The organism is Limosilactobacillus sp. WILCCON 0051 (assembly GCF_039955095.1).
GTDB lineage: Bacteria > Bacillota > Bacilli > Lactobacillales > Lactobacillaceae > Limosilactobacillus > Limosilactobacillus allomucosae.
This window is the reverse complement of record NZ_CP154878.1, coordinates 230,687-288,357: the sequence shown is the minus strand read 5'-3', so window position 1 is coordinate 288,357 and position 57,671 is coordinate 230,687. Positions and strand designations below refer to the sequence as shown.

Below are 57,671 nucleotides of genomic sequence, written 5' to 3'. Positions count from 1 at the left end.
TTTCTATTCTAGTGTACCGTGCAATGCTTAAATTGCAAATACTAGTTTTTGCGATTATTGCGATCGTTATTCTTATGATCGGTCTTTTTGGTTGATTCTGCCAATCGTTTCTGCTCTTGACGCTCGCTGCCGTCAATGCCGTGCGATGACGCTGAATGCACTGGACGCGCGAAGATCATCCGGCCGGCATCAGTCTGCAGCGCACTGGTTACCTCAACGTCCAGCTGCTCGTTCATGTAGTAGCGGCCATCTTCAACCACGACCATCGTACCATCATCTAGATAGGCAACCCCTTGTTGACGCTCGGTCCCTTTCTTAACGACTACGACCGTCAGCTGTTCACCTGGAATCACGCGCGGTCGCAATGATTTGGCCAGGTTATTGATGTTAAGCACCTGTACGTTTTGGAATTGAATGACCTTGTTTAGATTGTAGTCGTTGGTAACGATCACGCCATCAACCTTCTTGGCTAGCGCAATCAGCTTTTCATCGACTTCTTTGATATCTTCAAAGTCGCCTTTATACATTTCAACTGGAACGATCTTTTCGCTGCGCAGCTTGTTTAAGATATCCAAGCCGCGTCGTCCCCGTACGCGCTTGATGCTTTCGCCGGCATCCGCGATATACTGCAGCTCATAAAGCACAAAATTCGGTACCAAAAGCGTCCCTTCCAAAAAGCCGGTCTTGACCAAATCATAAATGCGACCGTCAATCAGGATGTTGGTATCCAAAATCTTATAGTGATGATAGTTTTCATCCTGACGCTTGATTACCTGGGCTTCTTGATCATCTCGTCCACGTCGCGTTAAAAGTCTGCGCCATTCATCCTGACGCGTGGTTCCCAGATGAAAGCCCAGATAGCTGAACAGGATCATCAAAAGTACTGGCAAGACATTATTGACAACGGGAATACTCAATCGCCACAGTGGAATTGAGATCAAAATCGCCAATATCAAGCCAAAGATTGTTGAAATCGCCCCAAAGAGCAGATAGGTCAGACTCTTTTTAGTCAGTGCGTTTTCTGCCCTTTTCAGCATCTTGATCGTCCAGTCAGTCAGCAGCAGAGAAATCAGCCAAAAAACAAGTGCTCCAATCAAAAAATCAATTGCTGACTCAATTGGCCGTGCCAGCTGAACGCCAAGCTGATTACGCATGGCAATCCAAATCGGTGGTAGATAGTAAAAACCAATTGCCGCCCCCACGATTACGAACAGCAGTCTAATAATTCTCTTTCTCACCTGCAGCCCTCCTTTGATAAATCGTTATGGTGTCGTAATTTCTATTTTACGCTAATGCGAGTCGTAATGCCTCATTTATAGTCGTAACGCCGACCACTTCAATATCAGCTGGCGGATTCCAACCCTGCAGATTGTTTTTAGGAACCAAAATTCGTTTAAAGCCCAGCTTAGCCGCTTCAGCAACCCGCTGCTCAATGCGGCTGACACGACGAATCTCACCGGTCAGCCCAACTTCGCCGACAAAGGCATCATCAGGACGCGTCCCCTTGTCACGGTAGCTGGAGGCAATCGCGATGGCAATCGCCAGATCAATCGCTGGCTCATCCAATTTCACGCCCCCGGCTGCCTTAAGATAGGCATCTTGATTCTGCAGCATAAGGTTGGCACGCTTTTCTAAAACCGCCATGATCAAAGAGACCCGATTCCGATTCAAGCCCGTCGCCGTGCGTTGAGCATTGCCAAAGACAGTCGGCGTAACCAGAGCCTGAATCTCAACCAGGATTGGCCGCGTTCCTTCCAAAGAAACCACGACGGCTGAGCCAGTGGCATCCTGGAGCCGCTCTTCCAAAAAGATCTCAGATGGGTTTTTGACCTCTGCCAGCCCTGCCGTGCGCATTTCAAAGATTCCCAGTTCATTGGTCGAGCCAAAACGATTCTTAACCGCCCGCAAGATTCGATAGGTATGATGCAGATCGCCTTCAAAGTACAAAACGGTATCAACCATGTGTTCCAAGATTTTAGGCCCTGCCAGCGCGCCGCCTTTAGTAACGTGGCCAACGACAAAAATCGTAATGTTCTTGCTTTTGGCAATCTGCATCAGCTGCGCGGTAACCTCTCTGATCTGCGACACGCTCCCGATCGCACTGTTGACATCGGTTGCCTGCATGGTCTGGACCGAATCGATCACCACGTATTCAGGATTCAGATCGTCAATCGTTGCCCGAATGCTGTCCATACTGGTCTCAGGGTAGATGTAGAAATCATCGCCGGCTACTGCCAGCCGTTCGGCACGCATTTTGATCTGCGCACCGCTTTCCTCACCCGAAACATACAGAACGGAATGCCCCTCATCGCTGAGCTGGCCTGAAACCTGCAGCAAAAGCGTTGACTTGCCGATTCCCGGATCCCCGCCAATCAAAATCAGTGATCCTGGTACGATGCCGCCGCCTAAAACACGATTAAGCTCATTTAGCTTAGTCTTGACGCGCGGCAGCTTTTGCGCATCGATATCCTTAACGCGCTGCGGTTTGGCAACGATTCCCGTCAAAGTCGACGAGTGCCGCGTTGTACTTTGCGCATTTGCCGTCTCAACGCGTTCTTCAACCAGAGTATTCCACTGACCGCAGTTGGGGCAGCGGCCAAGGTAACGCGGCGAATTATAGCCGCAGTTTTGACAGATATACTGGGTTTTGACTTTCGCCATATGCATTTCCTTTCTTGATAAAAACTGGTTATCTGGAATTATTTTTTAGTTGAGCCAAAGCCGCCCGCCCGATCGTTTTTAGGCATTGACTCATCGTCAGCCGTTAAGTATGGCATAAAGATGCCCTGTGCGATTCGCTCGCCTTTTTTTACATGGTAGTCGAAGAGACCATAGTTCAGTAGCTGTACGAAAATCTCGCCTTCATTGGCTGGATTGTTGTAGTAGTCAGCATCAATGATTCCAACGCCATTGGGCAGAATCAGCCGCCGCTTTAAAGGACCGCTGGAACGATTAAAGAGCATCAGCACCTCATCAGGCTGCATATAAGCCTTGATCCCAGTAGGCACCAGCACTGGCTTGAGCGCCTGATCGCCAGCCGTCAGCTCTTCTTCTCCCGGCTTGGCAGCATGTTTAATGGCATGCAGCGCTTTAAAAAGGCCCTGTTTCCAGATCGAAGGCACCACAAAATCAGCTGCTGCCTCAAAATCATAGCCGGCTGCCTGTTTGGTTTGCCGCTGCGGCAGGCTTAGGCCGGCATCAGCATACTTGGCAACAATCTCAAATCCTCTTTTTTTCATTTCTTCACCTCTAGAATTTTTCCGTTCAGTTTTTATATTTTAATCGTAATTTATCTTTAAACTAGTCCAGCATTTAATTGTAGCATGTTAATCCTTGACAATCATTTCAGAACCATGGAAAATCAAGTTGGATTGAATTTATTAATGATGGAGGGGACAAAAATGCAATTTGTAACGGAACCGCATCGCATCAGTGCTATCGATGATAATGGCAAATGGGTCGGCGACATCAGCTTTCCGCCTGTTGCCGGCTACCCTGACCGCGTCGTAGCAGAGCGTGTTTTTGTCGCTCCTGAAGGTCGTGGCCATGGACTGGCGGCCGAGCTTACCAAGCGCTTCGTCGATTATGCCCATGAACGCCATCTGACAGTTAAACTGATGTGTCCATATGTTAAAGCGGCATTCCGTGATCATCCGGAATACCAGGATCTGCTATTGCCGGAGGATCGCTTTAATCAATAAAGGAGCGTTCTATATGGACCAAAATGAATTAAAATCGCTTGTTGGCCGAGCTGCCGTTGAATACATCAAAGACGGCATGATCGTTGGTTTGGGTACTGGCTCGACTGTTCGCTACATGGTTGACGCGTTGGGCGAACGCGTTAAAAATGAAGGCTTGAGCATCGTCGGCGTCACGACCTCCAATCGCACGACCAAGCAGGCACAAAGTCTTGGCATCACCATCAAAGACATTGATGAAGTCGACCACATCGACCTCACGATTGATGGCGCAGATGAAATCAGCGACGACTTCCAAGGCATCAAAGGTGGCGGTGGCGCCCTGCTTTGGGAAAAAATCGTTGCCGACATCTCAAAGCATTACATGTGGATCGTTGATGAAAGCAAGATGGTTCACCAGCTGGGAGCTTTCCCGCTGCCAGTTGAGGTGATCCCGTTCGGTGCTCAGCATGTCTTTAACAAGCTGGCTGCTAAGGGCTACCAGCCAACTTGGCGGATGGATGGCGATCAGCGCTACCGTACCGATGAAAATGACTACATCATCGATCTGCACCTGGGCAAAATCGATGATCCGCAAGCCATGGCCGAAGAACTGATTCACATGGTTGGCGTTGTTGAGCACGGCTTGTTCTTAAACCGAGTCAATGACGTTATCGTTGGTCGGCAAAATGGGCCAGAAATCCTGCATGCCCGCTAAGTCAACCACCATCGGCTAAAGTCGATGGCTTGTGGGCAAACACCCCTGTATTGAGTGTCTGAACCACAATTTGCATAGATACGGACGATTTACTCAAACAGCCGCAGTTGCTTGAGCAGTGATCATCTAATTACCAATGCCTTTTACATTCCCAGGTTGCCATAGGAATGAGCCTAGTTTTTTGACTAGGCTTTTTGTTGTTTCTGGAGTCCTTTTTCTAAAATATTCAGTGCTGCATTGTAATCACGGATATGATGAACATGGCACTTTGGACATATCCATTCACGATCTGCCAGTGTCAGCTTTTCGGTCCCGTCACTTCCCATTACAAAGCCACAGTCATGACAGGCTTGGGTCGTGTTTTTAGGGCTGACCGTGATAAATTGACGGTCATAAAGGTCGGCTTTGTATGATAACATACCCAAGAAAGACCGCCAGCCAACATCACTGATGCTCATTGCCAAGGCATGATTTTTTAACAGATTCTTACTCCTCAATTCTTCAGCTACAACGAGATCTTGGTTCTTGATCAATGCTGTAGACGTGCGTTGGAGAAAATCATGGCGGCGGTCAAATACCCGTGCATGGATCTTAGCGACTAACAAACGCTGCTTCTGGTAGTTTTTGCTTTCTCGCAAGGAACGCTGCTCTTTTTTAGCCCGGCGCTGGCGGCGTGAAAGAGTGCGCTGTGCTTTAGCTAATTTTCCCTTGATTGTTCGATAGTAGCGTGGGTTAGCAATGGTTCGACCATCACTGGCAGTCAGAAAGTTTTCTGTATTTAGATCAATGCCAATTTGCCGATTAGTGCGGCTAAGCTTAGGAACAAACGGTGTATCGGAACCTAATTGCAGCGACAAAAAGAACCGATCGGCTGCATCTTTGGAAATGGTCACCGTACCGATGCGTGTTTCGCCTTGACGATCCAATAGTCGCTGCTGAGCGCCTTTGATCCGCAAACGTCCTAGTTTAGGCACCACAATATGTTTGCGATCTTCAAAGCAGACGGTACCGTTGTCTAGCCGGGCCGTCTTTTGTTTTGGATATTGACAGTTGGTCTGGTATCGCCAGGCATAGCTTTTACGATGAAATTTTGGCACACCAGCTTCATGAAACTTGCGAAAAGCGTTCCAAGCCTTGTGATAGTTTTGAATGGCATTAGCCTTAGCAAGACTGTCAATACGCTTATCTTCTAAAAACTGGAAATGATTTGACATCTGCTTAGCATTTTGACGAAGCTTTAGCTGTTGGATCCGATCCTGAACCGTGTCAATCGACAGTTTGATTCGGTTTAATTGCCAGAGTTCTTTACCGATCGCAACCATCTCATTATAGATGAAACGACTGGCATCGCTGTTAACCTTGATTATTTGTTTCTGATAATCACTCGGATAGATGCGAATCTTCAATCCATAATGATATTCTAACTGTGCCATTGACTTCATTTTTTCACCTCCTTTAATTGGATTATATCATCAGCTAATGACTATAACGATTGAGGCGTTCTTAATGACTAAAGAAAAGATTCAAGACGCAGTTTATACTCGTCGCTTTGTCTATAATTTTCATTATCACTTAATCTGGGTAACTAAGTATCGTCACCAGACTTTTTCAACTAAGGAACTGATAGACGAAATGAAAGACATATTGCGAATGGTTGAAAAGATAACGATATTGTGATGGAAAAGCTGGAAGTCATCCTGGATCATGTTCATGTACTGATCAGTTTTCCACCTAGCAAGGTGCTAACCAACGCTATCAAAGCACTAAAGGGGCGTAGTGCATTCATCTTTCTCAAACGACATCCAGAAATTCGACAATCACAATATTGGGGTGGTCATTTATGGTCTCACAGCTACTATATGAGTACGCTTGGCAATATGAGTAAAGATGTAGTAGAAAACTATATCAACAATCAAAAATACAATGCACTCCAAAAGAAAAAGTGTCCAAATGGACGTTGAGTGAGCCTATCCATCCCATGACTAAAGTCACGGGATTTTCGGCTAGGCATAATTAAAAAGGCTCAGCCGCGCAGAATGCCCGGTGAGCCTTTTTTGATTACTTTTTTGGCGTGAATCAGACATTCGACTATAATTAAGTCATTATCTTAAAGGAGTGATTTTTTTGAGTTTTGTCATTAATGCCGACCAACTGAAAGATTTCAAGCAAGACTATGCCAACCGTCAAGAGACTCGGATTCTTGAACGGACCGTCGCCAAAAACGGGGTCAAGGCCGCCAGCTTTGACTGGCATGCCATTGCCGACAATGACCAGCACTTTTCAATTGATCTGGCAACCGGTGACGTCGCCGATCAAAAACAGTCGGGACGCTGCTGGCTGTTTGCTGCTTTAAACACGATGCGTCACAACATGCAGAACCGTTTCAATCTGCCGGATGATTTCGAGTTGTCACAATCCTATGCCTTCTTCTGGGACAAGTTTGAAAAGGCCAACTGGTTTTATGAAAACATCATTCAGACTGCCGATCTGGATATTGACGATCGCAAGGTAGCCTGGCTTTTGGATGCACCCCAATCTGATGGTGGTCAATGGGACATGCTGTGTGCATTGATTGAAAAGTACGGGGTCGTACCTAAGTCGGCTCAGCCCGAAACCTACAATTCCAGCCGCTCAAACGAAATCAATGCTGTTTTGAACAATCAATTGCGTCATGATGCCGTAATTCTGCGTCGATTGGTTCATGACCAGGCCAGCGAATCCCAGATCAACGCCACGCGCAAAGAAATGCTCAACACCGTCTACCGCATGCTGGCATATGCTTTTGGCGAACCGGTACAGACCTTTGATTTTGAATATCGGACTAAAAAAGACAAGCAGTTCCATCGCGACAGCAATCTGACACCGGTAGCATTCTTTGATAAGTACGTTGGCTGGGATCTGAGCGAATACGTCTCCATCATTCAGGCACCAACCAAAGACAAGGCCTACCACAAGACCTACACGATCGAGATGCTGGGAAACGTGGTTGGTGGTCGTCAAGTCAAGCACTTAAACCTTTCAATGACGGAATTAAAGGAACTGGCCGTCAAGCAGCTGCAAAATGGCGAGAGCGTCTGGTTCGGCTCTGACGTTGTCAAATATTCCGAAACCAAGCTGGGAATTCTGGCTCTCAACACGTATGGCTATGAAGATCTGTTCGATACAAAACTGACCATGAATAAGGCTGACATGCTGGACTATCATCAGTCAATGATGGATCACGCCATGGTCTTGACCGGGGTTGATCTGGTCGATGGCAAGCCAGCCAAATGGAAGGTTGAGAATTCATGGGGACCAAAAGTCGGTGAAAAAGGCTACTTTGTCATGAGTGATGAGTGGATGGATCAATACGTCTACCAAATCGTCGTCAACAAAAAATATCTCAGTGATGAACTCAAGGCTGACCAGGCTCAAGAACCAATCGTCCTCAAGCCATGGGATCCAATGGGAACTTTAGCCTAACAACGGCTTGACAGCTGCAATCAAAAAACTCATTGTCTAATCAGGCAATGAGTTTTTTAGTCTATTTAACGTTGCGATCCAAGAACTCGCGGGCAATGTCATAAATCTGCTGACTCCAGAAGTCGCGCTCATGAACGGCACCCCGCACTCGGTAGGCCTCAACGGCGACATGATGCTTTTCCAGCTCATGATACATGTCTTCCATTTCATGATATGGCACAGTCTTGTCAGCATCCCCGTGCATCAGCAGAAATGGCGGATATTGCTGATTATCCTTGACTTGATATAATGGGCTCATTTCCCGCTTGATGGCTGACCATTTTGTTGGATCGGTACCAAACAGACAAAACTGCATGGCATCCGAGCCGGGCACGTTTTTGGAAAAATCAAACGTATCAGCAACGTCCGTTGGGGCAAAACAGCTGATTACGGCATCAACGGCATCCGACTGATCAGCATAGTCAGCCGTCTCATAACGCGGATCATTCGGCGTCAGCGCGGTTAAAAGTGCAGCGTTGGCCCCAGACGAGGTTCCCCAGATGCCAACCCGATCAGGATCAATTTGATATTCAGCAGCATGGGCTCGCAGATAGCGAATCGCAGTCTTGACATCCTGTAAAAACGCCGGAAAAGCATGTCCATCCAAGGCGCTGCGATGCTGAACGGTTGCCACGATATAGCCGGCATGGACGAACTGGACTAATTGCGGAATCTTTTCACCTAAAGTCGGGGTCGTCCAAGAGCTGCCTTGAACAAAAACCAGCAGTGGTCGCTTGGCTTGCGGTAAATCCTTGTAGCGCTGCGTCCATGGTGCCAGAATCGACATTTTCTGTGCCTCGCCATCAGCTGCTGAATAGACGATATCTTCAATCAGTCTGACTTGACCGGCCAGTGTAGGATTGTTGGAGATTTCTTTAATTGACATGCTGTTCACCATCCGTAATAAATTTTTTCTCGATAATGTTCAAGTGATCGTCAAACCGGTATAAAATCGGCTCACCATTTGGCACCTCTACTTGATCGATCTGATCGTCGGCAATCGAATCCAGATATTTGATCAAGGCTCGCAGCGAACTGCCATGCGCAACGATCAGCTGATTTCTGCCATCCAGAAGTCGTGGGGCGATCTGATCCTGCCAATATGGCAACAGCCGCTCCTGGGTCATCTTAAGGCTTTCGCTAAGCGGCACCTTTACCCCTAAACGATCATAGCGTCGTTCATGGGTGCGTTTTTTAAGCATTGGCGGTCGTTTTAAAAAGCCGCGCCGCCACTGATGCAAAGTTGCCGCGCCGACCTCTTTTTTAACCGCGTCCTTGTTTAAGCCGCTTAAAGCTCCATAATGACGCTCATTCAGTCGCCAAGTCTTATGAATCGGCAACCAGAGCTGATCGATTTTTTCCAGAATCAAGTTGGCCGTAATAATTGCCCGCTGCATGTAGGAAACATGAACATCATCAAACTGCAGGCCTAATTTTGCCAATTGATCGCCAACCTGTTTGCCCTGCTGAATTCCCAATTTGGTGAGCGGTGCATCGCTCCATCCCGTAAAAACGTTATCCTTATTGGCCTGACTCTGACCATGTCTAACGATTACCAGTGTTGCCGTCATCAATAAACTTCCCCCTTATGCTGCTGCTTTAACTATAACGCAAATCACCGAGCGAAACGACTAATCAGACCAATAAAACTTTTTCTTAAAGATAAATGCCAAACGGCCAGCTCGTCTGGATTCGACAGGCTGACCGCTCATTTCTTATTTATGCTTAATTGAAGATTCAGCAACTTTAGCCATTAACTAATGGACCAAGGTTTTAATTGCCACCATTAAAATTGGAATCACGATGATTGAAAGCGTGGTGGTCTCAGTTACCATAATTGCAGCATAGTTGTAGTCAGCATGATACATTCGCGAAACGACCGGCGCATTAGTCATGACTGGCATTGCCGCCTGCAGAATAAAGACCTGTTTCATCATCAGCGGCATGTTGCTCGGCAGCACCAAAATCGTCATCAGCAGTGGCGCCAACAAGAACCGGCCCAGCAAAATTCCCCAGGCATCGCGTGTAAAACGAATTTTTGACAGCCCGGCATTGGACAGCACGATACCGATAAACAGCATTGACATTGGAATCGTTAAATTACCCAGATAAGCGCAGGTACTGATGATGAACTTAGGCAGCCGAATATGCAAAGCTACCAGAACTACCGCCAGCATAAAGCCAAGCAGCGGTGGCGAGAACAGCTTGCCCAGCGCCTGCTTGAAATCAATCTTGGCTTCTTTCATACCATCATGCTGAATCAGCCAAACACCCAGCGTCCAAAAGAAAGTCGTATTGGCCATGTAATAGACCAGCACGTATGGAACCGAACGCGCGCCAAACAAAGCCAGGTTGATCGGCAGCCCAATAAAAACCGTATTGGAATTAAAAAACATTGAACTGAATAGACCAATGTGGCTCTTTTTGATAGCCAATGCTCTAGCGACGGCAAACGACAATGCAAACAGGATCAGCATCGATAAAACCGGGTAGCGCAGATCCGGCAACAGCGTCTTTAGCTCAGCCGCCGTAAATTTGGTTGTAATCGTACTGATCATGTAAGTCGGCAAGGCAACTTGAGTAACGATCTTTGAAATGGCCTTGGGTGAGTCGGGGGTAAACCAGTGGCGTTCATTCATGACAAATCCAGCTGCAATCATGATTAAGATGATCAATACTCCCGACAGGCTTGACCAGAATATGCTTAACATCTTTTTTCCTCTCTTTATGCAAACTAACATGATCAATTCTACACCCGCCAAATGCTTTCAAAAATAAAAAATGGGAACTTCTTTAATCAAATTCCCATTTTCATCAAATCTATTCAATTATTGCCGGCTCAATTTCAAAACTGAACTGATAGTCGCGATCAGCTGGCAGGTGATACTGTTCCTCAACGTCGGCCCCCCAGCTGTCGATTCCGCCGACGCCACGCACGGCCCCTGCCACTACCAAAACAGTGCGGCGTTTAAGCGGCAGTTCCTCAATATGCGTTGCGTTTTCCAATTCTGATGCGGTATATGGCAGCAGACTGAAATTGAATGGCTGCTCGGTCTGCCTGATCATCAGGGCAAACGGCTGCTGATCATGGTCCGCGTTGTTTTGGGTCTGGTCACGCACGATTTTCAGCCACGCGTTTTGCATGTGCATCCCCATTTCCTGCGGCGTCAGATAAGGCGTCACCGGAACTCCTTTAACGTGCCAGGTTCCCTTGACGCCCCCAGCCATTCGATCAGGATAGGTTTCACCAGACAAGCCATCGTATTCAAACTCGGTGGCCAGCGTTGGCATGATCAGCCGTACACCAAAGACGGGCAGCTCTGGCAGACCGGCCTGGCCAAAATAATGAGCCGTAAGACGACATTTGCCACGGGCATCGATTAGATATGCTAACTTGACGCGAGCGGAAGGATTGGTCGCCGTCTCATACGTAAACTCAATCTTAACCTGTTTTGCAAACTCTTGATTACTGAACTGATTGGTCAACGGAGCAATCGGCAGCTGATCAAAGTGACGGTCATCAACGGTCAGATCAATCTTGATACACTTAGGCGCCAAGTCTGCTCCCAGCCATTGGGCACTCTTAAAGTTGAAGCCATTGCCGCGGTCATTGTCGGTCGTTGCTCGCCAATAGGTTGGATAAAGCGGCCGATACAGCCATTCCTTATCATTAAAACGCATTGACTCCAAACCGCCCTTTTCGTAGCTGAACAGATATTGGTAGTTCTGACCGTTCAGTCCCAACAGGCCATCATCATAAACGACATGAATCTTATTTGTGCAGTCCATAGTAGTATCTTACCTCCTGCATTGCTGGCTTTGGCGTCCGGTCGGCAAACATCAGTCCATCACCGGAAAACTCATTGTCACTGTGGCGGTCATCAAAATCGCCGCCGTAGCGCATTACATCTTGACCGCTGATCTCATCGTGAACCAGCAGTGCCTGATCGATAAAGTCCCAGATAAATCCGCCAACGTATTGCGGATACTTGTCGATCAATTCAATGTATGACCCCATGCCGCCGTCTGAATTTCCCATGTCGTGCATGTACTCGCATTCAATAAACGGCTTGTCGGGATTATTCTGCAGATATTCCTCAACCTTCTTTGGCGGCAGATACATCCAGCTTTCAAAATCAGAAATCCGATCGCGATAGGCTGGCGTGTGCACGACGCCTTCATAGTGAACCAAGCGGCTGTCGTCATGATCTTTATAGAATTTCTGCATTGCTGCCAGATTATCGCCGGCATATGATTCGTTGCCCAGCGACCAGAATAAAATCGCGGTATGGTTCTTAAACGTTTCATAGTTGGTCCGGGCCCGATCAACTACGACTTCTTTCCATTGCGGGATGGAGCCCGGCACGTTAAATGAAGGCTCGTCTTGTCCCATTTTCTGCCAGGTTGCATGAGTTTCCAGATTGTTTTCAGCCATCATGTAGATCCCTTCTTGATCACACATGTAGTACCAAGGAATCTGGTCTGAATAATGGCAGGTTCGCACGGCATTGATGTTGTTTTCTTTAAACGTGGCCATGTCCTGTTCCATGTCGGCCATCGTTACGCAGCGTCCCGTCCGGCAGTTCCATTCATGACGGTTGACGCCGTTGATGATCAAACGCTGACCATTAAGCAGAACCACGTGATCAGCATTGATTTCCACTCGCCGGAAGCCAAATCGATAAGGAACGACCTCTAAAAGCTGACCGGCTTGATCGCGCAGCTCGACAAACAATTGGTAGAGGTATGGGTGATGATTATCCCAGAGATGAGCATCCTTAACTTTAATGTCATGTACGGCAACACGTTCAGCAGCCGATTTTCTTTCATCAACGACCAGATTGCCCTGGGCGTCAAAGACTTTGATCAAAACCTGACCATCTTGTCCCTGCAGCTTTAGATCCACGTTAAAGATGCCGGTTTTGAAGTCATCAGTTACGCGTGGCTTAAGATCCAAGTCTTCCAAATGCAGCTTAGGCTGACCTAACAGCTTGACGCTTCTAAAGATCCCAGAAAAACGGAACATGTCTTGGTCTTCCAGATAAGAAGCCGTGCTGTGCTTATAGACGCGAACTGCCAAAACATTGTCCGTGTCCTTCAAATAAGGCGTCAGGTCAAACTCGCTGGGCGTAAAGCTGTCTTCTGCATAGCCGATGAAATGACCGTTCAGCCAGACATACATCGCGCGCTCAACACCCTCAAACCGAACACGAACTTTTTTTCCGCGCAGTGATTCGTTTAGATCAAAGTGCTTGACGTATGAGCCATTGGTGTTATCAGTTCCCTGACTGAATGAGCCGACCTGCAGATCATCAGGACTCAAGGCATAGGCTGGGCGCCGATAGATCTTGCCGGCCCATGGATACCAGATGTTGGTGTATTGGTTTTGAGCATAGCCGTTTAATTCGATCATGCTGGGAACCTTGATCAGATCCCATTGACTGACATCATAGTCCGGTGCATAAAATTCCTTAATGCGGTTTTGCGGATCCTTGGCAAAGGCAAAACGCCACTGACCATCCAAACTCTGGGTAAAGCTGCTGCTTTGCTGACCAGTTTCGGCATAATCAAGATACCATTGATGATCACTGTGGGCTGGCAGCTGATTGACCCGGAACGTCTGTGGATCATCCAGCCATTTTAAATCTGCTTGCATTAAAAAGCGCCTCCTCAAATCAAATTATTCTCTGTCTATTTAGTATAGCGCTTTCATGAATGATAAAACAGTGTTGTTTCACTAAAAAATTTACTAAATTAATTGAAAAACCGCTCCAGTTCTTAAAAAATCAACTAAAAAAGTCCGCCCCTGCTTTTTCAAGGGCGAACTCAAAAACATAAAAAAAGCACCTGGCTAACGCCAAGTGCAATCGTAGTGCGGCAAAGAGGACTCGAACCTCCACGGTCTAAAACGACCACAAGATCCTTAATCTTGCGCGTCTGCCAATTCCGCCACTGCCGCATCAACAAATAACATTTTAACAGAAATGCTACTTGTTGGCAAACTATTTTTTGTTTAAAAGTTCAAAATGACTGCCGCAGCGCCGACAAACAAAACGCTGCACGTCAAAGCGTCGCATGCGACCAATCCGAATGCCGCAGCCGCTGCATTGATAGAGCCACTTAAATCGTTGCTCAGTTTGTCTAACCGCTGGAGCATAGCGCAGACCACCGACGCGTTTTAAAAGCGCCTTGAATTCAGAAGTATGGTGACAGTCATGACCAGCCAGATGCAGATGATAGTGACAGAGCTCATGCAACACGACGCCGCGCAGATTGGCCAGGTCAAACTCTTCGTACATCAAGGGATTGATATCGATATGATGATCTTTTAAATGATAACGGCCGCCGGTAGTCTTTAAGCGACGGTTAAACCAGATCCGGTGCTTAAATGGTCGCTGAAATGCCTGCAGCGACCAGGTCTGAGTCAATCGCTGCAGCTCTTCGTCAGTCATTTGGTCACTCATTTGGCTGAACCATCGTCAGCTGTACGCGCTGGCGCTTTAAGTCTACGCTCAGCACCCAGACGTCAACGATATCGCCGACTGCTACGACCTGACGCGGGTCCTTAATGAACCTCTTGGTCAGATGCGAGACGTGAACCAGCCCATCATGCTTGATACCGACATCAACAAAGGCACCGAAATCTACGACGTTGCGAACCGTCCCCTGCAGCTGCATCCCTGGCTTTAGATCCTCAATCGTCAAAACGTCTTGACGCAAAAGCGGTGCTGGCAACGAGTCACGCAGATCTCGTCCTGGCTCACAAAGCGAGGCAATGATATCTTTAAGCGTTGCCAGGCCGACTTTTTCACTGACGAACCGTTTGATATCCAACTGCCGCAGCCGCTGAGCAGCAGTCGATGAGCCCAGTTCACTGGTTATGCCGGCTGCCTGCAGCAACTGACGAGCAATTGCATAGCTTTCCGGGTGAATATCAGTGTTATCCAACGGCTCATCGCCATCCACGATTCGCAAAAAGCCCACCGCCTGCTGAAAAGCTTTGGGTCCTAGGCGGGGAACCGATTTTAGCTGCATGCGGCTGGTAAAGCGGCCATTTTCATTGCGATATCGTACGATGTTTTTTGCCAGCGTGGCATTCAGCCCGGCAATGTGTGCCAACAGCTGATAACTGGCCGTATTGAGATTAACGCCGACCCGATTGACGGCCCGTTCAACAACGGCATCCAGTTCAACTTTCAGTGCCGTCTTAGGCAGATCATGCTGATACTGACCAACGCCAATGGCTTCTGGACTGATCTTTACCAGCTCGGCCAATGGATCTTGGAGACGCCGGCCAATACTGATGGCACTGCGTTTTTCCACCGTCAAATCTGGGAATTCGTCACGCGCGTCTTGACTGGCTGAATAGACTGACGCGCCCGATTCATTAACGATTACATAATAAACGGGGCGCTTGATTTTTTTGATTGTTTGCGCCACAAAGCGTTCTGACTCACGACTGGCCGTCCCATTACCGATTGCAATCATCTCAACCTGGTAGTCCTCAATCAGCTGCAGCAGCTGTCCTTCTGCTTGCTGACGCTGATTTTCTGGTGCCGGCTTGTGCGGGTAGATAACGGCCACTTTGAGCAGCTTGCCATTTTGATCCAGAACCGCCAGCTTGCAGCCCGTCCGATATGCCGGATCAAAGCCCAAAACCACCTTGCCTTTGATTGGGGCCTGCATCAGCAAATGATAGAGATTTTCACCAAAAACCTTGATTGCCTGCTCATTAGCCTGGTCAGTCAGTTCGCGCCGCAATTCCCGCTCGATTGCTGGTCCCAAGAAACGCTTGTAGGCTTCGGCAGCCGCGTTTTTGACAAACTCGGCAGCGTTTTGAGCACTGCCTTTTTTGACCAGCCGGAAATTCAGATAATTCTGGACGATCTGCTCATCGGCAAGAATCTTAATGCTTAAGACCTTAGCTTTTTCCCCACGATTAATGGCTAAGACGCGATAGGAATTCATTGCCGATAAAGGCGCGGAAAAGTCATAATATTGCTGATAGACGCCCTCTGAATCAAGTTCCTGACCGTCTTTTTTAACCGTCGCGATCAGTTCGCCATGCTGCTTGGTATAGTTGCGCAGCCAAGCGCGAATCGTACTGCTTTCACTGATCGTTTCGGCCAGAATCTCATTGGCCCCCTCCAAAGCTGCCTGAACATCAGGAACGTCTTGGCTGATAAATTCAGCAGCCTTGCCGTCCAGATCATTTCCTTTAGCCATAAAGATCCAGTTCGCAAGCGGCTGCAGGCCCTGTTCACGAGCAATCTGTGCCTTGGTACGGCGTTTTTTCTTATAAGGCAGGTACAGGTCTTCAACAACATTCAGCTCGGTAGCATTTTCAATCTGCATTCTTAAAGCCGGGGTCAGCTTGCCTTGTTCCTCGATTGCTTTGATCACGGTCTGCTGACGATCACGCAGATTCTTTACCCGATGCCACTGCTCTTGAATTCCCTGCAGCTGAACCTCATCCAGGCTGCCGGTTGCCTCTTTTCGATAACGAGCAATGAATGGAATCGTATTGCCCTCTTCCAAAAGACTCAAAGCGGCTTCAATCTGCCGGTCGCTTAATTCTGGCAGCTGCTGGCTCATTAATTTAAGATCATTTTTTTCCATAGCGATCCATAACTCATTTCTTTTTAATCTTTTTGCTGCATTGGTTGATTAATCATTATAGGGCCCAGCGTTCGGCAATGGCCGAGCCTGGACCCCATAATAAGGCTAATCTTTCCACCAGGTATCCAATGGACTGACTGGCAGGTGACGCTTGTGCTTGGTTTTAAGATACCAGTCCTCAATTTTAGCGGCGGCTTGATCGGAAACCGGCTTGCCTTCCAGATAGTCATCAATTGCTTGATAGGTAACGCCTAATGCTTTTTCATCAGGCAGGGCTGGCCGATCTTCTTCCAGATCAGCAGTCGGTGTTTTTTCATAAAGTACTTTGGGCGCCTTTAGATATTCCAAAAGCTGACGGCCCTGGCGCTTATCCAGCTGTGACAGTGGCGTGATGTCAGCCCCGCCATCGCCAAACTTTGTGTAAAAACCAGTAACTGCTTCAGCGGCATGATCAGTACCAACGACTGCCCCGCGGAACTCACCGGCAATCGCATACTGGGCGATCATTCGCTCCCGAGCCTTGACGTTGCCTTTGTTAAAGTCACTGATCTGCAGCCCGTTTTGTTCAACCGCAGCAACCATGGCATCAACGGCTGGTTTGATGTTAACGCGCATGGTCTGATCAGGCTTGATGAATTCATTGATCGAAAGCATTGCATCAGCTTCATCGGCCTGTTCGCCATAAGGCAGCCGGACGGCAATAAAACGATAGGCATCGTCTGCAGTTTCTGCTCGCAGGCTTTCAACTGCCAACTGTGAAAGCCGTCCCGCCAAGCTCGAATCCTGACCACCGGAGATACCCAGCACCAGTGTTTTTAATCCAGTCTTCTTCAGATAGTCCTTTAAAAATTCAACGCGCCGCTTGACCTCGATTGCCGGATCAATTGATGGCGTTACGGCCAAGGTATTAATGATTTCTTCTTGCAGCTTGCGCATATTCTTTCCCTCTTTAGTCTAGACCTTAGTTCAAATGCTTAATATAGTCCTTAACGTCTTTGATGATTTTCATCTTATTGTCATAGCACTTTTGCGATAAGTCAACCGGATATACTTCTGGATTGAGGTTTCGCTTATATTCTTCCCACAGACGATCCAGATGCCGCTGGCGAGCCTGACGAATCTCGTTCATGCTTGGCTCTTGGTAGACTTGCTGACCAGCGACGAAAATATCCTTTAAAAGCGGTCGAGCAATAAAGTCTTCAACCGTTTTGTTCAAGAACGGGTAGTTGGGGTCGAACATATAAAGCGAGTTCAACTGACGCGGATCCTCGTCAGCCAGCGTTACATAATCACCCTCGCTTTTTTCACTGCCCCGATCGGTGATTCGCCAAACCTGGTGCTTGCCAGGCGTCGACATCTTGGCAGCATTATTGGAAAGCTTGATCGTATCAACCATCTGACCATGCTCATCTTCTAAGGAAACCATCTTATAGACTGCTCCCAGCGTTGGCTGATCATAACTGGTAATCAGCTTGGTGCCGATTCCCCAAACGTCGATCTTGGCCCCCTGCCGCTGCAGATCCATAATCGTTCGCTCATCCAGATTATTGGAAGCAAAGATCTTGGCGTTGGGATAGCCGGCTTCATCCAGCATCTGCCGTACTTTTTTGGAGAGGTAGGCCATATCGCCAGAATCAATCCGGACACCCTGAAAATTGATGGCATCTCCAAACTCATCAGCGACTTTGATTGCATTTGGAACCCCGCTTTTAAGCGTATCAAAGGTATCAACCAAGAAAACACAGTCATGATGGGTCTGCGCGTAGGCCTTAAAAGCATCATAATCATTGCGGTATGCCTGCACGAGCGCGTGAGCATGCGTACCAGATACTGGGATGCCAAACAGTTTGCCGGCCCTTAGATTGCTGGTAGCATCAAATCCGCCAATATAAGCTGCCCGCGTGCCCCAGATTGCCGCGTCAAATTCTTGTGCCCGCCGCGAGCCAAATTCCATCACTGGCTGATCGCCAACGATTGACTTGATTCGAGAAGCCTTGGTAGCAATCATGATTTGATAATTAATAATATTGAGCAGTGCCGTTTCCACCAGCTGGCATTCCAAAAGCGTGCCCTCAACTTGAATGATCGGTTCATGACTGTATACCAGATCACCTTCAACCGCACTGCGCAGCGTTCCCTTAAATCTAAAGCCGCGCAGATATTCAATAAATTCGGGATCAAACTGCTGCGTTGACTTGAGATATTCAATATCAGAATCTGAAAAATGCAAAGCGTTCAGATAGCGAATAATATGGCTTAAACCGGCAAAAACCGCGTAGCCATTTCCAAACGGCATCTTACGGAAAAAGGCCTCAAAAACCACGTGACGATTGGCAATGCCTTTTTGCCAATAAGTCTGCATCATCGTCAGCTGGTAGGCATCGGTATGCAGAGCGATACTGTCATCTGGATAATCAAACTTCATATAAACTCCTCTTATTTTTCTAACACGAATTCAAAGCGACTGCCGACGTATTGAGTATGGACATATTCAAAAGGCCGGCCATCCTGCAGATAGGAAAGCTGAATCAAATGCAGCAGCGCGTCGCCACGCCGAATTCGCAGATACTCAGCAATCTTTTCAGTAGCGCTGATTGCCGAGACCCATTGCACGGCATGACCAGGATAAAGGTTGGCCTTTTTTTCCAAGGTACGGTAAAACGATGAGGTGATCTCGGTCTTACTAAAGTTTTCCACCAGTTTTGCCGGAACGGTCGCAACCTCATAACAGATTGGAATCTCATTGCCATAACGAATGCGCTCCATTCGCAAAACGCGCTCATCTGGTTCTAATTTAAGCCGTTCGATTTCACTTTGCGAAGGTGTCGTTAAATGATAGGAAATCGTCTTACTGGAAGGTTTTTTCCCAGCAGCAATCATCAATTCAGTAAAGCTGGTTACCCCGGCCATCTTATCTTGGACCTTACGGCTGGCGACAAAGGTTCCCGAACCAACCCGCCGTTCCAAGACCCCTTCATCAACCAGCGTTTGAATCGCCTGGCGCAGCGTCATGCGGCTGACGCCAAATTCAGCTGCCAATTCACGTTCAGCCGGGATTTTTTGTCCAACTTTCCAATGCCCATTTTCAATATTTTCACGTAATTGATTATGAATTTGAATATATACCGGTGATCCCATATCTTATTCCCCTCTTCAGACCATTCATTCACGGTTTGTCTTATTTATTTTAACACGAATATAAGTTAGCCTAGACCAATTTAGCATTAAATCTTGGAACGAAAATAAAACGACAGCCACTTTGCATGGACTGTCGTTTTAGCTTATTGATTACCGTTGCGGATTGCCAAAGCTCGCTCCAACGAACGATTGACGATGATCGACTGTGAATCGGCAACGGGAAATTCCGTTTCTGGATTCATTTCGTTGGCATAGGAAAGCTCGGTACATCCTAAGATTACTACATCGCACTTTTGATCCTCAATCATCGTCCGGACCAATTCATGGAACTTCTTGCCATCTGAATGACCGGCTTCTTTAATGTCATGGTAGATCAGATCTTCTGTAGCGTCCAAAATTGCTGGCGTGGGCTTGACCTCTTCATAGCCGGCATTTTGAATGTAGGAATCATACAGACCAGACGCAATCGTGCCTCGCGTGGCCAACACTCCGACTCGCTTGGCATGTGGGGCAATGTTTTTGATCTCATCAACCGTTTCCTGTAGCATGTTTAGAATCGGAATTGAAGTTGCTGCCTGCAAGCGGTCGAAAGCATAGTGAGCCGTATTGCAGATCAAGACAAAAAATTCTGGTTTTAGAGGCGTAATCTGTTGGATATCTTCAATTAAAAACGGATTATAGTCAGGCTTTTGGTGATCCAAAATCCATTCCGTTCGATCGGGAACCGTTGCATGATTCAAAACGATGTAATCAAGATAATCCTGGTCGCGGTGCGTTGGCGTACGCTCATCCAGCAGTCGACAATAGCTTTCGGTTGCCAGCGTACCCATGCCGCCTAAAACGGTAAAGAACTGTTTCATAAAAATCAACCTTTCTGATAATGACCATCATGACAAAATTGCCACAAACAAAGGTCCCAATAACGTAATACCTATATTACCAACAACAAATGCCGGCGTAAATGCCGAAGCAAGATAAGCCCCACCTTCCAGACCTGCTTGCTCGGCCAGATCATTCATTGCGGCTGCTACGGTTCCCGAACCACACAGCGCTCCTAATAAGGCCAGGGGCTCAACGCGCAGTACAAGCCTGCCAAACAGCAAGGTCAACAGATGCGGGGCCACTGAGACCAATGCACCAATCAGCAGAATCCCAAACCCCAGTGACTTAATTGCACCGGTAAAGGCTTGGGCCGACTCCAGACCAACGCTGCCGACAAAAACAGTCAAGCCAAAGCTCTGCCAAAAAGAAGTTACCGTTGCCGGAATCGAGCGATAGTCGTGATGCCGATCAATCCAGCTGCTTAGCAAAAGTCCCATGATCAAGGCTGCCGTACCGTTGCCAAGCTGCAGCGGCATGCCATTGACCTTGATACCGACCAGACCTAAAAGCGAAGCCCCAGCAATTCCCAAAGAGAACACTGTATAGTTGATGGCCTGTTCACTGGTATGCCAACGTCCAATCTGTTTGAGCAATAGTGCTGATTTGCTGGTATTACCAGTCAATGAGATTACATCACCCGGTTTCAGCTGATTGATCAGATGCTCTTGACCGCTTAATGGATCATGAATGTTTACAAAGACTCCATTTTGCCGAATCCTGGCCAGTGTACCAGGATCAAAGTTTTTGCCCAGGACAAATTTTCGTTCACGCGGGGCGTTGGTTGACGTTAAAACCTCTGTCAGTCCCGCAATTCCCGTTAAATCATCAAAATGCAGCGCATAGCCAATCAAAGTCAGGCGATCACCTGCCTGCAGAACGTATTCCAGCTTGTCGGTCATGCGATCCTGATGAAAGGCAGCCAGCGCAATCAAGCGCAAATCAAAGAACTCATTAATCTCACGAATCTTTTTACCAACCAGCGGCGACTCAGCACCCAGACGGTAGGTTCGACGCCAGGTGGGATCAGGAGCGGGCGCATGAAAGTGATATTTTCTGGCCATCCGATCTCCCTGCTTTGGAACATCGATTTTTAACAGGCGCGGCGCAACATCGCGCAGCAAGATAATTACGCCCAGCGTGCCAAAGACATAGGTCAGCGCATAGGCAACCGGCAGCTGAGCTTCATAAGACAGCCGCAGCGTCTTGCTGATTGGCAGATTCTCCAAGGCCTGCAGCGAACTGGCAACCGTAGCCGACTGTGTCAATGAACCGGCAATCGTTCCGGCAGCCACGCCTGGTCCCAGATGAAACAGGACAAAACAGCCCCATGAGGTCAGAAAAGCAGCCAACAGCCAAAAAAGACTCACGGCAATCATCCGTCCACCAAACAGCTTCATACTGACCAAAAACGACGGACCGATCCGATAGCCGATTGAAAACATGAAGGCGCCAAAAAAGATCGTCCCCAGCATCTTATCACGCGGAAAGCTCCCAGCCTGGCCGACCACTAATGCTACCGCCAGCGTGCCGACGGTTGAGCCAAGCGTAAAATTGGTCCCAAACAATTTGATATTTCCCAGGACATAACCGAGCGCCAGACAGATAAACAACGTAAAAATCTGCTGGTCAACCAAAAAATGCTGTATCTGCGCAATCATGGCAATTTTTCTTCTTTCTGGCAAGCTTTTGCCGATTTAAGTATCAAACAAAATTATATCATTTTGATGATCATCAAGCGAACGGCTTGGCTATTTTATTGACGCGTCATTTAGCAGTCGTGTTCTTCAATTGCTGCTGGCGGGAAAAATTAAGCCAGACCGCGGCCAAGACGCTGAGTGCCAAGATCGCCAGCAGCCAAAAATCCAGGCGGCTGCCTTTAAACGTTCTCAGCGCCATTGATCCTTGTCCTTGGTTTTGACTGAGCGCAATCAAGGCAGTCATGATGCCAACGCCTAACGAACCAGCAAACTGCTGCGTCATATTAAAGATTGAATTTACGTCGGTTGATTTTTCTTTTGTCACTAAGGTCGAAGCATTGGCAATCGTATTGGAAAAGGCCGCATTAAAGCCCAGCCGCATTACGATGAAAAGTATCATTACATATAGCGGCGTCAGCTGAGACTGAAAGACCAGCAGTCCCATTGTTCCTAAAACGATCAAAATGCTGCCCAAGCGAGTCGGCAGGCCATAGCCATAACGATCTGCCAAAAAGCCGGACAACGGTGCCATCACCGCCCCTAAAAGCGATCCTGGCAATAGAACCATTCCAGCAGTCAGTGATGAGGCATGCAAAACATACTCACAGTAGATTGGCAGTGCCAATGATGCACCAATGTTGATGAACTGCAGACTAAAATAGGTCCATTCCGAAAGTCGTACAGACGCTTGCGCAAAGACGCCCAGATCAAACAGCCGTGTTTTACCGTGCTGATTTAGCCAGACAAAACCGCCAAATAGAATCAAGCCCAGCAATAAGAGCAGCCAGCATGAACTCGTCCAGCCTGATTTGCCAAACCTAGCAACGCCAGTGACGACGCTGAACAGACTGCCGGCCAGCAAAAGCAGGGCCCAAAAGCTGAACGGCTGTGAATTGCCAAACGGCTGGTTGCGAATCGTCAATTGACCAGCAATCAGACTTAACAGCGCCAGCGGCAGAATCAGCCAAAAAATAACGCGCCAAGATCCAGCTGCCAGCACGGCGCCGCCATATGTCGGACCCAAAGCCGGCGCCAACGAAATCACCATTCCCGCCACGCCATTCATTACGCCTAAGCGCTCACGCGGGATCTGAGCAAAAATCAAAAAGAACATCATGGGTGTTGAAAAGCCCGTCGCAATTGCTTGAATCAGCCGCCCTGCTAAAAGCATCGGAAAATTGACGGCCAACGCGCAGATCAGATCACCAATCACAAATGCCGAAACTGCCGCCAGATGCAGCCAGCGCGCTGCCCACTGCCTTAAGCAATAAGCCGTAGTTCCCATTACGATCGTCACCATCAGCAGATAGCCGCCGGTAATCCACTGAACAACATCAAGCGAGACGCCAAATTCCTTGGCTAAGACCGGATAGGCAACGTTCATCGAGGTCTCGTTCAAAACACCAATAAAAGTCATTAAGGCCACTGAAAAAATGGCCCAGTATGGATGCCTGCCGTGCAAAAAAATCCCTCCTAAAACTTAAAAAGCACGCAAAAAGGGCTATGGCAATCAGCTCCGCCACAGCCCTTTATTAACTTACTTAAAATTAGTATTGTCATTATAAATCAAATTAAGCCAGAATGCACGTTTTAATTTTCATAATGCTGTCAAATCTCGCAGCCACTGTCTGGTTGTTTCATCAAGTTCGTCATCAATCGAAAAAGCAAACGGCGCCAGCAATTGGCGAACCTTTTGCCAGTTCAGATGCGTTCCCTGATACAAATCAGCCATCAGCAGCCCACTCAGCTGGTTAATCTTTGCTGCCTCAGCCTGGCCTTGTCCCAGCAGCATTGCAGCCGCCGTTTTCTGAGTCAATGCCTGTCCTAACATGCGTTCCAACTCAGTCTGACTCAGCACCTGCTTGATCAAGATACGCTGACTAAGTGAAACGGCTGGGACCTCTTTTTGCAGAAATTTTTGCAGCACTGGCCAAAAATCGCTGATCTGCCAGAAAAACTGCCATGGTGTCTTGGCATTAAGCTCAACAATCAATTCAGCCATCAAATCAGCCAACCGACCATCCTGATTCCGCAAACGCGGTGCAATCTCTTGCAGCAGTCGTTGTGCCGACTCGCGCTGAACGCTTGGCAGTTTCTTTTTAATCGTCAAGGCAAAACGGACCGTTAAAAAATCCGTCAGCTGTGTTTCATCAATCACTGCTCCTTGATCATGACGCTTAACCTTAAAATCATTCAGCTTTTTTTGGCGAACTGATTTGGCAAACTGTCCTTGTTTTGGCATCTTAACCCTCTTTTCATAAAAAAATAAAAAAGCGTACAAAAAAAGCACCGCCAGCGCGATGCTTCATCAGTTGGGCTAGCTGGGTTCGAACCAGCGCATGACGGTACCAAAAACCGTTGCCTTACCACTTGGCTATAGCCCAATAATAATGGAGGAGGGTGGATTCGAACCGCCGAACCCGAAGGAACGGTTTTACAGACCGTCGCGTTTAGCCACTTCGCTACTCCTCCATAAGAGCTTAACTGTTATTGAAAACAATCAGTAACAATCAACAATAAATATAATAACTAATTTAGCCAATAAAAGCAAGCCCTTTTTAATTATTTAACTCAATTATCTTTAAACGATGCTCCCATTGCTCCGCAAACTTATCGTACTGCCACTCAGTCCGCTTGGCTTTCTTGACGCCAACCGCCTGATTAAGATAAACCAGATGGGCTGCTTTTAGCGGATCATGAATACCATGCAGATGACCATAAAAGACGTATTTTACGTGCGGAGCCTTTTCCAGCAGTCTGCCTAAACGCTCGCTGCCCATCATTGCATTGATCATCTGGTAGGTTTTCAACTGTTTTTGACTTTGGACAAATGACGGTTTGGGACTCAGCAAAGCCTTTCTTGGTGCGAAATGCGTTAAGAAAATCACTTTTTTGCCAGCCGCCTGAGCCATTGTCAGCTGCTGTTCAACCTGATTCAGCACCAGCCCCATTCTTTGCGGGTCAGACATGGGCTGTTTGATAGCGGCATCAACCCAGTAGACCTTTTTCCATTGGGCTACTCGCTGCGGCTGCTGAGCGTAGTCAGAAAATGAATAGTCATACCAGCCGTTATTACCGATTAAGCGCCAGTCTGTCCCCGGCAGATCAACGTATTGATTGTGCAGATACATTGGATCCGCCAGGTGCTCAACGTCTTGGTATGATGCGTGCGACAGCATATCATGATTTCCCAGGACATAATAGATCTGAACTCGTTCGCCAACCAAACGCTGTAAAGCGGCAAAATAGCGCCGCGTTCGTCCAAAATTATTGTAAAGATCACCGGCATATAGATAGTAGTCGATATCATGCCTTAACAGCCAGCTTGCTTGAATGTGCAAGGCTCGCGTTGACATGATTCGGTTAACATCCAGGTGATTATCACTGCTGACTGCCAGCTTAATCATTCTCAATCCCCCCTTGAAAGTAAGGATAACATAATCCCAGATGAATTAAAAAACGTCCGCGAAATAAATCGCGAACGTTAATTGATTTTATTAGTCAACGCCTTCCATCAAGCCGTGAATTCGCTTAACAAAGAAGCAAAGCACGATCCCGAAGACGATTGCTACACCACCAACGATCAGGAAGTATTGAATTTCCGTACCTGGCGTGTAGAACTTAACGATTTGCGCGTTGACGGCTTGGCCTGCAGAATCGGCCAGGAACCACATACTCATCATTTGTGAGCGGAATGCAACTGGTGCCAGCTTAGTCGTAATTGACAGACCGATTGGCGAGATCAGCATTTCAGCGATTTCACAGATAAACCATGAGCCGACCAGCCAGAAAGGACTGACCCGTCCAGAAGTCGTGCCGTGAATCAAGCCAGGCAGTGCCATCCAGGCAAATGAAAGACCAACGATTACCAGGCCGGCAGCAAACTTGCCAGGAGCACTTGGCTGGTTCTTCCAGTGACTCCACAGGTGAACGAAGAATGGCGTCAGGATCATGATAAACAGTGGGTTCAGCGTCTGGAAGTTGGCAGCAGCAAAGTGCCAGCCCCCAATGTGCAGCACCGTCCGTTGAGCAGCAAACAGTGCCAGCACAACTGAACCAGATTCTTCAATTGCCCAGAAGATTGCCGCGGCGATAAACAGTGGAATGTAGGCGACAACCCGTGATTTTTCGACCTTGGTAACCTTCTTGGAGTTGAGCATCATGATAAAGTAGATGATTGGCAAAGCAATTGCAATAACCGTAATCAAATTGATGATGCTGTTGATGTTTAACTGGCCCATGGCTCCCATCAGACCGAGGATGATTGCCAAGACAACTACGGCAACGATCGTCCAGTTGATGATTGGCTTAAGGTCTTCTTTGTCGATTGGATCGTCTGGGTAGAGACTGTCTTTTGGCAGATACTTCTTACCATCAATGTAGTATTGCAGCAGGCCAAAGAACATCCCAATCGCAGCCAGTGAGAAACCAGCATGGAAGTTCATTTCATTGCCAAACAGATGCAGGCCAAAACCGCCAGCAGCCCAAGGAACTGCGATTGGTGAAATGGCTGCCCCAAAGTTGATCCCGAAGACGAACATTGAGAAACCGGCATCCCGGCGCCGGTCTTCTTCGCTGTACAGGCCGCCGACCATTTCAGAAACGTTTGGCTTCAAAAGCCCCGTCCCGATAACGATCAAAATAATTGAAGCATAAAGTGCCGTCGTCCCCGCAGGCAATGACAGAGCAATATGACCAAACATGATCAAAACCCCACCAATAAAGACGGTCTTTCTTGGCCCCCAAAGCCGGTCAGAAAGCCAGCCGCCGATCACACCGGAAAGATATACCAGCGAACCATAGATTGACATGATCGAAGCAGCCGTTGCCTGGTCCATGCCCAAACCGCCTTTGCTGACGGCGTAGTACATGTAGAACAGCAGGATGGCACGCATCCCGTAGTAACTGAACCGTTCCCACATTTCAGTGAAGAACAGCGTAGCCAGTCCTCTTGGCTGCCCAAAGAAGGACGTGTCTAATTGTTTTTGCTTATCCATTCCATTTCCTCCAAATTTTGATTGAATCTAATAAAAGCTCAGTCAAATTATTGAAAAAGTCAAAAGATTAAAGGAAAGTAATAATTTCCTTAAAATAACGTTTACTATTATATACTGTTTATCTTCATTCCGTCAAACCAAGTGCCGGTATTCCAAGAGGTAAATCGTGATATCAAGGCATTTTGAAATCGTTTGCGCATCGTCTTAAAAAGTAATAAATGTTCACAAAATTTTAAAATTGAATGCTAATCTATATTGTTAGTTAATAAAATTATCATTAAAGACAATTGTAAGCGATAACAATTATCTATTGAGATTTTAACTAAAAAAAGTGCTTAAAATCATGCACATGCACAATTTCAAGCACCTGTTCCGTTTTATTTTTCATTGAAGGGATCCCACTCGTATTTTGCCCGTGGTCCGCCAATATATTTAGGCCGCGTGCGCAGATAAGTCACGTGGGCCTGACCAATCTCCTTAACCGAAGTACGAACTGGCACCTGGACAAACTTAACATGCATGCCGATAAACGTATCGCCGATATCCATACCAGCATTGGCAATAACATGTTCGACTTCAACGGGATCAGTAAAGTTTTCAAAGGCAGCAATCTGACCAGCGCCACCAGCATTGATCTGAGGGAAGACACTGACGATCTCGAGTCCTTTAGCCTTGGCAACAGATTTTTCAACCACCAGCGCTCGGTTTAAATGCTCGCATCCCTGTACGGCCAAATGAACGCCCAGCGGTTTTAAAGTCTCAATAATCGTTTTGACGATCGTCCGGCCAATTTCAATGTTGGAATGCTTGCCGATCATCTTGCCTTGAACCTCACTGGTACTTAGGCCCAAGACAAACAGATCATCAGGTTCCAGATGGGCCTGTTCCAGCAGCTCATTGAGTCCCTTTTTCGTTAGCAAGCGAATCTCTTCAATATCCACGTCGCTCATGTTTTTCGCCTCTCTTATGTCTTTTAAGTGATTATATCATCAAATTTTAATTATGCTTAAGAAAGACCACCAATAATGTTTAATTATGCCTAGCCGAAAATCCCGTGACTTTAGTCATTAAGAACACCTCAATCGTCATAGGCATTAGCTGATGATATAATCCAATTAAAGGAGGTGAAAAAATGAAGTCAATGGCACAGTTAGAATATCATTATGGATTGAAGGTTCGTATCTATCCGAGTGATTACCAGAAACAAATAATCAAGGTTAACAGCGATGCCAGTCGTTTCGTCTATAATGAGATGGTTGCGATCGGTAAAGAACTCTGGCAATTAAACCGAGTAAAACTGTCGATTGATACGGTTCAAGATCGGATCCAACAGCTAAAGCTTCGTCAAAACGCTAAGCAGATGTCAAATCATTTCCAGTTTTTAGAAGATAAGCGCATTGACAGTCTTGCTAAGGCTAATGCCATTCAAAACTATCACAAGGCTTGGAACGCTTTTCGCAAGGTTCATGAAGCCGGTGTGCCAAAATTTCATCGTAAAAGCTATGCCTGGCGATACCAGACCAACTGTCAATATCCAAAACAAAAGACGGCCCGGCTAGACAACGGTACCGTCTGCTTTGAAGACCGCAAACATATTGTGGTGCCTAAACTAGGACGTTTGCGGATCAAAGGTGCTCAGCAGCGACTATTGGATCGTCAAGGCGAAACACGCATTGGTACGGTAACCATTTCCAAAGATGCTGCCGATCGCTTCTTTTTGTCGCTGCAATTAGGTTCCGATACACCGTTTGTTTCTAAGCTTAGCCGCACTAATCGGCAAATTGGCATTGACCTAAACACAGAAAACTTTCTGACTGTCAGTGATGGTCGAACCATCGCTAACCCACGCTACTATCGAACAATCAAGGGAAAATTAGCTAAAGCACAGCGCACTCTTTCACGCCGCCAGCGCCGGGCTAAAAAAGAGCAGCGTTCCTTGCGAGAAAGCAAAAACTACCAGAAGCAGCGTTTGTTAGTCGCTAAGATCCATGCACGGGTATTTGACCGCCGCCATGATTTTCTCCAGCGCACGTCTACAGCACTGATCAAGAACCAAGATCTCGTTGTAGCCGAAGAATTAAGGAGTAAGAATCTGCTAAAAAATCATGCCTTGGCAATGAGCATCAGTGATGTTGGCTGGCGTTCCTTTCTTAGCATGTTGTCATACAAAGCCGACCTCTATGACCGTCAATTTATCACTGTCAGCCCTAAAAACACGACCCAAACCTGTCATGACTGCGGTTTTGTAATGGGGAGTGACGGAACCGAAAAGCTGACACTGGCAGATCGTGAATGGATATGTCCACAGTGCCATGTTCATCATATCCGTGATTACAATGCAGCACTAAATATTCTAGAAAAAGGACTCCAGAAACAACAAAAAGCCTAGTCAAAAAGCTAGGCTCATTCCTATGGCAACCTGGGAATGTAAAAGGCATTGGTAATTAGATGATCACTGCTCAAGCAACTGCGGCTGTTTGAGTAAATCGTCCGTATCTATGCAAATTGTGGTTCGGATACTCAATACAGGGGTGTTTGCCCACAAGCCATCGACTTTAGCCGATGGTGGTTGACAGGTGGGGATCGCGTTATGGTCAAGATTGACGATCCCAATAATCAAATGGAGATTTACGGTACCTATCTAAAAAGCGAGCGTCATACCGTCCAGCCACTGTTAAAAGCGATGAGTCAAGCCTGGCCAAAATAAAAAGCTCCGTATCTCGGGCATCAGCCCAGCACGGAGCTTTTCAGTTATAACTAGTAGATTCGAGTTTTTCTTGCCAAACCGTGTGCAGCACTTTTCGCAATAAAAAACAAAGCTTGATATACCGACGAAAAACGTTGATAAATCAAGCTTTGTAACACTTAACGAATGTTTATTATGCCAACTATAGGAGTCGAACCTACGACCTTCTCTTTACGAGGGAGATGCTCTACCAGCTGAGCTAAGTTGGCAAAAGAAATACCGATTGGTATTTCAATGACTCCGGCAGTCAGACTCGAACTGACGACAACCTGATTAACAGTCAGGTGCTCTACCAACTGAGCTATGCCGGAATAATGCATGGCAATGCCCTATCCTCGCAGGGAGCGATCCCCCAACTACTTTCGGCGCGTTGAAGCTTAACTTCTGTGTTCGGCATGGGAACAGGTGTATCCTTCAAGCCATCATCACCACACTAATCCTTTTCAGGACTGAGAGCTTGCACTCTCAAAACTAAACAATATCTATTCTTCTCACGTTCAATCGAAACACCCTAAACTTGGTTAAGTCCTCGACCGATTAGTAATGGTCCGCTCCATGCCTCGCGGCACTTCCACTTCCATCCTATCTACCTCATCATCTCTGAGGGGTCTTACTTCCATAAGGAATGGGAAATCTCATCTTGAGGCGAGTTTCACGCTTAGATGCTTTCAGCGTTTATCTCATCCATACATAGCTACCCAGCGATGCTCCTGGCGGAACAACTGGTACACCAGCGGTATGTCCATCCCGGTCCTCTCGTACTAAGGACAGGTCCTCTCAAATTTCCTACGCCCGCGACGGATAGGGACCGAACTGTCTCACGACGTTCTGAACCCAGCTCGCGTACCGCTTTAATGGGCGAACAGCCCAACCCTTGGGACCGACTACAGCCCCAGGATGCGATGAGCCGACATCGAGGTGCCAAACCTCCCCGTCGATGTGGACTCTTGGGGGAGATAAGCCTGTTATCCCCAGGGTAGCTTTTATCCGTTGAGCGATGGCCCTTCCATGCGGAACCACCGGATCACTAAGCCCGACTTTCGTCCCTGCTCGACCTGTCTGTCTCGCAGTCAAGCTCGCTTGTGCCTTTACACTCTGCGAATGATTTCCAACCATTCTGAGCGAACCTTTGGGCGCCTCCGTTATCTTTTGGGAGGCGACCGCCCCAGTCAAACTGCCCACCTGACACTGTCTCCCACCACGATCAGTGGTGCGGGTTAGAGTGATCATAATGCAAGGGTAGTATCCCACCAGCGCCTCTGCCAAAACTAGCGTCCTGGCTTCTATGGCTCCTACCTATCCTGTACAAGCAGTACAAGCACTCAATATCAAGCTACAGTAAAGCTCCATGGGGTCTTTCCGTCCTGTCGCGGGTAGCCTGCATCTTCACAGGCAATTCAATTTCACCGAGTCTCTCGTTGAGACAGTGCCCAGATCGTTACGCCTTTCGTGCGGGTCGGAACTTACCCGACAAGGAATTTCGCTACCTTAGGACCGTTATAGTTACGGCCGCCGTTTACTGGGGCTTCAATTCAGGGCTTCGCCGAAGCTAACTCTTCCTTTTAACCTTCCAGCACCGGGCAGGCGTCAGCCCCTATACTTCATCTTACGATTTTGCAGAAACCTGTGTTTTTGATAAACAGTCGCCTGGGCCTTTTCACTGCGGCTGATCTTGCGATCAGCACCCCTTCTCCCGAAGTTACGGGGTCATTTTGCCGAGTTCCTTAACGAGAGTTCGCTCGCTCACCTTAGGATACTCTCCTCGACTACCTGTGTCGGTTTGCGGTACGGGCAGTTGATTATTCGCTAGAAGCTTTTCTCGGCAGCGTGACATCAACGACTTCGCTACTATAATTTCGCTCCCCGTCACAGCTTGTCAACCTGCTGATAAGCATTTGACTCATCAACTGACTTGCTGCTTGGCCGGACACTTCCAATCGTCCGGATCGCTTAGCCTTCTGCGTCACTCCATCACTCAAGCACAATCAACTGGTACAGGAATATCAACCTGTTGTCCATCGTCTACGCCTCTCGGCCTCGACTTAGGTCCCGACTAACCCTGGGAGGACGAGCCTTCCCCAGGAAACCTTAGTCATTCGGTGGACAGGATTCTCACCTGTCTTTCGCTACTCATACCGGCATTCTCACTTCCAAGCGCTCCACCAGTCCTTACGGTCTGACTTCATCGCCCTTGGAACGCTCTCCTACCACGCATCCTGATGGATGCATCCATAGCTTCGGTAATATGCTTAGCCCCGGTACATTTTCGGCGCAGAGTCACTCGACTAGTGAGCTATTACGCACTCTTTAAATGATGGCTGCTTCTGAGCCAACATCCTAGTTGTCTGTGCAATTCCACATCCTTTTCCACTTAGCATATATTTAGGGACCTTAGCTGATGATCTGGGCTGTTCCCCTTTCCACGATGGATCTTATCACTCACCGTGTGACTCCCGAGTAAAAATCAATGGCATTCGGAGTTTATCTGAAGTCAGTAACCCATGACGGGCCCCTAGTCCAAACAGTGCTCTACCTCCATGATTCTAAACCTCGAGGCTCCCCCTAAAGAGATTTCGGAGAGAACCAGCTATCTCCAAGTTCGTTTGGAATTTCACCGCTACCCACACCTCATCCCAACCATTTTCAACTGATACGGGTTCGGTCCTCCAGTGCGTTTTACCGCACCTTCAACCTGGACATGGGTAGGTCACCTGGTTTCGGGTACATAACTGCGTACTTCGTACGCCCATTTCAGACTCGCTTTCGCTGCGGCTCCGGTTTTTCCACCTTAACCTTGCACGCAATCATGACTCGCCGGTTCATTCTGCAAGAGGCACGCCGTCACACGTAAATGTGCTCCGACAGCTTGTAGGCACATGGTTTCAGGAACTGTTTCACTCCCCTCCCGGGGTGCTTTTCACCTTTCCCTCACGGTACTGGTTCACTATCGGTCACTAGGGAGTATTTAGCCTTGCGAGATGGTCCTCGCGGATTCCGACGGGGTTTCACGTGTCCCGCCGTACTCAGGATCCTGAACTGAGAGTGTGACGTTTCGTTTACTGGGCTATCACCATCTTTGGCGTCGCTTCCCAACGACTTCAACTACGTCGCACTTTGGTAACTCAAATGTTCAGTCCTACAACCCCAACAAGCAAGCTCGTTGGTTTGGGCTCTTCCCGTTTCGCTCGCCGCTACTCAGGGAATCGAATTTTCTTTCTCTTCCTGCAGCTACTTAGATGTTTCAGTTCACTGCGTCTACCGCCTGACAGCTATGTATTCACTGCTCAGGCAATCATCGACTAAGATGATTGGGTTTCCCCATTCGGAAATCTCCGGATCAAAGCGTACTTACCGCTCCCCGAAGCATATCGGTGTTAGTCCCGTCCTTCATCGGCTCCTAGTACCAAGGCATTCACCATGCGCCCTTCATAACTTAACCTTGATGATCTTACGATCACCTCAGTTATTGAGTATGCGATTAATTTCGTTAATAAAACTCAAATAACGCGGTGTTCTCGGTTTAATTGTGAATAAAGAAATAAATATTATTTAGTTTTCAAAGTACAAGCTGAGGGTAGACCCCTCAAAACTGAACGCAGTTTCAACGAATGTGCAGGTTTCCGATTAATTCCTTAGAAAGGAGGTGATCCAGCCGCAGGTTCTCCTACGGCTACCTTGTTACGACTTCACCCTAATCATCTGCCCCACCTTAGGCGGCTAGCTCCCCGAAGGGTTACCCCACCGACTTTGGGTGTTGCAAACTCTCATGGTGTGACGGGCGGTGTGTACAAGGCCCGGGAACGTATTCACCGCGGCATGCTGATCCGCGATTACTAGCGATTCCGACTTCGTGCAGGCGAGTTGCAGCCTGCAGTCCGAACTGAGAACGGTTTTAAGAGATTAGCTTGCCCTCGCGAGTTCGCGACTCGTTGTACCGTCCATTGTAGCACGTGTGTAGCCCAGGTCATAAGGGGCATGATGATCTGACGTCGTCCCCACCTTCCTCCGGTTTGTCACCGGCAGTCTCACTAGAGTGCCCAACTGAATGCTGGCAACTAGTAACAAGGGTTGCGCTCGTTGCGGGACTTAACCCAACATCTCACGACACGAGCTGACGACGACCATGCACCACCTGTCATTGCGTTCCCGAAGGAAACGCCCTATCTCTAGGGTTGGCGCAAGATGTCAAGACCTGGTAAGGTTCTTCGCGTAGCTTCGAATTAAACCACATGCTCCACCGCTTGTGCGGGCCCCCGTCAATTCCTTTGAGTTTCAACCTTGCGGTCGTACTCCCCAGGCGGAGTGCTTAATGCGTTAGCTGCGGCACTGAAGGGCGGAAACCCTCCAACACCTAGCACTCATCGTTTACGGCATGGACTACCAGGGTATCTAATCCTGTTCGCTACCCATGCTTTCGAGCCTCAGCGTCAGTTGCAGACCAGACAGCCGCCTTCGCCACTGGTGTTCTTCCATATATCTACGCATTCCACCGCTACACATGGAGTTCCACTGTCCTCTTCTGCACTCAAGTCTGACAGTTTCCGATGCACTTCTTTGGTTAAGCCAAAGGCTTTCACATCAGACTTATCAAACCGCCTGCGCTCGCTTTACGCCCAATAAATCCGGATAACGCTTGCCACCTACGTATTACCGCGGCTGCTGGCACGTAGTTAGCCGTGACTTTCTGGTTAGATACCGTCACTGCGTGAACAGTTGCTCTCACGCACGTTCTTCTCTAACAACAGAGCTTTACGAGCCGAAACCCTTCTTCACTCACGCGGTGTTGCTCCATCAGGCTTGCGCCCATTGTGGAAGATTCCCTACTGCTGCCTCCCGTAGGAGTATGGACCGTGTCTCAGTTCCATTGTGGCCGATCAGTCTCTCAACTCGGCTACGCATCACAGCCTTGGTAGGCCGTTACCCTACCAACAAGCTAATGCGCCGCAGGTCCATCCCAAAGTGATAGCCGAAACCATCTTTTAAGTTTGAATCATGCGATTCAAACTGTTATGCGGTATTAGCATCTGTTTCCAAATGTTATCCCCCGCTTTGGGGCAGGTTACCTACGTGTTACTCACCCGTCCGCCACTCGCTGGTAAACCAACGTCAAGTCCGTGCAAGCACGTTCAATCAGTTGGGCCAACGCGTTCGACTTGCATGTATTAGGCACACCGCCGGCGTTCATCCTGAGCCAGGATCAAACTCTCATATAAAATATAAGAACTTGAAAAGCTCAAATTTAAATTAAGCGAATTGACTTCGCAAATGTTTTGCATCAATCGTAATGATTGATGACCCTACACATTTGTGTTCGTCGAAACTGTATTCAGTTTTCAAAGGTCTACCATGTTGTTGAACAACAACATTTATTATTTTATCAAATCTCTAATTGCTTGTCAAGCATAATTTTATTTAATTCCAAAGCCAAGCAAATCAGCGACTTAATTAATATATCAAATTGTCAAAGTAATGTCAAGAAGTTTTTTCTTGATCATTAACGTCCGAACAGCTAGCCGCTATCCAATCGCTTTGACAACAATAAATACTATACAGGTTTCCTAAGGGTTCGTCAACGTTATTTTCAAACTTTCTAAATCTATTTTAGGTTTACGAACTAACACTCTATAAGACCCAATACAGTTCGTTATTGGCTGAACAAAAAGTGGTTAAAGACACACTGGTATTCAGATTGAAATCTATAACCTATCAACGACTCATCTGCTTATTATTAATTCCAATATCAAAAAAACACGCTGCAAATCTGCAAACGTGTTTTTAGTGTGCTAAATATTATTTTTCTTCTTCATCAGCAGTCTTTTCTGGACGCATCGTTGGGAAGAGAATAACGTCACGAATCGACTTGGCATCCGTCAAAAGCATTACCAAACGATCGATACCGATCCCCAGACCACCAGTTGGCGGCATCCCGTATTCCAACGCCTCAACATAGTCCAGATCAACCGGTTCGGCCTCATCGTTGCCATTAGCCTTTTCCTTGGCCTGCATTTCAAAACGATACTTTTGGTCGATTGGATCGTTCAGTTCGCTAAAAGCATTGCCCATTTCGCCGCCAGCAATGTAAAGTTCAAACCGGTCTGCCATTTCAGGATTTTCTTGGTTCCGCTTAGCCAGTGGCGATACCTCAACAGGGAACTCATAGATAAACGTTGGCTGAATCAAAGTGTCTTCAACGAATTCGTCAAAGAAGGCACTCAGAATATGACCTTTTGACCACCATTTTTCATACTTAACGTGCTTTTCTGCCGCCAGCTGACGAGCTTCCTCATCAGTTTCGATTTCCTTAAAGTCAATGCCCGTCTGTTCCTTAACGGCATCGTTCATCGTAATCCGCTTGAATTCGCCGCCAAGGTCAATCTCAGTGCCTTGATAGGTAATCTTGCCATCATCAGAGACTACCTTGGCAGCCGCCTTAATGATACCTTCCGTTTCATCCATGACATCCCACAGATCCCAATAAGCGGCATAGGTTTCAATCGTTGTAAATTCTGGATTATGCTGCAGGTCCATCCCTTCATTACGAAAGACCCGTCCCAGTTCATAGACCCGTTCAAAGCCTCCGACGATCAGCCGCTTCAGGTAAAGCTCCGTCGCAATCCGCAGATACATGTCAATGTTTAAGGCATTATGGTGCGTAATAAATGGCCGTGCATTGGCACCACCAGCCTGGGTATTCAGGATTGGCGTTTCGACCTCGGTAAAGCCATGGTCATCCATGTACTTACGAATTGCCTTGATAATCGCCGTCCGTTGGTGGAAACGCTTAAAGCTTTCTGGGTTGGCAATCAGATCCAGGTAACGCTGACGATAGATGGTTTCTGGATCCTTAACCCCTTCCCATTTGTTTGGCAGTGGCCGCAAAGCCTTAGACAGAAAGGTAATCTCACGCGCACGAATCGTCAGTTCACCGGTGTTGGTCTTGATGACGTCACCTTTGATCCCCATGAAGTCGCCAAGATCGGCCCGCTTAAAGATATGGTATTGTTCATCGCCAACCATATCTTTGCGCGCGTAGACCTGAATTTTGCCCGTCCGATCAACGAAATCCGCAAAGCCTGCCTTACCGCTGCTGCGTTTGCGCATCATTCGGCCGGCAATGCTGACCATGTTTTCTTGTTCAAGCAGCTCATCTTTATCTACCTGATCAAATTGTTCATGCAGATCCTGAGCCAAGTGGTCGCGATGGTAGCGACGGCCAAACGGTTCAATTCCTGCTGCTTTGAGTTCATCCATCTTTTCGCGACGAACGCGCATTTGATCCAGTTCTTGTGACACTAGTCTTCCTCCTCAATTTTTGCCTGGCGTTGAGCACGATGCATCGCTTGCTGTGCCGCCCGCTTTTGTGTTTCCTCCAAGAAGCGATCGAAAATATCAATCATTTCCTGCTGCGTTTCTGCTTCAACCAACGCTGCCTTTGTTCTGGCCGCCCGGGGAATTCCCTTGATGTAGAAGGTTGATTGTCCCCGGAACTCACGAACGCCAACATGCTCGCCTTTTAATTCTACCAAGCCAGCCAAGTGCTCCTTGGCCATCGCGATTTTTTGCTCTGGCGTAGCTTCTGGAAGCAGTTCACCCGTTTCCAGATAATGAGCCGTCCGCTTAAGCATCCATGGATTACCCATTGCTGCCCGACCAATCATGACTGCGGTTGCTCCCGTCTCATCCAGCATCCGTTTGGCATCTTCTGGCGTTTTAACGTCACCATTGCCCATAAACGGAATCGTCAATGCATTGGCCACTTCTTTTAGGATATTCCAATCCGCGTGACCTGTATACATCTGTTTGCGAGTTCGACCATGCATGGCGATTGCCTGGGCACCGGCACGCTCGGCTGCCAAGGCGTTTTCGACGGCATAGATGTGCTTGTCATCCCAGCCGATCCGCATTTTGACCGTAACTGGTTTTTTAACGGCATCAACGACATAAGAAACCATTTCATAGACTTTATTTGGATCCAACAGCCATTTTGCTCCGGCATCGGTGTTAACGACTTTGTTGACTGGACAGCCCATGTTGATGTCAATCACATCAGCTTCGGTATTTTCATCGATGAATTTGGCTGCTTGAACCAAAGTCTCTTTTGTACCACCAAAAATCTGAATGCCCATCGGATGTTCGATCGGCTCAACCTTCAGCATCGACAGGGTCTTTTTGTTGTGGTACATAATGCCGCGATCAGAAATCATTTCGCAGACCACGTAGCCAGCGCCAAACTTTTTACAGATGACGCGGAACGCAGAATTGGTAACTCCAGCCATGGGAGCTACTACGACTTGATTGGGAATCGTGACATTGCCAATTTGCCATTCCACAAAAATATCCTCCTTAAAATTGCAATCAAAACGATTGTAGCCTAATCATTGCCACATTAGCAAGCCAGACCCTCAGCAATTCCAATTTAATCATAGGTCTGCAGTCTGCGACGTAAAATCAGCAGCACTATTCCGATCATCATACCGACAACCAGATCAGCGGCCGTACAGATTGCAAATAACCTGAAATAGCCCAGTCTTTCAATGACCAAACCGCCAAACAGCGGACCAATCGCCTTGCCAATCGATGAAAATGCATTGACCATCCCTTGTCCGCGCCCTTTTTGAACAACCGGCGACAAGCGATTGACATATGCCGGCACTCCTGGAATCAAAAGCGACTCGCCCAGCGTCAGCACGACCATCGCCAAGACAAACTGCCCATAGCGAGCCGCAAAAAGCAGCAGCATAAACGAGCCAGCCATAAAAAAGGCTCCCAGAATCACTTGAAGATCAAGCGTCGCATGGTAGCGGCCAATCCAGTCAAGCAGCAGCTGAAAAATAATGATCAAAATGCCATTGATCGTCCAAAGCATGCCATAGCGTCCCGTTGAAATGCCGAACCGTGCTAGATAGACTGCCAGATTGCTCATCCACTGTTCATACATGACCCAGACGACTACCAGCCCGAGCAGCAAAACGATGATTACGAAAAGATTGCTCTTGCCAGTCAGGTCAGCTGATGCGGTACCAGTTTGTCTGACTGGGCACTCACCATGCAGCTCAACCTTAGCAAACTTTATGCCAACGATAATCAGACTGACCAGATAGATCCCGGCAATCAGCGCAAACAGCCAGCCAATTCCCTGTTCATAGATAAAGCCAGTCAGTCCCGTACCGACTACCAGACCGATGTTTTCGGCCAGATAAAGTTGATTAAAGACCTTAACGCTGGGATATTTTTTGACTCTGGTACCCATTGAATTGATCAAGGTTAAAATCCAGCCATTGCCAAAACCAAAAATGCATAACAAAATGGGATAGCTTGGCCAGCCATGCATAAAGATCAACAGCGTTACGGCCAGAAGCGTAATCAGCTGGCCAAAAAGGTTTAAGCCAAACGTATGCCCACGATCAAATTGGCTGCCTGCTGCAATACTGCCGATTACGTTGGCACTGGAATAGCACAGCAGAACCACCCCAGCCAGGACCAATGACTGATGCAGCTGATCATGCATATAGATCGTCGTCACCGGCCATACGCAGCTATAGCCAACGTTATTTAGAAAGGCCAGTCCGCCCAGCCATTTAAACAAATCGTCTTTCAAATCGTTCACCCATCTTTTGACAAATTGCCTTAATTTTCAGTGGTCAGATTCAAAATGTCAATCAAGATCGGGCAGCTCGCTGTTAAAAATATCTAAAACAACAAAAAATCCCGGGCTCAGCTGATGAGCGCGGGATTTTAATTGACTATGCCTGGTCGCTGCTGGTAGCCTGCTTTAAGATTACTTCCAAGTCCTGCTTGTCAAACTGATACTTCTTGCCGCAGAACTGGCAGACGATTTCAGCACCTTCGTCTTGTTCAATCATTTCCTTTAGATCAGCTGGTTTGATTGTTGCCAGGGCATGTGCAAAACGATTCTTGTTGCAGTGGCAGGCATATGATACCGGCATCGTCTGCAGCATCTTGAGTTCTTCATCAGGGAACAGCAGATGCAGGATGTCTTCTGGCGTCTTGCCTTCCAAAAGCAGATCCGATACTCTCGGCATGCCTTTAATGGCCGTTTCCAGTTTGGTAATGGCCTCATCGCTGGCACCGGGCATTACCTGGACCATAAATCCACCAGCTGCCTTAATCGAATCATCTTTTTCAACAAAGACCGACAAGCCGACTGCCGAGGGAATCTGTTCTGACTTGGCCAGATAGTAGGTAAAGTCATCACCCAGCTCGCCTGAGATCAGATCAACCTCGCCGGTATAAGGCGTCTTGTCGCCTGGCGTCATCGTTGTTACCGAAAGCGTTCCTTGGCGGCCAACCGCACCGGCAACATCAATCTTGCCAGCATCGTTCAATGGCAGATTGACATGTGGATTTTTCATATAGCCCTTGACTTCGCCATGAGCCGTACCATCAGCGACGATGTAGCCAACTGGCCCATTGCCTTGAATCTTCACCGTCATGCCGGCTTTTTCATCCAAGCTGGACGTTGATAAAAGCAGCGTACCGATAAGGGTGCGTCCTAAAGCTGCCGAGCTGGCACTCCAGGTATCGTGAATCTCATGAGCTTTTTCAACCAGGTTGGTAGCACGCACTGCATACGCACGAAACATCCCATCCTTAGTCATGCTTTTTACTAAATAGTCATTGTTTTCCATTGTTGGTCACCTTTTCTAGTTTTGATTACATAATAAAACAGGAGCGGCGACCAGTGGTCAAAAACGCTCCTGTTAATTGGCAATTATGCCTGATCATCATGATCGTCATGGTGGTCATTTTGATCGTTTGAAGCTGAGCTGTCTGGCGTTTGTGAATCATGATCCGATTCAGCATCGTTGTCATGGTCGTCTGCTACTTTTTCAGTTTCGCGACGTTCCAAAGCACGCTTGGACTCTTCAAAAGTTGCAGCATGCTGTTCATCTTCAGCAGCTTCAATATCGGCTTCCGGCATCTTCCCAGTCTTGTACAGGCTCAGAATCTGCTTTTCGTTCAGCGTTTCATACTTGAGCAGCGCCTCGGCAATCAGCTTGTGCTGTTCACGGTGCGTCTCAATGATATGGAGCGCTTGTTCATGACCTTCATTCAAGATCCGCTTGATTTCTTCATCAACCAGGGCAGCCGTATGTTCTGAGTAGCCCGCCTGATCATAGCCTTGGCCAGCAAAAACCTGTCCAGAGCTCTGCAGCTCAACCGGACCGATCTTGTCGCTCATCCCGTATTGGGTAACCATGGCCCGCGCAATCTGCGTTGCCTGCTCAAAGTCATTGGAAGCTCCAGACGACTGTGAATGGAAGATGATTTCTTCAGCTGCACGACCACCCATCAGACCAGCAATCTGCTCTTCAGCATTTTTCTTGCTCATCAGCATCTGGTCTTCACGCGGCAGCATGATTGCATACCCGCCGGCGCGGCCACGCGGTACGATCGTTACTTTATGAACAACCCGTGCATCGTTTAAGACCAGCCCAACGATCGTGTGGCCGGCTTCGTGGTAGGCAACGGTTTCGCGTTCTTTTGGCGAAACGACCCGATCACGCTTGGCTGGACCAGCAATTACGCGGTCCTCAGCTTCATCAACATCAGCTGCTGAAATCTCGTTTTCATTGCGCCGTGCAGCCAGCAATGCCGCCTCATTCAGCAGGTTGGCCAAATCGGCACCCACGAATCCCGGCGTCTGCTTGGCGATTTCCTTTAAGTCGACATCTGGTCCCAATGGCTTGTTGCGGGCATGAACGCGCAGAATGGCTTCACGCCCCTTAACGTCAGGAGCACCGACCAGAATCTTCCGGTCAAAACGACCTGGCCGCAGCAGCGCTGGGTCCAAAACGTCAGCCCGGTTGGTGGCAGCCATTACGATAACGCCTTCGTCACCGCTAAAACCATCCATTTCAACCAACAGCTGGTTCAGCGTCTGTTCACGTTCATCGTGGCCGCCGCCCATGCCAGAGCCACGCCGCCGACCAACGGCATCGATTTCGTCGATAAAGATGATTGATGGCGCCGCCTTCTTGGCTTGGTCAAACAGGTCACGAACCCGGCTGGCACCAACCCCGACAAACATCTCAACGAAATCAGAACCTGAAATCGAGAAGAATGGTACGCCAGCTTCACCCGCAACGGCTTTGGCCAGCAGCGTCTTACCAGTACCTGGAGGCCCTTCAAGAAGCACCCCAGATGGAATCTTGGCCCCCAGCCGCGTGAATTTCTTTGGATTCTTTAGAAATTCAACGACTTCAACCAGTTCCTGCTTTTCTTCTTCTTCACCAGCAACGTCAGAGAAACGGACCTTGTTTTCCTTGGCATTGGCGGGCTTGGCCTTAGACTTGCCAAAGTTCATCATCCCGCCGCCACGACCGCCTTGACTGGCTTGCCCCATCATCATGTAGAAGAAAAATACCATGATGATCAATGGCAAAATGGTAAACAGCAGATTCATCCACAGACTGTTGGATTCTTCGGCCTTGGTGCTGATGGTAACGTTGTGCTTTTCAGCATACTTCTGCAGCTGACTGAGCGTTACGTCGCTGTCCAGCACTGAGCTTTGGAAGCTGGTCGTGGTACTGCTCTTTTGCCCGACGATCGAGAACCCGGCATCGCTGCCGCTGACCTTCTGTGGCTTGCGGTAGGTACCAGTGATCTTGTAGACTCCGCCGTCTGGTTGAAGTTGGAAGCTCTTAACCTTATTGTCCTTCAATTCGGTAACAAAAGTGCTTTGGGAAACGTTTTTGCTTTGCGTATCCGTACTGCTCCCCCCAAAGAAGAAGTAGGCAATTCCCATAATGCACAAAAAGATTATCGCATAGAAGAGCACGTTATGAGCGAATCCATTATTTTTACGATTGTTGTTCATAACAACCTCCTATCCAACGGCAATGTTTAATTTATTTTGATGGACTAAATGATAGCATAATTGACTATCATTGACCATTATTTGATCAACTATTTGCTATATACGGAAGGCTTCAGGATTCCTACGTATGGCAGGTTTCGATAGTAGCCCTGGTAGTCAAGGCCATAGCCAACCAAGAACTCGTTTGGAACGACAAAGCCAACATAGTCAGCCTCGATTTCGACTTTGCGGCCCTCTGGCTTATCCAGCAGCGTACATACCTTGACGCTGTTGGCACCACGCTCGCCTAACAGATCAACCAGATAGCGCAGTGTGCGGCCAGTGTCGACGATATCTTCCATGATCAAGACGTCCTGGCCCTCCAGATCAGCCTTCAAGTCGTGAATCAATTTGATCGTTCCAGTCGACTCGGTACCGCCGTAATAGCTGGAAACGTCAATAAAGTCCAGCTGGGCGTAACAGGTCATCTTTTTAAACATATCAACCGAAAAAGGCGCCGCGCCAGTCAGAACCGAAACCACCAGCGGCTTTTTGTCGGCATAGTCAGCATTGATCTGCTTAGCCAGCCGATCCTCGGCAGCATTGATCTCTTCAGTGCTGTACAAGACGCGTTCAATATCGTTGTTCATTTATCTGCTCCTTTTAGCATTTTCGTTGGGCAACTACGATGATTTGGCATTCTTGGCCTTCAGCAGCGCCGCTTGACTCATCCAGCCAGGCGAACTTATGGCCAACTACCCACAGCACCGTCTCAGCAGCCGTAGTCAAAACCAGTTGCTCCTGACGCTGCAGCTGCGGTACCTTGTCGTTGATCAAGACGCGCCGAACCTTTTGATGGCCACCACTTTTTAAGCGCAGCCGATCACCTTTTTGCCAGCTTCTTAATCGCAGCGGCAAGGCATCAGACGGCAGCTTGAATCTGGCCAGCTCAATAGCATCTTTAGGCAGCTGATCCTTACTAAAGACCCCAAACGTCAATTCATCGTTGATTTCATGCCATTGGCCCAATTCTACCACAGCTGCGGACTTTTTTTGCGAATTATCGACCTTTTTAGCCGCGTTTTTAAGCCAACAGACATCATATTCTTTCACTAGCCAATGGTCATTTGGCAATTGCATGATCTGCTGCGGCTTTTTGTCATCGTTTAGCAGCTGGTCGATCTGCATGAGCTGTGATTGAGTCAGGTCATAGACTGCCTGATTCTTCAGCCATTGCAGCATTAACAGCCGGCGACTGGACTGCGGCTGCTGTCGATACTTTGCCAGCTGCAGCTGATTTGTCGTCGTCATCTGCGCCAGAAGCTGCGCCAAGCTGTTTTGACTAAAAGCCAGCAGATCGCTCAACTGTTCATGCCACGCCGTCATATGCGCCAAAAAACGCGGATTCTCTTTGATCATGGCAGGAACGATCAGATTTCGAAAACGATTGCGCGTCAAAGCAAGGTCCTGATTGGTATTATCCTCAAACCAGGTTAACTGATGCATATTGGCATACTCATAAAGCCGATCCTTGGGAATGGTCAAAAGCGGTCTGAGCAGCGTTTTACCAGCAAACGGCCGCTCATCTTCAATCCCAGCCAGCGCCGTCAGCTGCCCTCCCCTGACCATCTTCATCAGCATTGTCTCGGCCTGATCATTGGCGTGGTGCGCGGTCAAAAGAAAATCAGCCTGATGTTCATGCATCGTCTGGGCAAAAAAGCGGTAGCGCATTGTCCGCGCGGCATCCTCAATCCCGGTTTGCGGATGTTCTTTGATCGGCCAGTGTCTGACTGCCAGCTTTAATTGGTGCTTTTGACAGTAGCTTTTTAAAAAGGTCTCCTCTTGCTGGCTCTGTTTGCGTAATTCATGGTTGACGTGGGCGACGATCAATCGTCTTGGATCAACCAGCTGCTGCATCACGTCCAACAGCACCATTGAGTCAACGCCTCCGGAAACGGCAACTACCAAGGGAGCAGCTGATTCAAAAAAGCGGTGCCCTGTCAGACGCCGCTTAATCTGTTGTTGAAGATTCATTTTAGCTGCGACGACCGCCACGGCCGCCACGCTTGCCATCCGTTTGCCGTTTCAGCGTTGACAGGCGTGATTCGCTTTCCTTCATAAAACTGGCCAGCATATTGTCGAAGCTGTCATTTTGCCGGTGATGACGAGCCCCAGAAAAGCCGCGCTGTGGTACATGGTTAAATTCATGGCGCTCTTGAGTATGAGCATGACCATGAGCCTCTTCATCATGACGTCGTTCGTGGAAGCCGTGTCCCTGTTCGCGATGGTTTTCGCGCTCCTCATGGTGGTGACGTTCTTCCTTAGGTTGAGCTTCCTTCATCGATAAGGCGATCTTGCCATCACTGCCAATCTTCATTACCTTGACAGTTACCGTATCGCCGACTGACAGAACGTCGTGAATGTCTTTGATGAAGCGATCAGAAATCTGACTGATATGAACCAATCCCGTCTGGTTGTCGTCTAGATCAACGAAAGCCCCGAAATTAGTAATACCTGAGATCTTCCCTGAAACCTTTGCTCCTTCTTCAATTGCCATGAACTAGCTGGCCCTCCTCATTAAAAATTAATCATTTATTTACAGTTTTGAGTATAACATAAATCAACATTGTTACAAGTGAACAATTATCGCGATAAAGCGAACAAAAAAAGCTAAAACCGCTTTCTTACATCGTTAGTTAAACGCTGTCACGATTTTTAAAGCGCTTTTAGCTTAATTAGCAAAGTTATAAATCGTTTCGCCTTTTTTAGCGTAGTTGTATTTGGAACGAATCAGCTGTTGAAGATATTCAGGATCATTCAGCTCTTTAATATGACTGTTCAGCTGCTTTTGCTTGCTTTTCTGTTTGTTCAGCTGCGTTTGCGTCTGTTGAATCTGAGCATTGACCCGGCCAAGCTGTCGCTGGTTTTTCCAGATCTGAATGCCAAACACCAGGACAAAAACGCTAATTATGCCGATCATTGCTAAAAAGCGGTGCTTATGGATTTTTCGAGCATAGGCCTTATCCGCCGCCTGCTGAGCAGTTTTCTGCTGAGCGTATGGCGTATCAAGACTGTAGACATTGCGACCTTTCATTGAGAATTCCTCACCTTGTAATTATTGTCCAAAGTATAACAGGATTTTTTAGCAACTGTCCAACCTAATCCTAAATTATCTGCTGAATCATTTTTGGTTAATCGAGTCTAAACGGCATAACCGCTTCAGATCTAAGGCTAATCGTCAAATGGATTGCTGAAGTCCTCGGCAAATTTTTCATCAATAATGGTATACATCTGATCCGTTTCGCTCTTCTTGGTAGTCTCAATAATCTGATCAATTCGGACGGTCTCGGTTTTGTTGCCAAACTGAATGGTCAGCTCATCGCCAGCCTTAACGCTGCTGGACGATTTTGCCGGCTTGCCGTTGACCAGAATTCGTCCCTGATCGGCAATCTTTTTAGCAACCGTTCGCCGCTTGATGATTCGAGAAACCTTTAAAAATTTGTCTAACCGCATTTATCTATTTCCTTTCCTGATCATGACTTTTTTTCTTGCTTGTCTTTTGAATCTTGCTTGGCATCATTATCGACATCATCGGCATCGTTAAGCGCCTGATTGATGCCGCGCACACAGACGATCAGCTGCTTGAGCCAGTCTTTTTGGGTCATCTTAGGCTGAATGATCAATCTGACGGTCAGCCGGCCATCATCGGTCTGGCCCATCGTCGCCTTAAACCGCGTCGCTGCCAGAGCCTTGATGATTTCAGGAGGCTTAATGGCACGACTGCCGGCCTTGGTGAAGGTCAAAACAAGATTATCGCGCTGCCGCTTGATCGATTCCAGCATCGCCGCATCGGCATTCATCTTCAGCTCACCTACCAGCAGCAGATTTTCAACGGGTTCGCCATAATCACCAAACCGGTCAATCAGATCGCCTTGCAGATCAAGCAGCTCCTGATCTGATTTTGCCTGGCGCACCTGTTTGTATAGCGCGATCTTTTGCCGCGAGTCGCTGACGTATTCATCAGGCAGATAAGCTTCCACGTTGATGTCGATTTCGGTATTGGCAATCGGCTTTTTAACCTGGCCACGTTTTTTAGCCACGGCTTCGCTAAGCATCTCGGCATACAGATCATAGCCAACCGAATCGATAAAGCCGTGCTGCTGCTTGCCCAAAAGATTGCCCGCGCCGCGAATCGCCAAGTCACGCATGGCAATCTTAAAGCCGCTGCCCAGTTCAGTAAAGTCGCGAATGGCCGCCAGCCGCTTTTCGCCAAGTTCCGTCAGCACCTTGTTTGGCTGATACATAAAATAGGCATAGGCAACGCGATTGCTGCGGCCAATCCGTCCTCGAATCTGGTAGAGCTGAGACAGCCCCATTCGATCAGCATTTTCAACAAACAGCGTGTTGACGTTGGCAATATCGACGCCGGTTTCAATGATTGAGGTCGTTACCAAAACGTCATACTCGCCTTGAATAAAGTCATATAAGACGCCTTCCAGCTGTGCCTCGGTCATCTTGCCATGAATATAGCCGATCCTGGCCTCAGGAACCAAATCCTGCAGCTCGGCAACGGTTCGTTCAATATCGTTGACACGGTTGTGCAGATAGTAGACCTGGCCGCCCCGCTGCAGCTCGCGCAGAACCCCATCACGAATCGCGGCTTGGTTTTGTTCCATTACATAGGTTTGAATTGGATAGCGATCAGCAGGCGGCGTTTCAATTACCGACAGATCACGCACGCCCATCATTGACATGTGCAGCGTCCGCGGAATCGGGGTGGCCGTCAGCGTTAACACGTCAATGTTGTTTTTTAGCTGTTTAAGCCGTTCTTTATGCTTGACGCCAAATCGCTGCTCCTCATCAATGACCAGCAGTCCCAGGTCATTGAACTGAACGTCTTTGCTAAGCAGCCGGTGCGTGCCGACTACAACGTCAATCTTGCCATTCTTGAGGCCCGCTTCGGTTTCTTTAAGCTGTTTAGGCGTTCGAAAGCGCGACATCATAGCAATCTCAATCGGAAAACCTTCAAAGCGGCTCTTCATCGTATCATAATGCTGCTGGGCCAGAATCGTGGTTGGAACCAAAAAGGCCACCTGCTTGCCGCCCAAAACCGCCTTAAAGACTGCCCGCAATGCTACTTCTGTCTTGCCATAGCCAACATCGCCGACCAAGAGCCGATCCATGGGGCGCTCGCTTTCCATATCGGCTTTGATTTCTTTGATGCTGCGCAGCTGATCAGGCGTCTCTTGATAAGGAAACTCGGCTTCAAACTTTTCCTGCAGATAGTCGTCTTTAGGAAAGGCATAACCCTTTTCTGTTTCTCTGGCTGCATAAAGATCAACCAGCTCATCGGCGATGTCCTCGACTCTGGCGGCAACGCGTGCTTTGGTTTTGGCCCACTCGGTTCCGCCCAGCCGATTGACGTGAGGAACCTTGCCTTCGCTGGCCACGTATTTTTGAACCAGATCCAGCTGCGTGACTGGGACAAAGATCTGCGCGTGATTGCGATAGTTGATCACCATGTAGTCTTGATTGGCTCCATCAACCGTCATCGTCTTAATGCCGGAAAAGATCCCAATCCCATGGTTGACATGAACGACATAGTCACCGGGCTTTAAGTCGGCGTAGCTTTTGAGCCGTTCCGCGTTAGCCAGTTTCTGTGGCCGCACTTGTCGCTGTTTGACCTGAGCAAACATCTCGTTTTCAGTAATGGCGACCAGATTGGCCTGTGGATATTCAAACCCGTTTGCCAGAGTCATGGCCGTCAGCTGCGTCTGATGCTCCAACAGCTGTTCAGGCTGCGTCTCAACGGCCTTGACGCCAAATTCAGCCATCGTCTTAGCCATCTGCTGGCGACGCTCTTGACTCTGCGCCAGTAAGACAATCGTTTCGCCCTGAGCCTGCCAGCGCTGCAGCTCACTTTTCAAAAGCGCCATCTGACCAAAGAAGCGCTGCATGGGACGTGTCTTTAAATCAGTCAGCGCGGCAAACCGTTTGGCACCCATTCCTTTTTTAAACAGCGCCAGGTAGGTCTGAGCATGGGCATCATCAGCCACCAGCCGCTCTGGATCATGGCCCAGAAAACCGGCCTGTCCCCGTTCATGACGCTGCATTTTTTCGTCCAGCCAGCTCATTTCGTCTTTTTCCAGACGCTGGCCCGTTTCTTTAATGCGCGGCCAATCGTCCAGATACAGACTGCCAGCTGGCGGCAGATAGTCTAAAAGCGAGGACGCCTCAGGATAGACCAGATCAGCATATTCCAACATTTCAACCGGCAGCTCATGTTTTTTCAGTGCTGTAATCAATTCAGCAAAATGACCATTGAGTACTTGTCTTTGTTCCTGATCGGTAACCAATGCCTGCAGGTCAGCCTGCTCTTTGGTCATTTTCTGTGCAACCCGTTCAAACTCCGTAATGGGCAGGATAAAGTCGGTTGCCGGCAGAATCGTAACTTCAGCAAGATTTTCTTGACTGCGCTGAGATTCCGGATCAAAAGTACGCAGCGAATCAACCTCAGTATCAAAAAGATCGATTCGAATCGGCAGCTCGGTATTTAAGGCATAGACATCAATAATCGAGCCCCGCATGGCAAAGTCACCGGGCCTTAATACCATCTGCTGATATTGATAGCCCATTGCTCCCAGCTTGGCGCGCAGCTCAGTTGGATCCAGTTCCATGCCTGGTTTCAGCTGCAGCGAGGCCTGAGCAAACTGCGCTGGTGCAATCAGTTTTCGGCGCAGTCCTGCCACCGAGGCAATCACAATGGCGGGCGTCTGCTGCTGCAGTGCATGGAGGGCCAATACCCGCTGCAGTCGGTAGTTAGGCGAACTGGTCGCTACTTCAGCTGCCAGTACCTCTTCAACTGGAAACTGATAGATTTCAGTATTGGGCAGCAGGTTCTCCAGATCAGCCGCCAGCTTCTGCATATGATAAAGGCTGTCGACAACGATCAGCTGTGGCTGCGTCAGCTTTTCGTGCAGCGCCGCCAGCAACAGCGTCGTAGCGGAGCCGGCAATCCCGGTAATCAATTGATTTTTTTGATCGCGAATCGTTGTCAGAATCGTTTTAAAATCCCTGGTCGATTCGATAAATTCGGTCAGACGCATGATGCCAGCTCCTTTTTGATTAGTTGTATTGATTCATCAATTGGTCAAACGTCTCGCCGTGAACCCAGTCGATTAAGGCTTGTTCCGCAATCGCCACGGCCTGATCAAAAGCAGGGCGCTCCTGTGGCGTAAAGCGGCCCAGCACATGACTGACCACCGTACCGTTTTGGGGATGATCGATTCCCAGCTTGACCCGATTGAAATTCTTGGTTCCCAAGTATTGAATGATGCTCTTTAAGCCGTTGTGGCCGCCAGAAGCGCCATGTGTCTTCAAACGCACGCGGCCAACTGGCATGTCCAGATCATCGGCAACGATAACCAGATCAGCCAGATCGACTTGATAGTAGTCCATCAATGGCTTAACGGCACGACCAGAATCATTCATAAACGTGGTTGGCTTGACCAGCATTACTTTTTCACCGTCAATTACCCCTGTGGCGGCCACGGCTTCGTATTTGGTATGGCTAAAGGCCCCCAGCTGATAGTCGCGCGCGATCTGTTCAACAACCATAAAGCCGCTGTTGTGCCGCGTTTCATCATAACGTGAACCAATATTGCCCAATCCTACGATCATTTTCATTAGAATCACCTTTCTTTACACGCAAAAAGGCCGCACGGAGCCGTACCCCGTCCAGCATCAGTGCAATTATTATACCGCAAGTAGCGATCAATCAAAAAGCAAATGCCCACGCTATTTTTGCTGATTAGACCATTACGACTTGTGCTATCATGTTGATAGATAATCCACAGACTGCAACTTAATTGGAGGCAATAGCATGATTTTTAACTCTCTGATCAAAACCAAGGATCAACTGACCACGCTGCCTGAAGATGCCACCTTGGCAGAGGCATTGACCGTTTTGGAAAATACCGGTTTTCGCTGCGTACCGGTTTTAGACAAGACGGGGACGATTTTTCGTGGAAACATCTACAAGATGCACATCTATCGGCATAAATCACGACATGGCGACATGGATCTGCCCGTTACCAGCCTGCTGAAAAACTCAACCAAGTTTATCTCAATCAAGGCCGCCTTTTTCAATGTCTTCTTTACCATTCGTGATCTGCCATACATTGCCGTTTTAGACGAGAACAACCACTTTTATGGCATCCTGACGCATAGCCGTGTCTTGCGCATGCTGGCCGAAGCCTGGAACATTAATGCTGGCAGCTATGTTTTAACGGTAACGGTCCCCGATGAGCGCGGCGCTTTGGTAACGGCAGCCAAAGAAATTACCCGTTTTACCGACATTGCCAACGTCATCTCATTAAACCTTGACCCAACCCAGACTCACAACAAGCAGATTCTGTTTACGCTGCCGGCCAGTGCTGATCAGGCTTTGGTTGATAAAATCGTCAAACGACTGAATCGCAAAGGCTTTGAAGTACCAGAAATCGAAGACCTGCATCCCAACTATTAAAACCAGATTCAGCATGAAAAAAGATCCAGTCAACAGCGACTGGATCTTTTTGATTTACGATAGATTCAAGCTAATGTGCAGTGCATGGTCGACGTTTTTCATGATCTGATCGTCAAAGCGCGTTAAATACTTTTTCAAGCGTCGCTTATCAATCGTTCGCAGCTGCTCAAGCAAGATGATCGAATCATGGGCGATTCCTGATTCGGCTGCTTTAATCTTAACATGCGTTGGCAAGGTGCTTTTCGTCAGCTGGGCCGTAATGGCAGCTACGATTGTCGTTGGACTGTAGCGGTTACCGACATCATTTTGAATAATCAGTACTGGCCGCACGCCACCTTGTTCTGAGCCAATCACTGGCGACAGATCCGCAAGATAAACGTCACCGCGCTGAATCCGTATCTTCCCCATTCATCATCGCCTGCCTAGTTTTTATAGCGTCGCATTAATCGCGGTGTAATACTCGTCAGGATTTCATAATTGATCGTGTGTGCATGATCGGCCAGATCGGTTGCTGAAAGCGTCTTGCCTTTTGAACTCCCCATCAAAACGACCTCAGTTCCGATTGGCATTGACTTAGGCAGACGAATCATCATTTGATCCATGCAGATCCGTCCTAAGATTTCGCATTCCTGACCAGCCACCAGGACCTTAAACCCCTGCATCCGGCGCAGATAGCCATCCGCATAGCCAATTGGCAGGGTAGCAACCCATTCATCGTTTTGCGCAGTATAGGTCGCGCCATAGCTGATGGATTCACCAGCCTGCAGATGCTTAACAAAAGTCGTCTTTGCAACGATTGAAGCTACCGGCTGCAGATCCAGCGAATCAGGCAGCTCATGACCAGAAGGATTGCAGCCATACATCGAGATCCCCATCCGAACCGTATTGGCTGCAATCGTTTCGCGATGCCACATGCCGACTGCAGAATTGGCCATGTGAACGTAAGGCGGTTTTTGATCAACTGCAGCCAAAAACTCATGCCAGCGTCCCAGCTGCTGCTTAAAGTAGGTATCGTCAGCCGCGTCAGCCGTGGCAAAGTGCGTAAACAGTCCTTCAAAAACGAAGGCTGGCTGATTAACCAGTGCCAAAGCCTGCTTTAGTTCAGCAACGTCGCGAAAACCGATCCGTCCCATGCCGGTATCCAGTGCCAGATGAACCTTCAGCGGCGGCAGCGACTCATTTTTAGCCAGTTCAGCATATTCCTTGAGCCAGTTGACACTGCCCACCGTCAGCGAGATGTCGTTTAAGGCCGCAACCGGCGCATAGTGAACCGGCGTCAGTCCCAATACCAGCATCAACTGATCGATACCGGCATTTCTAAGCTCGAGTCCCTCATCAAGCATGGCCACGCAAAAGCCGTCAACACCAGCTTCCTTAGCGGCATGAGCAACCGGTACGGCACCATGTCCATAGGCATCAGCCTTGACGACAGCCAGGATTCGACTGTTGGCTGGCAAGGCGGCCCGCTGCTGTTTGATATTATGCTTTAATGCCTTTAGGTCGACTACCATAGCGGCATCCCGCAATTGTGCGCTAATCATTTTTCTGATCGCTCGTCCTTTCCAAAATGATTTCAGTCATAACCAGATCTTTCGTATGACTGACCGATGCCCACACTTGACCTTCAAATGGCGATTTAACCACGATTGGCCGACCGCTTTGATTATTGATGATCGCAATGTCTTGAAAGCCGACCTCACGACCGATCCCAGTTCCCCAAGCCTTAGCAAAGGCCTCTTTTAGCGACCAGCGACCAGCAATGTATTCATAGCGGCGCTGACCACCTAATTTTGCCAATTGTTCCAACTCAGGCGGCGTAAGGATTCGCTTGACGAAACTGGGCGTCTTTTCAACGGCACGCTTCACGCGGGCAATTTCCGTTAAATCAATTCCAAATCCTTGAATCATTGTCTATTGTTCCTGACCACCACGGCGGCGAATGTTAAAGCCGCGGCGTCCCTTGCCATGCGAGTCTTCGCGATAGCTGCGGCGGCTCTTGCTCTGACCGGTACGCTTGCCGCCACGATAACTGCGATGCGATGAGTTGCCATGGCGATAGCTGCTGCCACGATAGCCACTGCTCTGACGACGCTTGCGCCGTGGCAATGGCCGTTCTGGCGTAATCTTAACCGGCACCTGGCTGGCAGCTTCTTTGGTCATATCATTAAGCAGGGCCGCTGCCAGATCAAGGGCATCGTGCGTTTCCAGCAGTTTTTGCGCGGCGTCGGCATAGCGCTGCGTGGATGGCTGCGCGATCAGTTCATCAATCTCACTGACGGCGCTGGCCAACTGCCCCTTAAACGCTTCTTCTTCAGTTGGCGGCTTCAAAGGCAGCATGCGCACCTTGGTCAGTTTTTCGATCTCATGCAGATAGTCCATCTCATTTGGCGTGACAAACGTTAACGAAACGCCATGATGTCCGGCACGGCCAGTTCGGCCAATCCGGTGAACGTAGCTGTCAGGATCGGATGGAATATCATAGTTGTAGACATGCGTAACGCCTGAGATGTCAAGTCCACGTGCCGCAACGTCGGTGGCAACCAGGATATCAAGCTTGCCTTCCTTAAAGCGTTTCATGATCTTGGTCCGCCGATCCTGCGTCAGATCGCCATGAATACCAGCCGCATTATAGCCGCGTGCCGTCAAGCCCTTTGACAGTTCATCGACACGGCGCTTGGTCCGGCCAAATACGATCGTTAAGTCAGGATCTTGAACATCGATCAGTCGCGTCATGATGTCGAACTTTTCATAATCGCGCGCCCGAACGTAGTATTGATCCACCAGGTCGGTCGTCAGCTCTTGGGCCTGAATACGCACGGTCTTAGGCTCTTTCATAAACTGCATGCCGATCCGCTTGATTTCTGGCGGCATCGTTGCACTGAACAGCAGCGTCTGCCGCGTTGCCGGCGTTTCGTTGATGATGGCTTCAATGTCTTCCAAAAAGCCCATGTTCAGCATCTCATCAGCCTCATCCAAAACCAGCGTATTGATCTGGCTCAAATCAACCGTATGCCGGCGAATATGATCGCGCAGACGGCCCGGCGTCCCAACCAGAATCTCCGGCTGATGCTTCAGACTCTTGATCTGACGGCGAATATCAGCTCCGCCATAAACGACCTGAACCTTGGCCCGCTTGTCTTTTCCCAGCCGATACAGTTCTTCTTGCGTCTGGATCGCCAATTCACGCGTTGGCGAAATGATCAGGGCCTGAATTGCCGGATTCTGAGGATCAATGTGTTCAAGAATCGGCAGTCCAAACGCGGCCGTCTTACCGGTCCCGGTTTGTGCCTGACCAATTACGTCATCACCGTTTAAAACCATCGGAATCGTCTGTTCTTGAATTGGCGTGGCTTCTTCATAGCCGCTGCGTTTGATGGCTTTAAGCAGGCTGTTTGACAACCCTAATTCTCCAAATTTCACTTAAATAAATTCTCCTTAAAATTCAATCATGACTAGACATGATTATGATTACTTCTCATTGGCACTGGCCAGTTCTGCCAGTACCTTTTCCAGATGAATGCCATGGCTGGCCTTCATCAGAATTGCATCGTCAGCCGTTAAGACCGACTTTAAATCACTCGTTAACTCTTTCAGCTGGTCAGCTGCATAGCTGTGAATAGCTTCTTTAGGATAACCGTCTTTGATCAGCTGATCTTTTAAGTTGTTCATTTCCTGACCAACCAGATAAACGGCATCGATCTGATCATGCGAGATGGCCTCAGCCAAGCTGGCATGCAGTTTGGCTGAAGCATCGCCTAACTCAAGCATGTCACCCAATACAGCAATATGCCGGCCATTGGTCTTAACCGCGGCCAGCGTCTTGATAACCTGTTTAACGGCCGTTGGATTGGAATTATAGACATCACTTAAGATTGCCTCGCCAGCATCACCTTGAATCCATTCAGCCCGGTTGGCCGTTAATTCGACACCAGCCAAAGCCTGCTGCATGTTTTCGGGTTTGACGTGCAGCAGCTTGCCGACCATGATGGCTGCCAGAGCGTTGTTGACGTTGTATTCGCCACCCATTGGCAGATCAAAGCTCAGTCCTGGCCACTCATTAACCTGGAACGTAACGTGATTAGGTGCGGCTGTAACACTGGTGGCATACAGATCGTTGCCCAGTTCACGGCCAAACGTCTTGGTGTATTGCTTAAGCTTGGCAGCACGTTCTTTAAGCAGCGGCTCATCACCGTTGTATACCAGCGTACCGTCCTCTTTTAAGCCATGCGTGATTTCCATTTTGGCATCAGCAATCTTATCGCGCGTACCGAAAAATTCGATGTGCGCCTCGCCAATCATCGTGATCACTGCAATGTCAGGCGTAGTCAACTTGCTCAAAAAGTCTAATTGTCCTGGACGATCCATCCCCATTTCAACCACTACGGCTTCCGTATTTGGGTTCATATTGAGCAGCGTAATCGGCACGCCAATCTCATTATTGAAGTTGGCATGCGTTTTAGTTACGTTCATTTGGGTCGCCAAGATTGAAGCCGTCATATCCTTGGTGGTCGTCTTGCCATTGCTGCCAGTTACGGCAACCACGAATGGATTGATCTTGTGCAGATAGTATTGGCTTAATTCCTGCAGTGCCTGCAGCGGATCATCAACCACCAGCAATGGCTGATCAGTTGACGGCAGATCGTGGTCACTGGCCCAAAGCGATGCCACTGCGCCATTTTCAAACGCATTGGCAACGTATTTGTGTCCATCCTGCTCACCCATTAATGGAATAAACAGCGCTCCAGCTTCCAGAGCACGGCTGTCAAAGGCCACATTGGTTACTTCTAGGTCCTGCCATTTTGCAATATCATTTTGCACCCGAATTGCCTTTGCAATCTCGGCTAAACTCATCTTCATGGAAATTTCCTCTTTTATTTGTTTTTTTGAACTTTCGTACCGACTAGTCTAACTGATTAATTATATCACCCTTACGATCACAAAACGAGGGTTATAAATTTATCAATAGCAAAGGCATTGAATTTTTATGGATCAAAAAAGGCTCAAGGTTGTCGTCAAGCAAACCTTGAGCCTTGATTCGACTGTTGATCAAGCCCTACATTTCTTCTAAGCGGGCAATCCGATCCTCCAGTGGCGGGTGCGTATCAAAAAGATGATCCAGCCAGCGATGACGCTTGGCATTTTCTTCAGGATCGGTGATATATAAGGACGCGCTGCTGGGATCAGCCTGCTGCATCGGTTCGGCATGTTCCAGCTTGCGCAGCGCACTGATCATCCCCTGCGGATTACGCGTCAGTTCTACGGATCCAGCATCAGCCAGATATTCGCGATTGCGTGACAGTGCCATCTGAGCAATCGCCGCCGCCAGTGGTGCCAAAATAATCAGCAGCAGTGACGCCAGCATGCCAAAGATATTGACGCCGCGATCATCATCATCGTCACTGCGGCCACCGCCCAGCCACCAGAAATTGCTGACCAGGTTGACCAAAAATGAGATTGCAGCTGAAAGCGCCAGTGCAATTGTCTGCAGGCGAATGTCATAGTTGCGAACGTGAGTAATCTCATGTCCCATTACGCCTTCCAGCTCCTCACGATTCATCATCTGCATCAAGCCAGTCGTAGCCGCCACTGCAGAATGTTCAGGATCGTTGCCGGTTGCAAAGGCATTGGGACTGGGATCGTCAATAATGAAGACCCGCGGCATCGGCACCTGTGCGACCATCGCCATGTCTTCAACAACATGCCAAAGCTCAGGCGATTCAGCAGCCGAATGAATCTCATGAGCATGATTCATGTTCATCACGACATCCGTTGACTGCCCAATCATGACTGAGGCATAGATCAAGGCAATCACTAATGCCATGATGATGCCGACAACGGTTGATCCGGCCAGCCAGTAGCCAACTGCAGCTCCTACCAGCGCAACCAGCAGACAAAAGCCAAAGACCACATAGACCGTCCGCCGCTTATTCATGTTAATCTGTTGATAAAGCATGCGTTACCCCAAACCGTTTTTAAAATTCAACTTTTGGCGTTTCTCGAGCCTCAGCTGGTACTTGCAGGTATTCAAACTGCGTAAAGTGATGAATCTTGCCGACCAGGTTGGAAGGAAATGCCTGCAGCTTTTCGTTAAAACGCCGTACGCAGCTGTTGTAAAGCTGGCGTGAGTAGGCAATCTTGTTTTCTGTATTGGTCAGTTCTTCCATCAGCTTTTGATATTCAGCACTGGCCTTTAGATCTGGATAGGCTTCGCTTACGGCAAACAATGATTTCAAAGTGCCGCTCAGCTGGTTGGAGACTTCCATTGTTTTTTGCGGATCGTCTGCCATATTCATTCCGGCTAACTGATTTCTCAAAGCCGTTACCTTTTCCAGCGTTCCGGCTTCATACT

45 protein-coding genes, 5 tRNA genes, 3 rRNA genes and 1 pseudogene (1 of these 54 cut by a window edge) are annotated in these 57,671 nt (G+C 48.3%); 6 read left to right on the top strand and 48 right to left on the bottom strand.

Annotation, left to right across the window (positions count from 1 at the left end):
* Positions 1-41: 41 nt before the first annotated feature.
* The 3 genes from ABC765_RS01255 to ABC765_RS01245 are packed head-to-tail and all read right to left on the bottom strand — an operon-like array spanning position 42 to position 3,239.
* On the bottom strand, positions 42-1,238 hold the full coding sequence (locus ABC765_RS01255) for a PIN/TRAM domain-containing protein (RefSeq protein WP_347963254.1): 1,197 nt from the start codon (positions 1,236-1,238) through the stop codon (positions 42-44).
* 46 nt (positions 1,239-1,284) lie between these two features.
* On the bottom strand, positions 1,285-2,661 hold the full coding sequence (radA, locus tag ABC765_RS01250; RefSeq protein WP_347952676.1) for a DNA repair protein RadA: 1,377 nt from the start codon (positions 2,659-2,661) through the stop codon (positions 1,285-1,287).
* 38 nt (positions 2,662-2,699) lie between these two features.
* Positions 2,700-3,239 (bottom strand): dUTP diphosphatase, encoded by a 540-nt coding sequence (locus ABC765_RS01245; RefSeq protein WP_278768633.1) that lies wholly within the window; start codon positions 3,237-3,239, stop codon positions 2,700-2,702.
* Positions 3,240-3,401: 162 nt separating this feature from the next.
* Here ABC765_RS01245 and ABC765_RS01240 point away from each other — a divergent pair, with 162 nt between their 5' ends.
* Positions 3,402-3,701, top strand: coding sequence for a GNAT family N-acetyltransferase (locus ABC765_RS01240; protein WP_006500502.1), 300 nt, complete (start codon positions 3,402-3,404; stop codon positions 3,699-3,701).
* 13 nt (positions 3,702-3,714) lie between these two features.
* Positions 3,715-4,395 (top strand): ribose-5-phosphate isomerase RpiA, encoded by a 681-nt coding sequence (gene rpiA / locus ABC765_RS01235; RefSeq protein WP_270642360.1) that lies wholly within the window; start codon positions 3,715-3,717, stop codon positions 4,393-4,395.
* 185 nt (positions 4,396-4,580) lie between these two features.
* Here rpiA and ABC765_RS01230 read toward each other — a convergent pair whose 3' ends face one another.
* Positions 4,581-5,837, bottom strand: a complete 1,257-nt coding sequence (locus tag ABC765_RS01230) for a transposase (protein WP_347980548.1) — start codon at positions 5,835-5,837, stop codon at positions 4,581-4,583.
* A gap of 64 nt (positions 5,838-5,901) precedes the next feature.
* On the opposite strand from ABC765_RS01230, the pseudogene tnpA reads away from it, so the two are divergent.
* Together tnpA and ABC765_RS01220 are read left to right on the top strand one after the other, a co-directional pair.
* A pseudogene (gene tnpA, locus ABC765_RS01225) lies at positions 5,902-6,356 on the top strand (IS200/IS605 family transposase).
* A gap of 163 nt (positions 6,357-6,519) precedes the next feature.
* Entirely contained in the window at positions 6,520-7,857 is a 1,338-nt protein-coding gene (locus ABC765_RS01220) for a C1 family peptidase (RefSeq protein ID WP_347980547.1), read from the top strand.
* A gap of 61 nt (positions 7,858-7,918) precedes the next feature.
* Here the strand turns inward: ABC765_RS01220 and ABC765_RS01215 are convergent, their stop codons facing one another.
* The 20 genes from ABC765_RS01215 to ABC765_RS01120 all read right to left on the bottom strand — a co-directional run bounded on the left by ABC765_RS01215 (position 7,919) and on the right by ABC765_RS01120 (position 28,179).
* Positions 7,919-8,782, bottom strand: a complete 864-nt coding sequence (locus ABC765_RS01215) for an alpha/beta hydrolase (RefSeq protein ID WP_347980546.1) — start codon at positions 8,780-8,782, stop codon at positions 7,919-7,921.
* A complete protein-coding gene (locus ABC765_RS01210; RefSeq protein WP_006500506.1) occupies positions 8,772-9,467 on the bottom strand; it encodes a 2,3-diphosphoglycerate-dependent phosphoglycerate mutase in 696 nt (231 codons plus the stop codon). The genes ABC765_RS01215 and ABC765_RS01210 overlap by 11 nt, the downstream gene beginning before the upstream one ends.
* Before the next feature lie 186 nt (positions 9,468-9,653).
* Positions 9,654-10,607, bottom strand: coding sequence for an AEC family transporter (locus ABC765_RS01205; RefSeq protein ID WP_347980545.1), 954 nt, complete (start codon positions 10,605-10,607; stop codon positions 9,654-9,656).
* A 109-nt stretch (positions 10,608-10,716) separates the two neighbouring features.
* Positions 10,717-11,685, bottom strand: a complete 969-nt coding sequence (locus ABC765_RS01200; protein WP_347952671.1) for a beta-galactosidase small subunit — start codon at positions 11,683-11,685, stop codon at positions 10,717-10,719.
* Complete coding sequence (locus tag ABC765_RS01195) at positions 11,669-13,552, bottom strand: glycoside hydrolase family 2 TIM barrel-domain containing protein (RefSeq protein ID WP_347980544.1); 1,884 nt, start codon at positions 13,550-13,552, stop codon at positions 11,669-11,671. The genes ABC765_RS01200 and ABC765_RS01195 overlap by 17 nt, the downstream gene beginning before the upstream one ends.
* Positions 13,553-13,769: 217 nt before the next feature.
* Positions 13,770-13,855: transfer RNA gene (locus ABC765_RS01190), tRNA-Leu, on the bottom strand.
* Between the two features lie 43 nt (positions 13,856-13,898).
* Positions 13,899-14,348, bottom strand: coding sequence for a SprT family protein (locus ABC765_RS01185; RefSeq protein ID WP_347980911.1), 450 nt, complete (start codon positions 14,346-14,348; stop codon positions 13,899-13,901).
* Positions 14,349-14,352: 4 nt separating this feature from the next.
* The gene (locus tag ABC765_RS01180) at positions 14,353-16,515 is read right to left on the bottom strand and encodes a Tex family protein (protein WP_347980543.1); all 2,163 of its coding nucleotides are present in this window, start codon (positions 16,513-16,515) and stop codon (positions 14,353-14,355) included.
* Between the two features lie 105 nt (positions 16,516-16,620).
* Positions 16,621-17,451, bottom strand: a complete 831-nt coding sequence (nadE, locus tag ABC765_RS01175; protein ID WP_347952668.1) for an ammonia-dependent NAD(+) synthetase — start codon at positions 17,449-17,451, stop codon at positions 16,621-16,623.
* Positions 17,452-17,476: 25 nt separating this feature from the next.
* A complete protein-coding gene (locus ABC765_RS01170; protein WP_347980542.1) occupies positions 17,477-18,940 on the bottom strand; it encodes a nicotinate phosphoribosyltransferase in 1,464 nt (487 codons plus the stop codon).
* Positions 18,941-18,951: 11 nt separating this feature from the next.
* A complete protein-coding gene (locus ABC765_RS01165; RefSeq protein ID WP_033934264.1) occupies positions 18,952-19,653 on the bottom strand; it encodes a GntR family transcriptional regulator in 702 nt (233 codons plus the stop codon).
* A 143-nt stretch (positions 19,654-19,796) separates the two neighbouring features.
* A complete protein-coding gene (locus ABC765_RS01160; protein WP_347980541.1) occupies positions 19,797-20,513 on the bottom strand; it encodes an amino acid racemase in 717 nt (238 codons plus the stop codon).
* Positions 20,514-20,540: 27 nt separating this feature from the next.
* Entirely contained in the window at positions 20,541-22,193 is a 1,653-nt protein-coding gene (locus ABC765_RS01155) for a TrkA C-terminal domain-containing protein (RefSeq protein WP_347980540.1), read from the bottom strand.
* A 106-nt stretch (positions 22,194-22,299) separates the two neighbouring features.
* Positions 22,300-23,649, bottom strand: a complete 1,350-nt coding sequence (locus ABC765_RS01150) for an MFS transporter (RefSeq protein WP_347980910.1) — start codon at positions 23,647-23,649, stop codon at positions 22,300-22,302.
* A 180-nt stretch (positions 23,650-23,829) separates the two neighbouring features.
* Complete coding sequence (locus ABC765_RS01145; protein ID WP_347980539.1) at positions 23,830-24,474, bottom strand: hypothetical protein; 645 nt, start codon at positions 24,472-24,474, stop codon at positions 23,830-23,832.
* Between the two features lie 70 nt (positions 24,475-24,544).
* A tRNA-Gln gene (locus ABC765_RS01140) sits at positions 24,545-24,616 on the bottom strand.
* Between the two features lie 7 nt (positions 24,617-24,623).
* A tRNA-Tyr gene (locus ABC765_RS01135) sits at positions 24,624-24,704 on the bottom strand.
* An 86-nt stretch (positions 24,705-24,790) separates the two neighbouring features.
* Positions 24,791-25,639: a metallophosphoesterase gene (locus tag ABC765_RS01130; RefSeq protein ID WP_347980538.1), complete on the bottom strand. Its 849-nt coding sequence runs from the start codon at positions 25,637-25,639 to the stop codon at positions 24,791-24,793.
* Positions 25,640-25,729: 90 nt separating this feature from the next.
* The gene (locus ABC765_RS01125; protein WP_270360547.1) at positions 25,730-27,229 is read right to left on the bottom strand and encodes a peptide MFS transporter; all 1,500 of its coding nucleotides are present in this window, start codon (positions 27,227-27,229) and stop codon (positions 25,730-25,732) included.
* Positions 27,230-27,606: 377 nt separating this feature from the next.
* The gene (locus tag ABC765_RS01120; protein WP_347963245.1) at positions 27,607-28,179 is read right to left on the bottom strand and encodes a TIGR01440 family protein; all 573 of its coding nucleotides are present in this window, start codon (positions 28,177-28,179) and stop codon (positions 27,607-27,609) included.
* A 182-nt stretch (positions 28,180-28,361) separates the two neighbouring features.
* Here ABC765_RS01120 and ABC765_RS01115 point away from each other — a divergent pair, with 182 nt between their 5' ends.
* Positions 28,362-29,618 (top strand): transposase, encoded by a 1,257-nt coding sequence (locus tag ABC765_RS01115; RefSeq protein WP_347980537.1) that lies wholly within the window; start codon positions 28,362-28,364, stop codon positions 29,616-29,618.
* Positions 29,619-30,111: 493 nt separating this feature from the next.
* Here ABC765_RS01115 and ABC765_RS01110 read toward each other — a convergent pair.
* The 17 genes from ABC765_RS01110 to pth all read right to left on the bottom strand — a co-directional run bounded on the left by ABC765_RS01110 (position 30,112) and on the right by pth (position 50,481).
* Positions 30,112-30,184, bottom strand: a tRNA-Thr gene (locus tag ABC765_RS01110).
* Between the two features lie 29 nt (positions 30,185-30,213).
* Positions 30,214-30,286: transfer RNA gene (locus ABC765_RS01105), tRNA-Asn, on the bottom strand.
* 5 nt (positions 30,287-30,291) lie between these two features.
* Positions 30,292-30,408: ribosomal RNA gene (rrf, locus tag ABC765_RS01100) — 5S ribosomal RNA — on the bottom strand.
* An 84-nt stretch (positions 30,409-30,492) separates the two neighbouring features.
* A 23S ribosomal RNA gene (locus ABC765_RS01095) occupies positions 30,493-33,414 on the bottom strand.
* Positions 33,415-33,611: 197 nt separating this feature from the next.
* Positions 33,612-35,188, bottom strand: a 16S ribosomal RNA gene (locus ABC765_RS01090).
* The 16S, 23S and 5S rRNA genes sit together here with 2 tRNA genes alongside, the layout of an rRNA operon.
* A 577-nt stretch (positions 35,189-35,765) precedes the next feature.
* Positions 35,766-37,268: a lysine--tRNA ligase gene (lysS, locus tag ABC765_RS01085; protein ID WP_347952658.1), complete on the bottom strand. Its 1,503-nt coding sequence runs from the start codon at positions 37,266-37,268 to the stop codon at positions 35,766-35,768.
* A complete protein-coding gene (gene dusB, locus ABC765_RS01080) occupies positions 37,268-38,305 on the bottom strand; it encodes a tRNA dihydrouridine synthase DusB (protein WP_347980536.1) in 1,038 nt (345 codons plus the stop codon). The genes lysS and dusB overlap by 1 nt, the downstream gene beginning before the upstream one ends.
* A gap of 86 nt (positions 38,306-38,391) precedes the next feature.
* The gene (locus ABC765_RS01075; protein WP_347980535.1) at positions 38,392-39,573 is read right to left on the bottom strand and encodes an MFS transporter; all 1,182 of its coding nucleotides are present in this window, start codon (positions 39,571-39,573) and stop codon (positions 38,392-38,394) included.
* Positions 39,574-39,718: 145 nt separating this feature from the next.
* Positions 39,719-40,624, bottom strand: a complete 906-nt coding sequence (gene hslO, locus ABC765_RS01070) for an Hsp33 family molecular chaperone HslO (protein WP_347952655.1) — start codon at positions 40,622-40,624, stop codon at positions 39,719-39,721.
* A gap of 83 nt (positions 40,625-40,707) precedes the next feature.
* The gene (ftsH, locus tag ABC765_RS01065) at positions 40,708-42,816 is read right to left on the bottom strand and encodes an ATP-dependent zinc metalloprotease FtsH (RefSeq protein WP_347980534.1); all 2,109 of its coding nucleotides are present in this window, start codon (positions 42,814-42,816) and stop codon (positions 40,708-40,710) included.
* Between the two features lie 89 nt (positions 42,817-42,905).
* Complete coding sequence (gene hpt, locus ABC765_RS01060) at positions 42,906-43,445, bottom strand: hypoxanthine phosphoribosyltransferase (RefSeq protein ID WP_033935260.1); 540 nt, start codon at positions 43,443-43,445, stop codon at positions 42,906-42,908.
* A 13-nt stretch (positions 43,446-43,458) separates the two neighbouring features.
* Complete coding sequence (gene tilS, locus ABC765_RS01055; RefSeq protein WP_347980533.1) at positions 43,459-44,868, bottom strand: tRNA lysidine(34) synthetase TilS; 1,410 nt, start codon at positions 44,866-44,868, stop codon at positions 43,459-43,461.
* The gene (locus ABC765_RS01050; RefSeq protein WP_347980532.1) at positions 44,831-45,352 is read right to left on the bottom strand and encodes a S1 domain-containing RNA-binding protein; all 522 of its coding nucleotides are present in this window, start codon (positions 45,350-45,352) and stop codon (positions 44,831-44,833) included. Before ABC765_RS01050 ends, tilS begins: the two co-directional genes overlap by 38 nt.
* Before the next feature lie 174 nt (positions 45,353-45,526).
* Positions 45,527-45,889, bottom strand: a complete 363-nt coding sequence (locus ABC765_RS01045) for a septum formation initiator family protein (RefSeq protein WP_347980531.1) — start codon at positions 45,887-45,889, stop codon at positions 45,527-45,529.
* A gap of 137 nt (positions 45,890-46,026) precedes the next feature.
* Complete coding sequence (locus ABC765_RS01040; RefSeq protein ID WP_006499415.1) at positions 46,027-46,308, bottom strand: RNA-binding S4 domain-containing protein; 282 nt, start codon at positions 46,306-46,308, stop codon at positions 46,027-46,029.
* A gap of 20 nt (positions 46,309-46,328) precedes the next feature.
* Positions 46,329-49,901: a transcription-repair coupling factor gene (mfd, locus tag ABC765_RS01035; RefSeq protein WP_347980530.1), complete on the bottom strand. Its 3,573-nt coding sequence runs from the start codon at positions 49,899-49,901 to the stop codon at positions 46,329-46,331.
* A gap of 19 nt (positions 49,902-49,920) precedes the next feature.
* Positions 49,921-50,481, bottom strand: a complete 561-nt coding sequence (gene pth / locus ABC765_RS01030) for an aminoacyl-tRNA hydrolase (RefSeq protein ID WP_347980529.1) — start codon at positions 50,479-50,481, stop codon at positions 49,921-49,923.
* A gap of 196 nt (positions 50,482-50,677) precedes the next feature.
* Between pth and cbpA the strand changes: the two genes are divergently transcribed.
* On the top strand, positions 50,678-51,322 hold the full coding sequence (gene cbpA / locus ABC765_RS01025; RefSeq protein WP_033935254.1) for a cyclic di-AMP binding protein CbpA: 645 nt from the start codon (positions 50,678-50,680) through the stop codon (positions 51,320-51,322).
* 54 nt (positions 51,323-51,376) lie between these two features.
* Here cbpA and ABC765_RS01020 read toward each other — a convergent pair whose 3' ends face one another.
* The 7 genes from ABC765_RS01020 to ABC765_RS00990 form a co-directional block, all read right to left on the bottom strand.
* Entirely contained in the window at positions 51,377-51,721 is a 345-nt protein-coding gene (locus tag ABC765_RS01020) for a type II toxin-antitoxin system PemK/MazF family toxin (RefSeq protein WP_376751283.1), read from the bottom strand.
* 23 nt (positions 51,722-51,744) lie between these two features.
* Positions 51,745-52,863: an alanine racemase gene (gene alr, locus ABC765_RS01015; RefSeq protein WP_347980528.1), complete on the bottom strand. Its 1,119-nt coding sequence runs from the start codon at positions 52,861-52,863 to the stop codon at positions 51,745-51,747.
* Positions 52,856-53,230 carry a holo-ACP synthase gene (gene acpS, locus ABC765_RS01010; protein WP_006499409.1) on the bottom strand — a complete coding sequence of 125 codons (375 nt, stop codon included), beginning with the start codon at positions 53,228-53,230 and terminating at the stop codon, positions 52,856-52,858. Before acpS ends, alr begins: the two co-directional genes overlap by 8 nt.
* Before the next feature lie 3 nt (positions 53,231-53,233).
* On the bottom strand, positions 53,234-54,742 hold the full coding sequence (locus ABC765_RS01005) for a DEAD/DEAH box helicase (protein ID WP_074504929.1): 1,509 nt from the start codon (positions 54,740-54,742) through the stop codon (positions 53,234-53,236).
* A gap of 48 nt (positions 54,743-54,790) precedes the next feature.
* Positions 54,791-56,179 (bottom strand): UDP-N-acetylmuramoyl-tripeptide--D-alanyl-D-alanine ligase, encoded by a 1,389-nt coding sequence (gene murF, locus ABC765_RS01000; RefSeq protein ID WP_347952645.1) that lies wholly within the window; start codon positions 56,177-56,179, stop codon positions 54,791-54,793.
* 196 nt (positions 56,180-56,375) lie between these two features.
* The gene (htpX, locus tag ABC765_RS00995) at positions 56,376-57,275 is read right to left on the bottom strand and encodes a zinc metalloprotease HtpX (protein ID WP_347952644.1); all 900 of its coding nucleotides are present in this window, start codon (positions 57,273-57,275) and stop codon (positions 56,376-56,378) included.
* Between the two features lie 19 nt (positions 57,276-57,294).
* Positions 57,295-57,671, bottom strand: the 3' portion of a protein-coding gene (locus tag ABC765_RS00990) for a LemA family protein (protein ID WP_347953967.1). Its footprint extends 181 nt past the window's final position; the window shows 377 of its 558 coding nt (coding positions 182-558); its start codon lies beyond the right edge, outside the window; it ends in the stop codon at positions 57,295-57,297.

Coding starts and splice junctions, on each gene's coding strand:
- radA (WP_347952676.1), bottom strand. CDS start 2,661: ATGGCGAAAGTCAAAACCCAGTATATCTGTCAAAACTGCGGCTATAAT.
- ABC765_RS01245 (WP_278768633.1), bottom strand. CDS start 3,239: ATGAAAAAAAGAGGATTTGAGATTGTTGCCAAGTATGCTGATGCCGGC.
- ABC765_RS01240 (WP_006500502.1), top strand. CDS start 3,402: ATGCAATTTGTAACGGAACCGCATCGCATCAGTGCTATCGATGATAAT.
- rpiA (WP_270642360.1), top strand. CDS start 3,715: ATGGACCAAAATGAATTAAAATCGCTTGTTGGCCGAGCTGCCGTTGAA.
- ABC765_RS01230 (WP_347980548.1), bottom strand. CDS start 5,837: ATGAAGTCAATGGCACAGTTAGAATATCATTATGGATTGAAGATTCGC.
- ABC765_RS01215 (WP_347980546.1), bottom strand. CDS start 8,782: ATGTCAATTAAAGAAATCTCCAACAATCCTACACTGGCCGGTCAAGTC.
- ABC765_RS01210 (WP_006500506.1), bottom strand. CDS start 9,467: ATGACGGCAACACTGGTAATCGTTAGACATGGTCAGAGTCAGGCCAAT.
- ABC765_RS01205 (WP_347980545.1), bottom strand. CDS start 10,607: ATGTTAAGCATATTCTGGTCAAGCCTGTCGGGAGTATTGATCATCTTA.
- ABC765_RS01200 (WP_347952671.1), bottom strand. CDS start 11,685: ATGGACTGCACAAATAAGATTCATGTCGTTTATGATGATGGCCTGTTG.
- ABC765_RS01195 (WP_347980544.1), bottom strand. CDS start 13,552: ATGCAAGCAGATTTAAAATGGCTGGATGATCCACAGACGTTCCGGGTC.
- ABC765_RS01185 (WP_347980911.1), bottom strand. CDS start 14,348: ATGACTGACGAAGAGCTGCAGCGATTGACTCAGACCTGGTCGCTGCAG.
- ABC765_RS01180 (WP_347980543.1), bottom strand. CDS start 16,515: ATGGAAAAAAATGATCTTAAATTAATGAGCCAGCAGCTGCCAGAATTA.
- nadE (WP_347952668.1), bottom strand. CDS start 17,451: ATGCGCAAGCTGCAAGAAGAAATCATTAATACCTTGGCCGTAACGCCA.
- ABC765_RS01170 (WP_347980542.1), bottom strand. CDS start 18,940: ATGAAGTTTGATTATCCAGATGACAGTATCGCTCTGCATACCGATGCC.
- ABC765_RS01165 (WP_033934264.1), bottom strand. CDS start 19,653: ATGGGATCACCGGTATATATTCAAATTCATAATCAATTACGTGAAAAT.
- ABC765_RS01160 (WP_347980541.1), bottom strand. CDS start 20,513: ATGAAACAGTTCTTTACCGTTTTAGGCGGCATGGGTACGCTGGCAACC.
- ABC765_RS01155 (WP_347980540.1), bottom strand. CDS start 22,193: ATGATTGCGCAGATACAGCATTTTTTGGTTGACCAGCAGATTTTTACG.
- ABC765_RS01150 (WP_347980910.1), bottom strand. CDS start 23,649: ATGACTTTTATTGGTGTTTTGAACGAGACCTCGATGAACGTTGCCTAT.
- ABC765_RS01145 (WP_347980539.1), bottom strand. CDS start 24,474: ATGCCAAAACAAGGACAGTTTGCCAAATCAGTTCGCCAAAAAAAGCTG.
- ABC765_RS01130 (WP_347980538.1), bottom strand. CDS start 25,639: ATGATTAAGCTGGCAGTCAGCAGTGATAATCACCTGGATGTTAACCGA.
- ABC765_RS01125 (WP_270360547.1), bottom strand. CDS start 27,229: ATGGATAAGCAAAAACAATTAGACACGTCCTTCTTTGGGCAGCCAAGA.
- ABC765_RS01120 (WP_347963245.1), bottom strand. CDS start 28,179: ATGAGCGACGTGGATATTGAAGAGATTCGCTTGCTAACGAAAAAGGGA.
- ABC765_RS01115 (WP_347980537.1), top strand. CDS start 28,362: ATGAAGTCAATGGCACAGTTAGAATATCATTATGGATTGAAGGTTCGT.
- hslO (WP_347952655.1), bottom strand. CDS start 40,624: ATGGAAAACAATGACTATTTAGTAAAAAGCATGACTAAGGATGGGATG.
- ftsH (WP_347980534.1), bottom strand. CDS start 42,816: ATGAACAACAATCGTAAAAATAATGGATTCGCTCATAACGTGCTCTTC.
- hpt (WP_033935260.1), bottom strand. CDS start 43,445: ATGAACAACGATATTGAACGCGTCTTGTACAGCACTGAAGAGATCAAT.
- tilS (WP_347980533.1), bottom strand. CDS start 44,868: ATGGCAAGCGTGGCGGCCGTGGCGGTCGTCGCAGCTAAAATGAATCTT.
- ABC765_RS01050 (WP_347980532.1), bottom strand. CDS start 45,352: ATGGCAATTGAAGAAGGAGCAAAGGTTTCAGGGAAGATCTCAGGTATT.
- ABC765_RS01045 (WP_347980531.1), bottom strand. CDS start 45,889: ATGAAAGGTCGCAATGTCTACAGTCTTGATACGCCATACGCTCAGCAG.
- ABC765_RS01040 (WP_006499415.1), bottom strand. CDS start 46,308: ATGCGGTTAGACAAATTTTTAAAGGTTTCTCGAATCATCAAGCGGCGA.
- mfd (WP_347980530.1), bottom strand. CDS start 49,901: ATGCGTCTGACCGAATTTATCGAATCGACCAGGGATTTTAAAACGATT.
- pth (WP_347980529.1), bottom strand. CDS start 50,481: ATGAAAATGATCGTAGGATTGGGCAATATTGGTTCACGTTATGATGAA.
- cbpA (WP_033935254.1), top strand. CDS start 50,678: ATGATTTTTAACTCTCTGATCAAAACCAAGGATCAACTGACCACGCTG.
- alr (WP_347980528.1), bottom strand. CDS start 52,863: ATGATTAGCGCACAATTGCGGGATGCCGCTATGGTAGTCGACCTAAAG.
- acpS (WP_006499409.1), bottom strand. CDS start 53,230: ATGATTCAAGGATTTGGAATTGATTTAACGGAAATTGCCCGCGTGAAG.
- murF (WP_347952645.1), bottom strand. CDS start 56,179: ATGAAGATGAGTTTAGCCGAGATTGCAAAGGCAATTCGGGTGCAAAAT.
- htpX (WP_347952644.1), bottom strand. CDS start 57,275: ATGCTTTATCAACAGATTAACATGAATAAGCGGCGGACGGTCTATGTG.